Below are 56,003 nucleotides of genomic sequence, written 5' to 3' on the forward strand. Positions count from 1 at the left end.
TCCGTCGTCGGCAGCGTCAGATGTGTATAAGAGACAGCTGCACCATCTGGTCATTCAGCTCGTCGCCGTTTTCGAAGAAGTGATCAACAGAACCTTCTTCGCAGCCCGCAGGCACCAGCGACTCGACGCGTACGGAATCCGGCTCGATGTCATAACCGGCTTCACGCGCCAGGATCACCAGCTTGCGCATCACGTCTTTACCGGAGAGGTCAACGCGCGGATCGGGCTCGGTTAAGCCCTGCTGCCACGCCTGATCCACCAGGTCGGTGAACGGTACGGTGCCGTCAAACTGCAGGAACAGCCAGGAGAGCGTGCCGGAGAAGATCCCGCTCAGCGCCAGAATGCTGTCGCCGCTTTCAATCAGGTCACGCACGGTATGGTTAACCGGCAGTCCCGCGCCAACGGTGGCATTATAGAGCCAGTGGCGGCCCGTTTTTTCGAACGCGTCGTGGATCTGACGGTATTTATCTGTGCTGCTCGCCCCCGCCAGCTTGTTGGCGCTGATGACGTGGAAACCGTGGCTGGCAAAATCCAGATACTGATCGGCAAGCTGTTCGCTGGCTGTGACGTCCAGCACCACCAGATCGTCATACGGGTGCGCGCGCATCCACAGGAACAGCGACTCTTCATCCTGCTCAACCGCTTCATCGTTAAAGAAGGCAAGCGCCCGGCTGGCGTCCAGCCCTTCGTAGTTCAGCAGACTGCGGCGGCTATCCACCACGCCCGCAAGAATAAATTCAAACCCGGTACGCGCCGAAAGCGTGACCTGTTCGCGGGCGAACAGCTCCAGCCAGCGGGAACCGATGTTACCCTTACCAAACAGCACCAGGCCGATGCGTTTTTCCGCGCGGAACAGCGAGGTGTGCAGACCCTGAATCAGGCTTTCGGTTGGGCCTTTACGCAGCACGGCGACCAGGCTGATGCCCTCTTCTGACTGCCAGGTGAACTCCACCGGCTGGCCCTTCAGCTGCTGCCAGAAGCGGTGGCAGTGCAGCGGGTTACGGGTGACGCCCGCGCCGACCATCGCCACCAGCGCCAGCCCCTGACGCAGGCGAAGCTCGCCCGGCAGGCCCGCTTCGTCGAGAATTTTCAGCGCGCTGTCCGCCACTTCGGCGGTATAGCAGAACTGCAGCAGCTGACGATCGTTATGCACGCCAACGGCCAGCGGACGCACCTGGGCGCGCTTCAGGATCGTGTCGATATCTTTATGCGCCAGCCTGAAGTCCTGACCCGAAGGGACCTGGAACTCAATCAGGCAGATGTCGTCGTGGCTGGTGACAATGCGCGCGCCCGTGCCGGACGCCAGCACGCGCTCAATGCGGGTAGACCCCTGATCCGGCGTATAGCTACAGCGCAGCTGCAGGTCAATATCGCTGCCGGAAACCGGCTGCAGCGTACGGGCGTGCAGAACCGGTGCCGCCAGACGCGCCAGCTCGCTCGCTTCGTCGAGACGCAGCAGCGGAAGCAGGCAGGCATCTTTCACTTTACGCGGGTCCGCGCTGTAGACACCGGCCACGTCGCTCCAGATGGTAACGCGGGACACGCCCGCCAGGGCACCGATCTGCGTTGCCGAGTAGTCCGAGCCGTTACGGCCCAGCAGCACGGTTTCACCGGCGTTGCTGCGGCTGATAAAGCCGGTGACGACAATACGTTTGCCCGGATGCTGCACTAGCAGCTGTTGCAGCAGCGGATAGGACAACCCTTCGTCCACCTGCGGCTGAGCGGCGCGTTCCGCACGCAGGAAATCACGCGCGTCGAGCCAGGCCGCGTCTACGCCCAGGTGTTGCAGTACGGCGGCCATCAGGCGCGCGGACCACACTTCACCGTGGCCCACCACTTCGGCATACACCGCGTCGGTAATCCCGCTGTCCAGCAGAGCAGCCAGACGCTCAAGGTCATGCGTGAAGGCGCTGATCAGCCCGTCCGCCATGTCCGCAGGCAGCAGGCCGGCAATCAACTCGCTCTGGTAACGACGTAAGGACTGTTGCACCTGATGCGCAGAAAGGCGATCGGTCTGGCTCAGTTTCAGCCAGCTAATCAACTGGTTGGTGGTGCTGCCCGCCGCCGAGACAACCATTATGTCACCCGGCTGTGAATATTCGGTCATGATCCCTGCGACGCGCAGATAACATTTCACATCAGCAAGACTACTACCACCAAACTTGTGCAGCTGACGACCCTTCGCCCCTGCCTGCGCTATCACACTCATGATTACCCCTTGGCTGCGACCCGGAAGCCATTTTCCAGATCGGCAATTAAATCTTCAGAATCTTCAATACCGGTCGAGATACGCAGCAGCGTCTCGGAAATCCCGGCGGCGGCACGTGCTTCCGGTGCCATACCTGCGTGCGTCATGGTCGCGGCGTGGGAGATCAAGCTTTCAACCCCACCTAAGGATTCCGCCAGCGTAAACAATGACAGCCCGCTCAGGAAGCGACGCAGCGTTTGCTCGTCACCGTCCAGTTCAAAACTTAACATCGCGCCAAATCCCTTCTGCTGGCGCGCGGCAATCTCATGCCCCTGGTTTTCCGGCAGCGACGGGTGATAAAGCTTCTTCACCAGCGGCTGGGTTTTCAGGAAATCGACAATCGCCTGGGCATTACGCTGCGCCACGTCCATGCGCGGCGACAGCGTGCGGATGCCGCGCAACAGCAGGTAGCTGTCGAACGCGCCCGCGGTGACGCCGATATTATTAGCCCACCATGCCAGTTCCGTGACAACGTCGGGATCTTTTGCAATCACCACGCCCGCCACCACGTCAGAATGGCCGTTCAGATATTTAGTGCATGAATGCAATACCAGATCCGCACCCAGTGCTAACGGGTTCTGAAGGGCCGGACTGAGGAAGGTATTATCCACTACACTTATCGCTCCCGCATCCCTTGCGAGCTGACAAATTTTCGCAATGTCGACAACGCGCAACAATGGGTTGCTTGGACTTTCCACCAGAACCAGCTTCGGCTTCTCTGCCAGCGCCTGTTTCAGCGCCTGTTCGTCGTTTTGATCGACAAACAGCACGCGGTAGCAGCCGCGCTTTGCCAGGCTATCAAACAGACGATAGCTGCCGCCGTAACAGTCGTGCGGCGCAACCAGCAGATCGCCAGGCTTCAGGAACACCGTGGTCACCAGGTGAATGGCAGACATACCGGTATTGGTTAATACCGCACCCGCGCCGCCTTCCAGTTCCGCCAGCGCGCGCTGGGTTACATCACGCGTAGGGTTGCCGCGACGCGAGTAGTCATGCGCGCGCGGTTCATTAAATCCGGTGAAATTGTAGGTGCTGGAAAGATGAATGGGCGGGACAACGCAGCCGTACTGCTCGTCATCATTTAATCCGCTACGCACTGCGATCGTGGCCTGTTTACGCGTCATGGTGAGGGCTTCCTGGCGAATGAGGTGAAAAGTCAGCCACCAGAGTAAACATTGAAAGTATGGACGTCAATACATCTGGACATCTAAACTTCTTTGCGTATAGATTGAGCAATGCGCAAATAGCCGTTAAAATTATATGCTTTAGTGCACGCTGCAGCGGCAATATCCGTGCCACGGTATCGTCTCTACGGTAAACTACGCAAGATTACGGTTCAAAACGGGCAGTGACCGGTTTGCACCTTTAGATTAATGACTGAGAGGATTAAAGGTATCTCATGGCTGAATGGAGCGGCGAATATATCAGCCCATACGCTGAGCACGGTAAGAAGAGTGAGCAAGTAAAGAAAATTACGGTTTCCATTCCTCTGAAGGTGTTGAAGATCCTCACCGATGAACGTACGCGTCGTCAGGTGAACAACCTGCGTCACGCGACCAACAGCGAACTGCTGTGCGAAGCGTTCCTGCATGCGTTTACCGGCCAACCGTTGCCGAACGATGACGATCTGCGCAAAGAGCGTAGCGACGAAATCCCGGAAGAGGCGAAGGTGATCATGCGTGAACTGGGTATTGACCCGGAGACGTGGGAATACTGAGAAGCGGATACAAAAAAGGCACCTTGCGGTGCCTTTTTTTCGGGAAACTTATTTAGCGCCCGGGATGCTGAAACGCTTGTTGAAGCGGTCAACACGGCCACCGGTTGCAACATCACGCTGCTTACCAGTGTAGAACGGGTGGCATTTGCCGCACACGTCCAGGTTCAGATCGTGACCCACGGTAGAGCGGATCTGGATAGAGTTACCGCAAGAGCAGTTTGCAGTAATCATTTCGTATTTCGGGTGAATATCTTTTTTCATGGGAGAACCTCAGTTAAGGCCGCGTCGCTCTTCCAGCCCTAACGCCAGACACCACGCGATGTTGAATGTAAGTTCTTTGGCGTAAAGTACACCAAAGGCGGCGAATCATACAGAATTTAACCAACGTATGCAAACTGATCCGCACGCCGCTTTTACTAATGTGTATACTAACGCGCCACTTTTCAAGTCAGGAAGATTCGATGCCCGTCGCTCACGTTGCCCTGCCCGTTCCGCTTCCCCGCACCTTTGACTACCTGCTGCCCGACAGCATGAGCGCCAAAGCGGGCTGTCGCGTGACCGTGCCGTTTGGCAAACAGCAGCGCGTGGGGATCGTCGTCTCCGTCAGCGATAAAAGCGAATTGCCCCTCAATGAACTGAAATCGGTGGTTGAGGTGCTGGACAGCGAGCCGGTTTACTCCACCAGCACCTGGCGACTGCTGCTGTGGGCGGCAGATTATTATCATCACCCGATTGGCGACGTCCTGTTCCACGCCCTGCCGATCCTGCTGCGCCAGGGCAAGAGCGCCCGCCACGCCCCGATGTGGTACTGGTTTGCCACCGAACAGGGGCAGGCCGTAGACATCAACAGCCTGAAGCGTTCGCAGAAACAGCAGCAGGCGCTGGCGGCGCTGCGTCAGGGAAAAATCTGGCGGCACCAGGTCGACGAGCTTGAGGTCAGCGAAACGGCGCTACAGGCATTAAGAAAGAAAGGGTTGAGCGAGCTGGCCAGCGAAGCGCCCGCCCTTCACGACTGGCGCGACGGCTTCTCCGTCTCGGGCGATCGCCTGCGCCTGAATACCGAGCAGGCTACCGCGGTAGGCGCCATTCATAGCGCCTCGGACCACTTTTCCGCCTGGCTGCTGGCGGGCGTGACGGGCTCCGGCAAGACCGAAGTCTATCTGAGCGTGCTGGAAAACGTGCTCGCGCAGGGCAAACAGGCGCTGGTGATGGTGCCGGAAATCGGCCTGACACCGCAGACCATTGCCCGCTTCCGCGAGCGCTTTAACGCGCCCGTTGAGGTTCTGCACTCCGGGCTGAACGACAGCGAGCGCCTCAGCGCCTGGCTGAAAGCGAAAAACGGCGAAGCGGCGATTGTGATCGGCACCCGCTCGTCGCTGTTTACGCCGTTTAAAAACCTCGGCGTTATCGTGATCGACGAAGAGCACGACAGCTCCTATAAACAGCAGGAAGGCTGGCGCTATCACGCCCGCGATCTGGCGGTCTACCGTGCGCACAGCGAGCAAATTCCCATTATTCTCGGATCCGCCACGCCTGCGCTCGAAACGCTGCACAACGTGCGCCAGCGTAAATACCACATGCTGCGCCTGACGCGCCGCGCGGGGAATGCCCGCCCGGCCATTCAGCACGTGCTGGATCTCAAAGGCCAGCAGGTGCAAGCAGGCTTAGCGCCCGCCTTGATTTCCCGCATGCGCCAGCATTTGCAGGCGGGGAACCAGGTCATTCTGTTCCTCAACCGTCGCGGATTTGCCCCCGCCCTGCTGTGCCACGACTGCGGCTGGATTGCCGAGTGCCCGCGCTGCGACCACTACTACACCTTCCATCAGGCCCAGCGACATTTGCGCTGCCACCACTGCGACAGCCAGCGTCCCGTACCTCGCCAGTGCCCGTCATGTGGTTCCACGCATATCGTGCCGGTGGGGCTGGGAACGGAACAGCTGGAACAGGCGCTTGGCCCTTTCTTCCCGGACGTGCCTATTTCCCGAATCGACCGGGACACCACCAGCCGCAAGGGGGCGCTGGAGCAGCAGCTGGCGGAAGTGCATCGCGGCGGCGCGCGCATCCTGATTGGCACCCAGATGCTGGCCAAAGGGCACCACTTCCCGGACGTGACGCTGGTCGCCCTGCTGGACGTCGACGGCGCGCTGTTCTCGGCAGATTTCCGCTCCGCCGAGCGCTTCGCCCAGCTTTATACCCAGGTTGCCGGGCGTGCCGGACGCGCGGGGAAACAGGGCGAGGTGGTACTGCAAACGCATCACCCTGAGCACCCGCTGCTACAGACTCTGCTGCACAAAGGCTATGACGCCTTTGCCGAGCAGGCGCTGGCCGAACGCCAGACCATGCAGCTGCCGCCGTGGACCAGCCACGTCATCATCCGCGCGGAGGATCATAACAACCAGCAGGCGCCGCTTTTCCTGCAACAGCTGAGGAATCTCCTGCAGGCCAGCCCGCTGGTGGATAACCAGCTGTGGATCCTGGGCCCGGTGCCGGCGCTGGCGCCAAAACGCGGTGGACGTTTCCGCTGGCAGATTTTACTTCAGCACCCCTCGCGTATTCGCCTGCAGCACATCGTCAGCGGCACGCTGGCGCTCATCAATACCCTGCCGGAAGCGCGTAAAGTGAAGTGGGTACTGGACGTCGATCCCATCGAAGGCTGAAGACGGATCGAAAAATTTAACGCGCCTCACACTTTTTATGAAAATTCTGTAACCGATTCCATTAACTATCTGTAAAAATGGTGATGTCCGCAGTTCGGTGTTCAGGCGAGGAGAAGACGTTGAAGTCCAGGAAAGAGGTTGCCACGGCGACCATGAAAGACGTTGCCGAGAAAGCACAAGTCTCAACGGCAACCGTGTCCCGCGCATTAATGAACCCGGATAAAGTCTCCCAGGCGACCCGTAACAAGGTTGAACAGGCGGCGCTGGAAGTGGGGTATTTCCCGCAGGCGATGGGGCGGAACGTCAAGCGCAATGAATCCCGGACCATCCTGGTAATAGTGCCGGATATCTGCGATCCCTTCTTCAGCGAGATCATTCGCGGTATCGAAGTGACGGCGGCGGAGCAGGGCTATCTGGTGCTGATTGGCGACTGCGCTCACCAGAACCAGCAGGAAAAAACCTTTATCGACCTCATTATCACCAAGCAGATTGACGGCATGCTGCTGCTTGGCTCGCGCCTGCCGTTTGATGCCAGCATCGAAGAACAGCGCAATTTACCGCCGATGGTAATGGCCAACGAATTTGCGCCTGAGCTTGAGCTGCCGACGGTCCACATTGATAACCTCACCGCCGCGTTCAACGCCGTAAACTATCTCCAGGAGCTGGGGCATAAGCGGATTGGCTGCATTGCCGGGCCGGAAGAGATGCCGCTGTGCCACTACCGCCTGCAGGGCTATGTTCAGGCGCTGCGCCGTACCGGTGCGATTGTCGATCCGCACTATATTGCGCGCGGTGATTTTACCTTTGAAGCGGGCGGACAGGCGCTGGAGAAACTGCTGGCGCTGCCGGAACCGCCAACGGCGGTGTTCTGCCACAGCGACGTGATGGCGCTGGGTGCGCTTTCACACGCCAAGCGCCGTGGCTTACGCGTGCCGAAAGATTTGTCGATTATCGGATTCGATAACATTTCACTTTCAGAGTTTTGCGATCCACCGCTCTCCACCGTTTCACAACCGCGCTATCAGATTGGCCGCGAAGCGATGCTGCTTCTGCTGGATCAGCTGCAGGGTCAAACGGTTAGCAGCGGCTCGCGTTTGCTGGACTGCGAGCTGATTATTCGCGGCTCTACCCAGGCATTGACTTAAAGTAAACGCCTTTCGGACACCCTTATCTGGTCAAAGCCCCGCCGCTTAAGTAACATGGCGGGCTGACGAACGAATAAATACAGCGAAACGATAGTGGCACAACGAGATTATGTACGTCGCGGCCAGCCGGCACCTTCGCGACGCAAAAAGAGCAGTTCAAAAAGCAAGCAGCGTAATCTGCCTGCGGTCTCGCCAGCAATGGTCGCTATTGCTGCGGCCGTGCTGGTGGCCTTTATTGGCGGCCTGTACTTCATCACGCACCATAAAAAAGAAGAGTCCGAGGCCCTTCAGGGCAACAAAGTGGTGGGAAATGGTCTGCCGCCGAAACCTGAAGAGCGCTGGCGCTATATTAAAGAGCTGGAAAGTCGTCAGCCCGGCGTGCGTGCGCCTACTGAGCCCTCAGCCGGTGGCGAAGTGAAGAATGCCGATCAGCTGACGGACGAGCAGCGCCAGCTGCTGGCACAGATGCAGGCCGATATGCGCCAGCAGCCGACGCAGCTGAATGAAGTGCCGTGGAATGAACAAACGCCAGCGCAGCGTCAGCAAACGTTGCAGCTGCAGCGTCAGCGCCAGGCACAAATTCAACAGCAGCAACAGCAGCAGTGGACGCAAACTCAGCCGGTACAGCAGCCGAAGGCCCAGCCATACCAGCAACCGCAGCAGCAGACGCGTACGGTGCAGTCGCAGCCTGTTCAACAGCCAAAAGCGCAGCCGCCAAAGCAAGCGGCGCAGCCGTATCAGGATCTGCTCCAGACGCCAGCGCATACCACCGCGCAGCAGCCGAAAACGCAGCAGGCCGCGCCGGTAACCAAAGAGACCGAAGCGCCGAAGCAGACGGCAGAGAAAAAAGACGAGCGCCGCTGGATGGTGCAGTGCGGTTCGTTTAAAGGTGCCGAGCAGGCGGAAACGGTACGTGCTCAGCTGGCGTTCGAAGGATTTGATTCACGCATTACCACCAATAACGGCTGGAACCGCGTGGTGATCGGCCCGGTTAAAGGCAAAGAAAACGCAGACGGCACCATTTCCCGTTTGAAAGTGGCTGGGCACACAAACTGCATTCGACTCGCCTCCGGGGGTTGAAACCCCCAAAATCCCCCCCATCTATCATTTAATTCAGCCCTGAGCACAGGCTCAGGGCTTCTGTTTCCCGAATCTGTAACCAGGGGGTCTGCTCGTGACAACAATAGTAAGTGTACGCCGTAACGGCCAGGTGGTAATTGCCGGTGATGGCCAGGCCACGCTGGGTAATACCGTCATGAAAGGCAACGTGAAGAAAGTCCGTCGTCTCTACAACGACAAAGTGATCGCCGGTTTCGCAGGCGGCACGGCGGATGCCTTCACGCTGTTTGAACTGTTTGAACGCAAGCTGGAAATGCACCAGGGTCATCTGGTGAAAGCTGCCGTTGAGCTGGCAAAGGACTGGCGTACCGACCGTATGCTGCGCAAGCTCGAAGCGCTGCTGGCGGTCGCGGATGAAACCGCTTCGCTTATCATCACCGGTAACGGTGACGTGATTCAGCCGGAAAACGACCTGATTGCCATCGGCTCTGGCGGCCCTTATGCCCAGGCTGCAGCCCGCGCGCTGTTGGAAAATACCGACATGAACGCGCGTGATATCGCGGTGAAGGCGTTGGATATTGCAGGTGATATCTGCATCTATACCAACCACAACCACACCATCGAAGAATTGACCTCCAAAGCGTAAGGATCTCCCATGTCTGAAATGACCCCACGCGAAATTGTCAGCGAACTGAACAAACACATTATCGGCCAGGATAACGCTAAGCGCTCCGTGGCTATCGCGCTGCGTAACCGCTGGCGTCGTATGCAGCTTGACGAAGAGCTGCGTCACGAAGTCACCCCGAAAAACATTCTGATGATCGGCCCGACCGGCGTCGGTAAAACCGAAATCGCCCGTCGTCTGGCGAAGCTGGCGAACGCGCCGTTCATCAAAGTTGAAGCCACCAAGTTCACCGAAGTGGGCTATGTGGGTAAAGAAGTGGACTCTATCATCCGCGACCTGACCGATTCTGCGATTAAGATGGTGCGCGTCCAGGCGATTGAGAAAAACCGCTACCGCGCGGAAGAGATGGCCGAAGAGCGTATTCTCGACGTGCTGATCCCACCGGCGAAAAACAACTGGGGCCAGGCTGAACAGCAGGCTGAACCTTCAGCCGCGCGTCAGGCGTTCCGCAAAAAACTGCGTGAAGGCCAGCTGGACGACAAAGAGATTGAGATCGACCTCGCGGCCGCGCCGATGGGCGTGGAAATCATGGCGCCTCCGGGCATGGAAGAAATGACCAGCCAGCTGCAGTCCATGTTCCAGAACCTGGGCGGCCAAAAGCAGAAAGCGCGTAAGCTGAAAATCAAAGACGCGATGAAGCTGCTGATTGAAGAAGAAGCGGCGAAGCTGGTGAATCCGGAAGAGCTGAAGCAGGACGCTATCGACGCGGTTGAGCAGCACGGTATCGTGTTTATCGACGAAATCGACAAAATTTGTAAGCGCGGCGGCAACAGCTCCGGTCCGGACGTATCCCGCGAAGGCGTACAGCGCGATCTGCTGCCGCTGGTTGAAGGCTGCACCGTCTCTACCAAGCACGGCATGGTGAAAACGGACCACATTCTGTTTATCGCTTCCGGTGCATTCCAGGTAGCCAGCCCGTCGGATCTGATCCCCGAACTGCAGGGTCGTCTGCCGATCCGCGTTGAGCTGCAGGCGCTGACCACCGAAGATTTCGAGCGCATCCTGACGGAGCCAAACGCCTCTGCTACCGTGCAGTACAAGGCGCTGATGGCGACCGAAGGCGTGAACCTCGAATTCACCGAAGACGGTATCAAGCGTATCGCCCAGGCCGCATGGCAGGTCAACGAAACCACCGAGAACATCGGTGCGCGTCGTCTGCACACCGTGCTGGAACGCCTGGTAGAAGACATCTCATATGACGCGAGCGACCTCAACGGTCAAACCATTACCATCGACGCAGACTATGTGAGCAAACATCTGGATGCGTTAGTGGCAGATGAAGATCTGAGCCGTTTTATCCTATAATCGCGGTTACTGCATTCTCATCACTGTTAATGGGGGCTAAAGCCCCCATTTTTATTGGCAAAATTACTATGACTGATATCAGCCGTACTCAGGCGTGGCTCGAAAGTCTGCGTCCTAAAACGCTTCCTCTGGCCTTTGCCGCCATTATTGTCGGCACCGCGCTTGCCTGGTGGCAAGGGCATTTCGATCCGCTGGTGGCAGGTCTGGCGCTCATTACCGCCGGGCTGCTGCAAATCCTCTCTAACCTCGCGAACGATTATGGCGATGCGGTAAAAGGCAGCGACAAGCCTGACCGTATCGGGCCGCTGCGCGGGATGCAAAAAGGGGTGATCACCCAGGCACAGATGAAGCGCGCGCTGATTATCACCGTGGTGCTGATTTGCTTATCTGGCCTGGCGCTGGTGACGGTCGCCTCGAAAACCACCAGCGACTTCATTGGCTTCCTGGTGCTGGGCCTGCTCGCCATTATCGCGGCCATCACCTACACCGTCGGCACGCGCCCTTACGGCTATATTGGCCTTGGGGATATCTCTGTGCTGGTGTTCTTCGGCTGGCTGAGCGTAATGGGGAGCTGGTACTTACAGGCGCATACGGTGATCCCTGCCCTGTTCCTCCCGGCGACCGCCTGCGGCCTGCTGGCGACGGCGGTACTCAATATCAATAATCTGCGCGATATCGACAGCGATCGTGAGAACGGCAAGAACACGCTGGCGGTGCGTCTGGGGCCGGTGAATGCGCGCCGCTATCATGCCTGCCTGCTTATTGGCGCGCTGGTTTGCCTGGCGCTGTTTAACCTGATTTCTCTGCACAGTCTATGGGGCTGGCTGTTTGTGCTTGCTGCGCCGCTGCTGGTTAAGCAGGCCCGCTTTGTGATGCGTGAACTCAGCCCGGCAGCCATGCCGCCGATGCTGGAGCGAACGGTAAAAGGCGCGCTGCTGACTAACCTGTTGTTCGTCGTCGGGATTGTGTTAAGCCAGACGCTCAGTTAGCTGACAAATATCAATTAACAATTGATGATTTTGCCAACAACGCATTTCGCACGATATACTGAACACATTCGCAGCAACTGAGCGTTAAACCTATGAAATACGATACCTCCGAGCTTTGTGACATCTACCAGGAAGATGTCAACGTCGTTGAACCGCTGTTCTCCAACTTTGGTGGGCGGTCATCGTTTGGCGGGCAAATCGTCACGGTGAAATGTTTCGAGGACAACGGGTTGCTGTACGATCTGCTCGAACAGAACGGCCGTGGCCGCGTACTGGTGGTCGACGGCGGCGGGTCCGTGCGTCGCGCACTGATTGATGCTGAACTGGCCGGCATTGCCGTCCAGAACGAGTGGGAAGGCATCGTGGTGTACGGTTCCGTGCGTCAGGTGGACGATCTCGAAGACCTGGATATTGGAATTCAGGCCATCGCGGCCATTCCGGTAGGCGCTGCGGGTGACGGCATCGGCGAAAGCGACGTGCGCGTTAACTTCGGCGGCGTGACCTTCTTCTCAGGCGATCATCTCTACGCCGATAATACCGGCATTATCCTTTCTGAAGATCCGCTGGATATCGAGTAATAAAACCATAAGCGTGAACCATAAAAAAACCGCCAACAGCAATGTGGCGGTTTTTTTGTCCCTCGGGATTCGCGGTCCGTTGGGAAGTTTTGCAACCTTTAACCAGGATTTTTATCTTACCCTGGTTCAAACCTCAGGTAACCCCATCGACCCTTTATAAATTCCTAATTATCTATGAAAACCTTAACTACGCTGCTATTGCTCATTATGATGCAGCGTCCCTTTCCGCCATTTCGCACATGGGCATCGGTCCAGGGAAAGGTGTAACCACAACCGTAAAGCAGCCTTTAACCAGGCTTGTGTCCACCGACTTATCACCGGTGGTGAACGGTGGAGCGGTTAGCCGCAGGGACCGCATAATGAAACGCTATTTATGTATCGCGTTCATTGTCGCCAGCGTACTCGTTGTAAAAAGTGATGAACCGATCGGGTTTGTTGCGTTTACCACGATAGCGCAGGATAAGTAGCGTTAAGGCCGCCTTGGGCGGCCTTTTTTATGGTTGGATGTCAGTCAGCGAGAACCATAAAAAAAGCCGGGTGGCGGCGTCGCCTTACCCGGCCTGTTCAGTTCATCCCAGTGGGAATCAGACTTCTTCCATACGTCCCAGCAGCGCCTGCAGGCGATCCTGCCAGCCGTTCTGCTGTTCACGCAGCTGGTTGTTTTCGCGCTCCAGTTCTTCGCGGCCGTGCTGAGCGTTCTGAACTTCCTGCGCCAGGCTGTTGTTCTTCTCTTTCAGCTCTTCAATTTCCATCTGCAGCAGCGTGATGGTGTCAATCGCCTGCTGTACTTTCGCTTCCAGTTTCTCAAACACTTCTAAAGACATGATCCTACCTCTCCTGAATTGCAAGGCGACGCTTTAACGTAAACGCGCACAACATATGTTCCGATTGTATGGAGCGCAGTCGCCCCTGTCCAGCGGCATGCCACGTAGATCGCGGTTTGCAACACTTTTCGGCCTCGTCCTGGTGCGTTCGCGGCATATACCTCTAAGTTGTTAACCCATTCGTTAAAAAAATGATTCAGCACACCGTGCGCTACTGATGCAAAAACGCGCTTTATGGCGCGAAAACGCTCATTTTATTGACACAGACCACACATTTTAATTTCGATATTTCTCGTTTTTGCTCGTTAACGATAAATTAACACTATGTCTACAGGGCATCGTGGCTGTCACGGGCGGCCACGCTAACAATAAACATCAATTTCTTCAGGATTCCGATTATGAGTCAGACATCAACCTTAAAAGGCCAGTGCATTGCCGAGTTCCTTGGTACCGGGTTGTTGATATTCTTCGGAGTGGGCTGTGTCGCTGCACTGAAAGTGGCGGGTGCCAGTTTTGGTCAGTGGGAAATCAGTATCATCTGGGGTCTGGGCGTGGCGATGGCCATCTACCTGACTGCAGGGGTCTCTGGCGCACATCTTAACCCGGCGGTGACTATCGCACTGTGGCTGTTCGCGTGCTTCGACGGACGCAAAGTTGTTCCCTTCATTATTTCTCAATTTGCCGGCGCGTTTTGCGCAGCGGCGTTAGTTTACGGGCTTTATTACAATCTTTTCATCGACTTCGAACAGACGCATCATATGGTGCGCGGTAGCGTCGAAAGTCTGGATCTGGCAGGCATCTTCTCAACCTACCCTAACCCGCATATCAATTTTGTGCAGGCGTTCGCAGTTGAAATGGTGATTACCGCTATTCTGATGGGCGTCATTATGGCTTTGGGCGATGATGGTAACGGCATTCCGCGTGGCCCGCTGGCGCCATTGCTGATTGGCCTGCTGATCGCCGTCATCGGTGCATCCATGGGGCCGTTAACAGGGTTTGCGATGAACCCGGCGCGTGACCTGGGTCCAAAAACCTTCGCCTTCTTTGCAGGATGGGGCGACGTGGCTTTCACCGGCGGCAAAGATATTCCTTACTTCCTGGTACCGCTGTTCGGACCAGTCGTAGGGGCGGCACTGGGTGCATTTGGCTATCGCAAATTAATCGGTCGCCACTTACCGTGCGACACCTGTGTGGAAGAGGAGAAGGAAACGACTTCTACCGCACAACAAAAAGCTTCGCTGTAATCTGACTACGGGACACATACCATGACCGAAAAAAAATATATCGTTGCGCTCGACCAGGGCACTACCAGCTCCCGCGCTGTCGTAATGGATCATGACGCGAATATCGTCAGCGTGTCACAGCGCGAATTTGAGCAAATTTATCCTCGTCCAGGCTGGGTAGAACACGACCCGATGGAGATCTGGGCGTCACAAAGCTCCACGCTGGTAGAAGTGCTGGCGAAAGCCGACATCAGTTCCGACGAAATCGCCGCGATTGGTATCACCAACCAGCGTGAAACCACCGTGGTGTGGGAACGCGAAACCGGTAAGCCGATTTACAACGCCATCGTCTGGCAGTGCCGCCGTACGTCAGAGATCTGCGAACAGCTTAAGCGTGACGGGATGGAAGAGTACGTGCGTAGCGCCACCGGCCTGGTGGTTGACCCGTACTTCTCCGGCACCAAAGTGAAGTGGATCCTCGACCACGTGGAAGGTTCACGCGAGCGTGCAAAACGCGGCGAGCTGCTGTTCGGTACCGTCGATACCTGGCTTATCTGGAAGATGACTCAGGGACGTGTCCACGTTACTGACTACACTAACGCCTCGCGCACCATGCTGTTCAACATCAACACCCTGGAGTGGGATGACAAGATGCTGGACGCGCTGGATATTCCGCGCGCGATGCTGCCTGAAGTGCGTAAGTCGTCTGAAGTCTACGGCCAGACCAACATCGGCGGTAAAGGCGGCACCCGTATTCCTATCGCCGGTATCGCCGGTGACCAGCAGGCGGCGCTGTTCGGCCAGCTGTGCGTCAAGGAAGGGATGGCGAAGAACACCTACGGCACCGGCTGCTTTATGCTGATGAACACCGGCGAGAAAGCGGTGAAATCAGAAAACGGCCTGCTGACCACCATCGCCTGCGGCCCGCGCGGCGAGGTGAACTATGCCCTGGAAGGTGCGGTGTTTATGGCGGGCGCATCTATTCAGTGGCTGCGCGACGAGATGAAGCTGATCAGCGATGCGTTTGACTCCGAGTACTTCGCGACCAAAGTGAAAGACACCAATGGCGTGTATGTGGTGCCAGCGTTCACCGGTCTGGGCGCACCGTACTGGGACCCGTATGCCCGCGGCGCAATTTTCGGCCTGACGCGCGGAGTGAACTCAAACCACATCATTCGTGCGACCCTGGAATCCATCGCCTACCAGACGCGTGACGTGCTGGAAGCGATGCAGGCAGACTCCGGCATTCGTTTACACGCCCTGCGCGTGGACGGTGGCGCGGTGGCCAACAACTTCCTGATGCAGTTCCAGTCCGACATTCTGGGCACCCGCGTTGAGCGCCCTGAAGTACGTGAAGTGACGGCACTGGGCGCGGCGTATCTTGCGGGTCTCGCGGTAGGCTTCTGGCAGAACCTGGACGAGTTGCAGGAGAAAGCGGTCATCGAACGCGAATTCCGCCCTGGCATCGAAACCACCGAGCGCAACTACCGCTACAGCGGCTGGAAGAAAGCGGTGAAACGCGCCCTTGCGTGGGAAGAGCACGAAGAGTAAGCCTATATTCCCTCTCCCTGTGGGAGAGGGTTAGGGTGAGGGGCATCGACCGCACCGGTTCCCCTCACCCCTCCCCACTCTGTGATAAACTTCGTGCAATTCCTTTTGATTGTACGAGTCCCTCATGAAACGTGAACTTGCTATCGAGTTTTCCCGCGTCACCGAAGCAGCCGCCCTTGCAGGCTATAAATGGCTGGGTCGTGGCGACAAAAATACCGCAGATGGCGCGGCCGTCCACGCCATGCGCATTGTGCTTAACCAGGTCAACATCGACGGCACTATCGTCATCGGTGAAGGCGAGATCGACGAAGCGCCGATGCTCTACATCGGTGAAAAGGTCGGGACCGGCAAAGGCGATGCGGTGGATATCGCGGTGGACCCGATCGAAGGCACGCGCATGACGGCGATGGGCCAGGCCAACGCCCTGGCGGTGCTGGCCGTGGGCGATAAAGGCTGCTTCCTCAACGCGCCAGACATGTATATGGAAAAGCTGATTGTCGGCCCTGGTGCGAAAGGCGCAATCGATCTCAGCCTGCCGCTGGACGCCAACCTGCGCAATATCGCGGCGGCGCTGGCTAAACCGCTCAACGAACTCACCGTGACCATTCTGGCGAAACCGCGCCACGACGCCACCATCTCTTATCTGCAGGCACTCGGCGTGCGCGTGTTTGCCATTCCGGATGGCGACGTTGCCGCGTCTATTCTGACCTGCATGCCGGACAGCGAAGTCGACGTGCTTTACGGCATCGGCGGCGCGCCGGAAGGCGTGGTCTCTGCGGCGGTGATCCGCGCGCTGGACGGCGATATGCAGGCGCGCCTTCTGCCGCGCCATGAGGTGAAAGGCGACAGCGACGAAAACCGTCGTATCGGTGAGGACGAGCTGGCGCGCTGCGCAGCGATGGGCATCGAAGCCAATAAAGTACTGGCGCTGAACGACATGGCGCGCAGTGATAACGTCGTCTTCTCTGCAACCGGCATCACCAAAGGCGATCTGCTGGACGGCATCACCCGCAAGGGCAACATGGCGACCACTGAAACGCTGCTGATCCGCGGTAAATCGCGCACCATCCGACGCATTCAGTCCATTCACTATCTCGACCGTAAAGACCCGGACGTGCAGACGCACATTCTGTAAAACCGTTTGATCGATAGAGCTTTCCGGCCCGAAGGGGCTGGAAATGTTTCCCACAAGTACGGAAGATAGAACAGAGAAACAGCACAGGAGAAGATCATGGCGGACTGGGTAACAGGTAAAGTCACAAAGATAGAATTCTGGACCGATGCGCTATTTAGTCTCACCCTGCATGCTCCCGTTCACCCGTTTAAGGCCGGGCAATTTGCCAAGCTGGGGCTGGATGTCGACGGCGAGCGCGTGCAGCGCGCCTACTCTTACGTTAACGCGCCGGATAACCCGGATCTCGAGTTCTATCTGGTCACCGTTCCTGACGGTAAGCTCAGCCCGCGCCTTGCCGCCCTTCAGCCCGGCGACGATGTGCAGATTGTGAGCGAAGCGGCAGGCTTCTTTGTGCTCGAAGAGATCCCGGATTGTGACACGCTCTGGATGCTGGCAACCGGCACGGCCATCGGTCCGTATCTCTCTATCTTGCAGTACGGTAAGGATCTGGAGCGCTTCAAAAACATCGTGCTGGTGCACGCCGCGCGCTATGCCGCAGATTTAAGCTATCTCCCGCAGATGCAGGCGCTGGAACAGCAGTATGGCGGAAAGTTAAAGATTCAGACGGTAGTCAGCCGCGAAACCGTAGCAGGAGCGCTTACCGGTCGCGTACCGGCGTTAATTGAGAGCGGCGCACTGGAAGACGCGGTGGGTTTACCGATGACGGCCGAAACCAGCCACGTCATGCTGTGCGGTAACCCGCAGATGGTCCGGGACACGCAGCAGCTTCTGAAGGATACCCGGCAGATGACGAAACATCTTCGCCGCCGGCCGGGCCATATGACCGCCGAACACTACTGGTGATCAGCGGTATTTCACCTCGACGGTATCTTTACCGTATTTATTTTCGCTCTGGGTGCCGATAAACGCGCCCAGATCGACAATCATCATCACGAAGATGACCGACGGCAGCAGCCTGCCCACGACCCACGGCAGGATGGAAGGCAGCATCGCCCAGTTCCCTGCCACCAGCATCCACGCCAGTATGATCAAAAATGCCCACGCGCCGGAGCGGCCGCGATCGTGCAGGCGTTTCACCACGACGGCCGCCGTCGGCCATAGCAGGCAGACCAGTGCAAATGCCGCCGTTTGCGTGCTCAGCCAGGCGTTATAAGCAACGAAAAAAAGAAGCAGCATGGCGACGACCCACGTCACCATCCAGACCCAGAAATCACGGCGTCCAATACGCCCTTTGAATGAAAACAGCCACTGCTGTATGGTCATGTAAGGTTCCTTATTATCGTTTAGCCCGCATTTTACCCTGGAGTTGTGACCTTTTGACAAACCGACCAGATATCGTTTTAATCATGAGCACTTACGGCCAGGTGCAATGTTGATGAAAAATTCGGCACATTCTCTCTTCCTGTGTTTAGCGATGCTCGGCGCGGGTTTTCCGCTGCACGCCGCCAACACCGCGGCCCCCACCACTGCGCCGTATTTGCTGGCGGGCGCACCGTCTTTCGATCAGTCCATCAGCCAGTTTCGCGAAGCTTTCAATCAGGCCAACCCAGGGCTGCCGCTGGATGAGTTTCGCGCCATTGATAGCTCGCGCGATACCCCTACACTGACCCGTGCAGCGAGCAAGATTAACGAGAATTTGTATGCTTCCACGGCGCTGGAGCGCGGTACGTTAAAAATCAAAAGCATGCAAATCACCTGGCTACCGATTCAGGGGCCAGAGCAGAAAGCGGCTAAATCGAAGGCGCTTGATTACATGAGCGCGGTGCTGCAGGCGTTTACGCCTGCGCTGACGAAAAAGCAGAGCCAGCAAAAGCTGCAAAAGCTGCTGACCGCCGGTAAAAACAAGCGGTACTACGCCACAACCGAAGGCGCGATTCGCTATGTAGTGGCGGATAACGGCGAAAAAGGACTGACCTTCGCCGTTGAACCGATTAAGCTGGCGCTATCTGACACCCTTGGCGGGGCCAATTAATGACAAAAAGCAAAGCCTTTCGAGGGAAAATCTCTATACTGATTCACAGACCATGCTGCCCGACAGGGCGGCCATATTCCTTAATTCGCTTATTTAGCGTGGAGAATTGAAATGCGACATCCTTTAGTGATGGGTAACTGGAAACTGAACGGCAGCCGCCACATGGTAAACGAACTGGTTGCAAACCTGCGTAAAGAGCTGGCTGGCGTGACCGGCTGCGCGGTTGCTATCGCTCCGCCGGATATGTACCTGGATCTGGCTAAACGTGCCGCTGACGGCAGCCACATCGTGCTGGGCGCGCAGAACGTTGACGTTAACCTGTCTGGCGCGTTCACCGGTGAAACTTCCGCTGAAATGCTGAAAGATATCGGCGCGAAATACATCATCATCGGCCATTCCGAGCGTCGCACTTACCACAAAGAATCTGACGAGTTCATCGCGAAGAAATTTGCCGTGCTGAAAGAGCAGGGTCTGATCCCGGTTCTGTGCATCGGTGAAACCGAAGCGGAAAACGAAGCGGGCAAAACCGAAGAAGTGTGTGCACGTCAGATCGACGCCGTGCTGAAAACGCAGGGCGCGGCAGCGTTCGAAGGCGCGGTTATCGCTTACGAGCCAGTCTGGGCGATCGGTACCGGCAAATCTGCTACCCCTGCGCAGGCTCAGGCAGTTCACAAATTCATCCGTGACCACATTGCTAAAGCCGACGCGAAAGTGGCTGAGCAAGTGATCATCCAGTACGGCGGCTCCGTAAACGCCTCCAACGCTGCTGAGCTGTTCACCCAGCCAGATATCGATGGCGCGCTGGTTGGCGGTGCATCCCTGAAAGCGGACGCTTTCGCGGTGATCGTTAAAGCGGCAGAAGCGGCTAAACAGGCGTAATGGCCTTTGTGGCGGGTGGCGCTTGCGCTTACCCGCCGCTACAAACGCCCTAACACGCTAAACCACAGATAATCCAGCGGCAGCAGCACCAGATACGTCGCAATCGCCAGCGCCAGGCAGAGCACCATCCCCGCCCTTGCAGGCACCTTTCCTAGCCCCATCGCCACCACAATCGGCGACGCCTGATACGGCAGCAGCGGCGTGGAATAGCCCAGTACCTGAATCATGATCACCGACAGCAGCGGGAAACCGGTCGCATCCGAGAAGCTCTGCGCCAGCGTGGTGTACAGCGCCGGAACGCCGTTGGCAGTCATAATGAAGTTGAGTGCCGTAGTAATTCCGGTTAGCGCCAGGAAGCTGGTGAACGGTTTGTCCGCATCCAGCGGCATTATGCGCAGCAGCGCCTCGCCTACGGCCGCTCCGATACCCGTTTGCGTCACGACGATCGCCAGCCCGAGAATACCCGCAACGTAAATGCAGGTGCGCATATTTACCCCCGCCGAGAACTCCTCGCCGGTGATAAAACCAATGCGCGGCAGCATAACGATAATCGAGGCCGCCAGCCCCGTCCACGCCGGCCCCACGCCGTGCCAGCTCTCCGTCACCCACATCATCAGCACCACCACCAGCAGCCAGGCGAGTCGTTTTTCGTCACGCCCCATCGGTTCAGCCAGCGTGAAATCCTTCGCCGGTTTCGGGTTGCCGGGGAACAGCCAGCAGATGAGGCCAATCAGAATCAGGCCTTTGAGAATACCGAGCACCGGCGTGTGCAGCAGCAGATACGGGACATAGTTCAGGTGAATGCCATACGAGCCTTCCGCCGCGCCGCTCATGACCAGGTTAGGCACGTTGGCGGGCAGAATGGTGGCCGAGAGCTGGAAGGTACCGAAGCCGACTGCCAGCGCAAGGCCGAACCAGGCGCGGGAGCCGTCGGCAATACCGGCGCGTTTCGCCATCGCCGCGACAATGGGCATCAGCAGCGCAATACGCCCCATGTTTGACGGCATTACAAACGCCAGCGCGTAGCTGAGCAATACCACGCTCGCCACCATCAGCATCCAGGAGTCAGTGAGCTTTGCCGACAGCGCCCGGGCGGCCCTGTCCGCCAGGCCGGTTTTACGGATCGCCACGCCGAGCACAAAGCCGCTGAAGACCAGCCAGAAAGCCGACGAGGCAAAACCGCCAAAAATCACCTCCGGCGGGGCGATTCTGGCGGTCATCGCCGCCGTGAAAAACAGCAGTGCGGTGATAAATTCCGGCAACAGCGACGTCGCCCACAGCACGATGGTGACGCCGACGATCAGCGAGGGCAGCAGCAGAGGATGCGTTAACCAGAGCGACATACCTGTCTCCTGTAGATTTTTTCAGCAAGTCTACGGTGACAGGCAGCCTGAGTAAACGCGATTTATGGTGGGGTTATTTCAGGATAGCGCATTGATGATCCTGCAATTCCTCTGCCGACGCGCGGTTAAGCGTGAGCAGGTTCCGCTCGGTCGCCAGCAAAACAAACGAACCATCCGACTGCTGCGCCATCGCCAGCGCGAAGCGTCCCATATGGTCGCGCGCCTCCGGCAGCTCTTCCGCCAGCATCATAAACGGACTGCGCTGGACCAGTTCATTCTCCGTCACCCGGCGTGCGAGGTACTCATGCCCTTCCAGCCCACCCGGGAACGGTAGCCACTGGGTGCTGATATCTCCCTGCGCCGCGTTGAGCTTCTCGCGCACGTCCGGGCGCAGGCAGGAGATATGGATATGGAAATGGTTTTGCGTGCGTCCGGTCGGTGAGTTAATCGTCAGCGAAATAGCGCTGTCCGGCACTTCAGAGCCACGCTTCAGGGTCATAAAGCTGCGCGACTGCCACGCCAGCCAGAAGAAGTTTGGCGTATGAGGCTCGGTCAGGAGCGGGCTTTCGGTGCCGTTGATGCGGTACGTTGGCATCAGCAGATACTGCAGCGGCCCGTTGCGGTCCTTAAATACCACATAGCCCGCATCAGGCTTCACCTGCGCGCAGGGTGCCGGGTTACGGTGCTGCAGCTGATTAGGCAGACACTGGTCGAGGACGATATGGCGCAACGCATTCGGATTACCCGCTTTTATCCAGTACACGCCGCCTGCGGCAAGGGCGATGACAATCAGGATCAGTAAGATAATTTTTTTCACAACGCGTTCCCTGTTTTCAATAGAGGCAAAAGAGTAACGCAAAATGATGACCAAATAAAAAACCCGGTGGATTTCTCACACCGGGTCGCCGTGTCGTTTGCTAACCGTTAGCGCTGGCTAATCTGGTCGAAGGTGCCGCCATTAGAGAAGTGCTCTTTCTGCGCTTTCGTCCAGCCGCCGAACACATCATCAATGGTGAAGAGCTTCAGTTTCGGGAATTCGCTGTCGTATTTCTTCGCGACAGCCGCATCACGTGGACGATAGAAGTTCTTCGCCGCGATTTCCTGGCCTTCCGGCGAGTAGAGATACTTCAGGTAGGCTTCCGCCACCGCTTTGGTGCCTTTCTTATCAACGACCTTATCGACCACGGAAACGGTCGGCTCGGCGAGGATGGATTCGCTCGGAGTCACGATCTCAAACTTGTCTTTACCCAGTTCGTGGGTCGCCAGTAGAGCTTCGTTTTCCCAGGCAATAAGCACGTCGCCAATTCCGCGCTCGACGAAGGTGTTAGTGGCACCGCGCGCGCCGGAGTCCAGCACTTCAACGTTTTTGTACAGGGATTTGACGAACTCCTGTGCTTTAGCCTGGTCACCGTTATTGTGGTGCAGCGCGTAGCCCCAGGCCGCCAGGTAGTTCCAGCGTGCCCCGCCGGAGCTTTTCGGGTTCGGGGTAATCACAGAAACGCCCGGTTTGATCAGATCGTTCCAGTCCTTAATCTGTTTCGGGTTGCCTTTACGCACCAGGAAGACGATGGTCGAGGTGTATGGCGCGGAGTTGTCCGGCAGGCGTTTGATCCAGTTTTTGTCGATACGGCCACGCTCGGCGATAGCGTCGACATCATAGGCCAGCGCCAGGGTAACCACGTCGGCTTCAATACCGTTAATTACCGATGTCGCCTGCTTACCGGAGCCACCGTGCGACTGACGAACCACCACGTTATCGCCGGTTTCCTGCTTCCAGTGCGCCGCGAAGGCTTTGTTGTATTGATCGTACAGCTCACGCGTCGGGTCGTACGACACGTTGAGAAGTTGAATGTCCTTTGCCAGCACGCTGGTCGATGCCAGCAATAATGTTAACCCCACGCCCCATTTATTCATCGCCCAGCTCTCTTGTGTAGTGTTTTGATGAATGCAGCGTGCCAGAAAGCGAATCGATGATTAAAGAATAAAAAAAGATTGGCTATAACGTGGAGGAATAAAAGCCCTCTTCAGAAAGAAGAGGGCTCGAAGGATCAGTACAGTTTTTTCGCGCAGTCCAGCCAGTCACCTTTGAACGGACGCTTCATGTTTTCAATCGCGTCGATGATGTCATGGTGAACCAGCTGTTCGTTCTGAATACCGACGCAGCGGCCGCCGTGGCCCTGCAGCAGCAGCTCGATAGCGTACGCGCCCATGCGGGACGCCAGAATACGGTCGTACGGGCCAGGGGAACCACCGCGCTGGATGTGGCCCAGAACGGTCGCGCGGGTTTCGCGTTTGGTTTCGGTTTCGATGTACTTCGCCAGCTCGTCAACGTCACAGATGTGCTCGGTGATAGCCACAATCGCGTGTTTCTTACCTTTCGCGATACCGGCTTTGATTTCAGCAACCAGATCTTCGCGGCTGAATTCCACTTCCGGAACCACCACAAACTCACAACCACCGGCGATAGCCGCTGCCAGGGTCAGGTCACCGCAGTAACGGCCCATCACTTCAACGATAGAGATACGCTGGTGAGAAGAAGAGGTGTCACGCAGGCGGTCAATGGCTTCCACAACGGTGCCCAGCGCGGTGAAGTAACCGATGGTGTAGTCAGTGCCTTTGATGTCGTTGTCGATGGTGCCCGGCAGGCCGATGCACGGGAAGCCCATTTCGGTCAGACGTTTTGCACCCATGTACGAGCCGTCACCGCCGATAACGACCAGCGCGTCCAGACCACGCTTTTTCATGTTCTCGATAGCCACTTCACGGATGTGTTCGTCACGGAATTCCGGGAAGCGCGCAGACCCAAGGAAGGTACCGCCACGGTTGATCATGTCAGACACGCTGTAGCGGTCGAGCTGAACCATACGGTCTTCATACAGACCCAGGTAACCATCATAGATACCAAAAACTTCCAGACCTTCCGTCAGCGCTGCACGGACAACCCCACGAATTGCCGCGTTCATGCCCGGCGCATCACCGCCGCTTGTCAACACACCGATTTTCTTAATCATGACTACCTCTGAACTTAGGAATGCAAAATTGAAATCTGTTGCCGGAAGAAACTTATCGACCAACGAATACTGCAAATAGTATATCAATCCCTTCTGGCTGAATTGATTCAGGTCAGACCAAATGGCGGTAATTTATACACAAAATGCTGGCCTGGCTCACTTTTTTACAACGAATTACGAAAGCCCAACATGTCCGGGTACAACCGAGCAGGGATCCTGGTGAATGATGACGTCTGAACCAGGAAAACGCTGCAAAATCGCCTGCTCGACCTGCTCAGCAATAACGTGAGCCTGTACCAGTGGCAGGTTGTCTTCCATTTCAATATGAATCTGAATAAAGCGGGTCGGCCCTGACTGCCGCGTTCGAAGATCGTGTGCACCGCTGACGCCGGGCCAGGAGGTCACGATAGAAAAAATTTCGTTACGTTCTGAGTCCGGAAGAGCGCGATCGAGCAGTGATTGCACCGCGTCATACCCCATCCGCAGGGCGCTATATAAAATATAGATACCAATCCCTAACGCAAACAACGCATCGGCCCGATGCCAGCCATACCAGGCCAGACCGAGTGCAATAAGAATAGCCCCATTCATCATAACATCAGATTGATAATGAAGCATATCCGCCCGTACGGCCTGACTTTGCGTTTTGCGAACGACCCAGCGCTGGAACGTTACCAGAACAAGTGTGCTTATAAGTGCAATGACCGTGACGACCACGCCGACACCGGGATTGTTCATCGGTGAAGGTGAAACCAGATGCTGAATACCGGTCAAAAACAGGAACAGTGCAGAGCCAGAAATGAACATACTTTGCGCCAGCGCCGCGAGCGATTCCGCCTTGCCGTGCCCAAACGTGTGCTCTTCATCCGCCGGCTGCAGCGAGTAGCGCACCACCAGGAGGTTGGTCAGCGAGGCGGCGATATCGACCAGTGAATCCACCAGCGCCGCCAGAATACTGACCGAGCCGGTATACCACCAGGCAAAGATTTTGATCAGCAGCAGGCCAGAGGCCATGACGGTCGCCGCAATGGCGGCCCGGCTTACCAGCCTTCCATAGGATTGATTCATAAACGCTCCTGTCATGTCATGCCGCTAGTATAACGGAAGCATGGGGAGGCAAAGGATGAATAAACGGTTAACAAATCAGAATGCGGGGCAAAAAAAACCCCCACATCATGTGGGGGAAGACAGGGATGATGTCTATGGCAAGGAAAACAGGGTTTACTGGTTACTACGGGTACTGCTATTGCTACTGAAAAACGTCGCTTCTGAGCTTCGCTGCATCCGTGCAACCTCACGCAGCTGGTCCATACGCTGCTGATGTTTGGCATTCAAAACCGCTTGCTGCTCGGGCGTTAGCAGGTGGAACATCTGGTTGCGGACCTTCGCCATTTCTACCTGGCGGGCAACCTGTTCCTGTGCCATTTTTTCGGCCTGAGCGCGAACAGCGCTTTCGTCAAAATTTTCTGCGGTGACAAGGCGATGCATTGTCTCCATTTCGCTAACATTAACAGGGGGCTGGTCGTGTCGTGCCCTCTGCATCAGATCTCGCATCTGTTGACGCTGATGTTCGGTTAAACTTATGCCGTCAAACATATGGCTTTGGCTGCTGTGCTGCGTTGCGCCCTCTTGCGAGGAACCGTTATCGCCGATGATAGCTACAGCAGCCTGGCTAAACGCACTGAACGCCAGCGTTGAGGCCATGACGGCAGCGGTAACTTTGCGCATCACTTGCTCCCAAAATCTTTCGTGTCGCGATTCAACGAGAGACAGTCTACGATTCAGGCTGCAAACATGCGTCAGGGGGTGTAAAACAACGTAAAGTCATGGATTAGATAGCCTTGATGTCGTAATTTCTGCCTCGGAGGTATTTAAACAATGAATAAAATCCTGTTAGTTGACGATGACCGAGAGCTCACATCCCTTTTAAAGGAGTTGCTCGACATGGAAGGTTTCAACGTCCTGGTTGCCCATGATGGCGAGCAGGCGCTGAGTCTCCTTGACGACAGCATCGATCTACTTTTGCTCGACGTAATGATGCCAAAGAAAAACGGTATTGATACGCTGAAAGAGCTTCGCCAGACACACCAGACCCCCGTTATCATGCTGACCGCCCGCGGCAGCGAGCTTGACCGCGTTCTCGGCCTTGAGCTGGGTGCGGATGACTATTTACCGAAGCCGTTCAACGACCGTGAACTGGTGGCCCGTATTCGCGCGATCCTGCGTCGTTCCCACTGGAGCGAGCAGCAGCAGAATACCGACAACAGCTCGCCAACGCTGGAAGTGGACTCCCTGAGCCTGAACCCGGGCCGTCAGGAAGCAAGCTTCGACGGCCAGACGCTCGAGCTTACCGGCACCGAGTTCACCCTGCTGTATCTACTGGCGCAACATCTTGGCCAGGTGGTATCGCGTGAACATTTAAGCCAAGAAGTGCTGGGCAAACGCCTCACGCCGTTTGACCGCGCCATCGACATGCACATCTCTAACCTGCGCCGCAAGCTGCCGGAGCGTAAAGACGGTCACCCATGGTTTAAAACCCTGCGTGGTCGCGGTTATCTGATGGTTTCTGCTTCATGATAGGCAGCTTAACCGCCCGCATCTTCGCCATCTTCTGGCTGACGCTGGCACTGGTTTTAATGCTCGTTTTGATGTTGCCAAAACTCGACTCACGCCAGATGACGGAGCTGCTCGACAGCGAGCAACGTCAGGGCGTGATGATCGAGCAGCACGTGGAAGCGGAGCTGGCAAACGATCCGCCGAACGATTTAATGTGGTGGCGCAGGCTGTTTCGCGCTATCGACAAGTGGGCGCCGCCAGGACAACGTCTTTTGCTGGTTACCAGCGAAGGCCGCGTGATTGGCGCCGATCGCAATGAAATGCAGATCATCCGCAACTTTATTGGCCAGGCGGATAACGCCGATCACCCACAGAAAAAGAAATATGGTCGGGTAGAGATGGTCGGCCCTTTCTCGGTACGGGATGGGGAAGATAACTACCAGCTCTACCTGATTCGCCCTGCGAGCAGTTCCCAGTCCGACTTCATCAACCTGCTGTTTGACCGTCCGCTTCTGCTGCTGATCGTCACGATGCTGGTCAGTTCCCCGCTGCTGTTATGGCTGGCGTGGAGCCTGGCGAAACCGGCGCGTAAGCTGAAAAACGCGGCGGACGAAGTGGCACAAGGCAATCTCAGACAGCATCCGGAGCTGGAATCCGGGCCGCAGGAGTTCCTGGCCGCCGGCACCAGTTTTAACCAGATGGTCAGCGCGCTTGATCGGATGATGACGGCCCAGCAACGCCTGCTGTCGGACATCTCGCACGAACTGCGCACCCCGCTCACGCGCTTACAGCTGGGCACCGCCCTGCTGCGTCGCCGCAGCGGGGAGAGCAAAGAGCTGGAGCGTATTGAAACGGAAGCGCACCGTCTGGACAGCATGATTAACGATCTGCTGGTGATGTCGCGCAACCAGCAGAAAAACGCGCTGGTGAGCGAAACGGTGAAAGCCAATCACCTGTGGCACGAGGTGCTGGACAACGCGGCGTTCGAAGCGGAGCAGATGGGTAAATCGTTCACCGTCAACTTCCCGCCGGGCCCGTGGCCGCTGTACGGTAACCCCAACGCGCTGGAAAGCGCGCTGGAGAATATCGTGCGTAACGCCCTGCGCTACTCGCACACGAAGATTGAAGTGGCGTTCTCGGTGGATAAAGACGGGATCACCGTCATTGTCGATGACGATGGTCCAGGCGTCAGCCCGGAAGATCGCGAGCAGATTTTCCGTCCGTTCTACCGCACCGACGAAGCGCGAGACCGTGAGTCCGGCGGCACGGGGCTGGGGCTGGCGATTGTAGAAACCGCCATGCAGCAGCACCGCGGCTGGGTGAAAGCCGACGACAGCCCGCTGGGCGGGCTGCGGTTAACGCTGTGGCTACCGCTGTATAAGCGTTCGTAACGGTATGTGCCGGGTGGCGGCTTCGCCTTACCCGGCCTACTTTCTACGGAACCTATTTCCCCCACAATCTCCGCGAACTACTCTCGATCTTCCCGCTTATACGCCGCTTTTGCATCGTTCTCGTCCAACTGGTAGACAACCCCGCCGCCGACAGCAGGCGATGATACTGTTCATCGTCAAACGGCATATGCCAGGCAATCGCGCAGGCGTCGTAAACGGACACGTCGCTCAAACGCGACGCGAGCTCAAGCGGCGCATCCGCAGATACTTGTCCTGCAAGCACCACGCGGTACAGCCAGCCGGTTTTACCCGCGTTTTGCAGCTGGGCCGACATATCCTGAATACCGAAATGGTAGTTGAGCTTAAAGCACGGCGAGCGCGGCTGGGTGATCTGAATCAGGGCATCGCCCCAGCGGTAAATATCGCCAATAAAGACGTTCTTTTCCGTCAGCCCTTCCGTTGAAAGATTTTCGCCAAACGCGGGCGCGACGAAGAGGTCCGCCTGCTCAGGAAATTCGGTTTTCCAGTGCTGATAGTGCTCGCGCGGATAGTGGCACAGCGCGCGATCGGGCCCGCCGTGGATTTTCTTTTCGGCCTGCTGGTCGCCCACAAGCCCGAGCTCGGTCAGCGACAGCTCACCGTCAACCTGCACTTTGGCGATGGCGCTCGGGCGGCTGCCGTCGTACTCCCTTACCTTGCCTGTAAACACGTTCACCGGGTAATGCATCGCTGCCTCCATTACGCAGATACAAAAAAAGCGAGTCATCAGACTCGCTTCTCACAGGCGTCAATGCAACCTTATTTTTTAGCGGCGAAACGCGCTGCTGCTTCGTCCCAGTTCACGACATCCCAGAACGCTTTGATGTAGTCAGGGCGACGGTTCTGGAACTTCAGGTAGTAAGCGTGTTCCCACACGTCCAGACCCAGGATTGGGAAACCGGATGCGCCAGAGATCGCTTCACCCATCAGCGGGGAGTCCTGGTTAGCAGTAGAAACCACTGCCAGCTTGTCGCCTTTCAGAACCAGCCACGCCCAGCCAGAGCCGAAGCGGGTTGCAGCGGCTTTTTCGAATTCCGCTTTGAAGTTGTCTACGGAACCGAAGTCGCGCTCGATAGCCGCTTTCAGGTCGCCCTGCAGGGTGGTGCCGGTTTTCAGGCCTTTCCAGAACAGGCTGTGGTTAGCGTGACCGCCCGCGTTGTTACGCAGTACGGTTTTCTTGTCTGCTGGCAGCTGGTCCAGCTTGGTGATCAGCTCTTCAACAGGCAGATTAGCGAACTCTGGCAGGCTTTCCAGCGCAGCATTCGCGTTGTTCACGTAGGTCTGGTGGTGTTTAGTGTGATGGATTTCCATCGTCTGCTTGTCGAAATGCGGTTCCAGTGCGTCGTAGGCATACGGCAGGGATGGCAGTGTATAACTCATAATCCTCTCCATTATTGTCGGGCGGCACAGCTGTTAATGCCGCGTAAGCAGTTGGTTCATTATAGTTAATTAAATGATATTGAAAATGATTATCAATGCCGTAGTTTTTATAAGGTTATTCGGTTTTTGAGAAATAAAAGAATTGTGAGTCTGCTCACGCGCTTAACGTGCTGATTGCCATTCAAAACAAAAGTGCGGCAACCTTCTGAAGGTTCCTGAACAGCCTAATTTTTACACTCATCAAGTCGGGGGGAAGCCTCCGGCTATAAAAACGATGAGGACGTAAAAATGAATCATGCGATTACGATGGGTATCTTCTGGCATTTAATAGGCGCAGCCAGTGCAGCCTGTTTCTATGCCCCATTCAAAAAGGTGAAAGGCTGGTCGTGGGAAACCATGTGGTCCGTTGGCGGTACCGTGTCCTGGCTGATTTTGCCGTGGACAATCAGCGCCATGCTGCTGCCCGATTTCTGGGGCTACTTCTCCTCCTTCAACGCCTCCACCCTGCTGCCGGTATTCCTGTTCGGCGCGATGTGGGGCATCGGCAACATCAACTACGGCCTGACCATGCGCTACCTCGGGATGTCGATGGGTATCGGCATCGCGATTGGCATTACGCTGATAGTGGGCACGCTGATGACGCCAATCCTTAACGGCCATTTCGACGTATTGATCAACACCCAGGGCGGGCGAATGACGCTGCTGGGCGTGCTGGTGGCGGTGATCGGCGTGGGGATCGTCACCCGCGCAGGCCAGCTAAAAGAACGCAAGATGGGCATCAGGGCCAAAGAGTTCAACCTGAAGAAAGGTCTCCTGCTGGCGGTGATGTGCGGGGTCTTCTCGGCGGGCATGTCGTTCGCCCTGAACGCCGCCAAACCGATGCACGACGCCGCTGCGGCGCTGGGCGTTGACCCGCTGTATGTTGCCCTGCCAAGCTATGTGGTGATCATGGGCGGCGGCGCGCTGGTAAACCTCGGTTTCTGCTTCATTCGTCTGGCAAAAGTGAAGAACCTGTCGGTAAAAGCCGACTTCTCGCTGGCAAAACCGCTGATCCTTACCAACGTTCTGCTCTCCGCGCTCGGCGGCCTGATGTGGTATCTGCAGTTCTTCTTCTACGCCTGGGGCCACGCCAGCATTCCGCCGCAGTACGACTACATAAGCTGGATGCTGCACATGAGCTTCTACGTGCTGTGCGGCGGTCTGGTTGGGCTGGTGCTGAAGGAGTGGAACAACGCCGGACGTCGTCCGGTTGGCGTACTGAGCCTGGGCTGCGTGGTGATTATCATTGCGGCCAATATCGTCGGCCTCGGCATGGCGAACTGATTACGCTGCTTTTCGACTGCGATGACGCCACTGAACCGGCGTCATCCCCACCTCACGGTTAAACACCACCGAAAAGTAGTTACTGTCCTCAAAGCCGCAGCGCATCGCCACTTCACTGACCATCAGCTCCGTATGCTGTAACAGATACTGGGCGTGGCAGATGCGCAGCTGGCGCAGGTAATGGTTTATCGTCATCCCCGTCTGGGTGCGGAACTGCTGGCGCAGCGCGCGCTCGCTGCACTGCTCCTGCTCGCAGAATTTTTCCAGTACGAAACTCTTGTTCAGACTGCCCGCAAGCCGGGCGATCAGCTTATCCAGCAGCGCTTCCTGCGTGGTGGCGGAGGGATTATCCGTGGCGTAACGATGACGCTTCAGGGTCATCACCAGCTGAGCGAATAGCAGCTCCGACATCTGGTTTGCCACCGGGTCGCTCTTCTGGCTCTCCTGCTCCAGCTGGGAAATCGTCTGTCGCACCTGAGCCATGCCGCTGCTGCTTAAGCGCCAGTGTGGTTCGCCTCCGGCATTCAGAATGCCCGGAATGTTGCTCGCCCAGTCGACATTCAGTTTAAGCCTGTCAGGGCAGTAGATGACGTTCTGCAACACCAGATCGTTAACCGAGGCGTAGGCGTGTTTGTCTTCGGCGCGAATGTAAAACAGATCCCCGCGCGTGATGCGGTAGGGCCGGTCGTTGAGAACGTGAAGGCCGTTGCCGCGCCACACCAGCACCAGCTCGCAGAACTCATGGGTGTGCTCGGCAAAGACATTTTGCGGGTAACGGTCGGCCACCGCGACGGCCTGACTCGCGGAGGCAAAAAAATCATCTTTGCGAAGAATTAACTGAGCGGCCACACCACAACCTCTACGGCGAATAACCGGGCATTATTAGCTTTTTTGCGGCCTGAAAACGGTGACTGCCCTCGCGTTACTGAAGCAACGCGTCTTTCCCCTGACGAATATCGCGCGGCGACCAGCTAAATTCCCGGCGAAAAAGCGTCGAAAAGTGGTTACTGTCGCCGAAACCGCAGCGATAAGCAATTTCCGTAACGCTTTCGTCGGTATGCCGTAAAAGATGACGCGCTTTAATCAGGCGCAGACGATTAAGGTAACGCTGCGGCGTGAGCCCGGTATGCTGCTTGAGCTGACGATGCAGCGTGCGCAGCGAGAGCGAAAAGTCGTCCGCCAGCGTTTCCCAGCAGACGTCTTCAGCGAAATGATCTTCCAGCCAGGCCATAAGCTGGTTCAGCCGTGCGTCGTTATTTTCCATCCCTTCCACCAGGCTGCTGCGGCGCAGCAGCACCAGCAGCTGCATAAACAGCAGCTCGCGGGTGGCAATCGCGTGCGTCTCCTCTCCGTCCTCGCTCTGCTCCATCTGGCTCACCAGCTGACGCACCTGCTGTAACGTGGATTGATTCACCCGCCAGTGCGACGGGTAGTGGCCGTCCTTCTCCTGCGGCAACAGCTGATTCAGTCCGGAGAGAAACTGGAACGCGTCCGGGGAACGATAGAGCACGTTGGTCAGACACAGGTTGTCGGTATGTTCATACAGGTGTCTGTCGTGGTCGCGCACGAAGCACACCGTACCGCCGCTGATGGTATACGGCTGACCGTTGAATACGTGGATGCCCGTTCCGTGCTCAACAATCACAATCTCATGAAAATCATGATGATGCTCCGGGAACGCAGCCTGAGGAAGCCGTGGCTCAATCGCGACGGGAGAAGCCCCCGAAGGAAAAAAATCGACGCTGTGCAGTACGGTCATAACGGCCCCCACCAATGAGAAAAGTTCTCAAAATAGTAATTAAGGCCCTCCACGCTCACCTTAAATTTTTGACAGTAAACCACGCAAAAGCTGCCGGTTTTTCAAGAAACAGGCGGAAAGATCGGGAAATGCGGTCAGCGTCACACTGCCAGCAAACCCCGCCATTACTGGAAACTGTGAACTCCCTCACGTTCACCTTTGCTTTCTTGCCAGCGCGAGATTTGGGCTGTCAGTAGCGAGAAGGTGGCTATTTCTTCCCTTTCTTACACTCATCGCTAATGACTTAAGAAAGGACCCGACCATGACTTTTCGCCATTGTGTGGCTGTCGATTTAGGCGCATCCAGCGGCCGTGTAATGCTCGCCACCTGGGACTGTGACCAGCACACCCTTACGCTTCGCGAAATGCACCGTTTCGCCAATTGTCTGCAAAAACAGGTCGGTTTTGTGACCTGGGATATTGATGCGCTGGAGGCGGAGATCCGCACCGGACTTCACAACGTCTGCGAAAACGGTATCCGCATCGACAGTATCGGCATTGATACCTGGGGCGTGGATTACGTGCTGCTGGACAGCCACGGCGAATGCGTCGGCCTGCCTGTTTCCTACCGCGACAGCCGCACCGATGGGCTGATGGCGCACGCCATCGCGCAGCTTGGCAAAGAGAACATCTATGGTCGCAGCGGCATTCAGTTTCTGCCGTTTAACACGCTGTACCAGCTGCGCGCGCTGGTGGAGCAACAGCCAGAACTGGTTGAAAAGGTGGCGCATGCGCTGCTGATCCCGGACTACTTAAGCTATCGTCTGACCGGCAACATGAACTGGGAATACACCAACGCCACCACCACGCAGCTGGTCAATATCAACACCGATAACTGGGATGAACACCTGCTGGCATGGACGGGCGCCTCGCCGTCCTGGTTCGGCGCGCCAACCCATCCAGGCAATGTCATCGGCCAGTGGATTTGCCCGCAGGGGAATGAAATTCCCGTTGTCGCCGTCGCCAGTCACGACACCGCAAGCGCGGTCATTGCCTCGCCGCTCGCCAGCAAAGACGCGGCCTATCTCTCCTCCGGCACCTGGTCGCTGATGGGTTTTGAGAGCAAAACGCCTTACACCAGCGACGCCGCGCTGGCCGCCAATATCACCAACGAAGGCGGTGCCGAAGGACGCTACCGCGTGCTGAAGAACATCATGGGCCTGTGGCTGCTCCAGCGGGTGCTGAAAGAGCAGAACGTCACCGACCTGCCCGCGCTTATCGCGGAAACCGAAAAGCTGAAGGCCTGCACCTTTCTGATTAACCCGAACGACGACCGCTTTATTAACCCGGTGCACATGAGCGCTGAGATCCAGGCCGCCTGTTTTGACGCGGGGCAGCCGGTACCTTCCCGCCCCGCCGAGCTGGCGCGCTGTATTTTTGACAGCCTCGCCCTGCTCTATGCCGACATCCTGAGCGAACTGGCTGACCTTCGCGGTAAACCGTTCAGCCAGCTGCACATCGTGGGCGGCGGCTGCCAGAACCAGCTGCTGAACCAGCTCTGCGCCGATGCCTGCGGCATTACCGTGGTGGCAGGTCCCGTAGAGGCTTCCACGCTCGGCAACATCGGCATTCAGTTGATGACGCTGGACGAACTATCAAACGTCGACGATTTCCGTTCGGTGGTGACGGCGAATAACAGCCTGACCACCTTCACCCCCAATCCCTGCCATGACATTGCCCGCTACCGGGCGCAGTTTCAGCAAAAACGACTGACTAAGGAGCTTTGCGCATGACCACTCAACTTGAACAAGCCTGGGACCTGGCTAAACAGCGTTTCGCCGCCGTCGGCGTGGATGTCGAAGAGGCGCTGCGCCAGCTCGACCGTCTGCCCGTCTCCATGCACTGCTGGCAGGGTGATGACGTCGCCGGTTTCGAGAATCCGGGCGGTTCCCTGACGGGTGGCATTCAGGCAACGGGTAACTACCCGGGCAAAGCGCGCAACGCCACCGAACTGCGTGCGGATCTGGAACTGGCGCTGAGCCTGATCCCCGGGCCAAAACGCCTGAACCTGCACGCGATTTATCTCGAATCCGACGCGCCGGTCGCGCGTAACGAAATCAAACCGGAACACTTTAAGAACTGGGTGGAGTGGGCAAAGGCCAACCGGCTGGGACTGGATTTTAACCCGTCCTGCTTCTCGCACCCGCTGAGCGCGGACGGGTTTACTCTTGCACACGCCAACGACGAAATCCGGCAGTTCTGGATCGACCACGTGAAGGCCAGCCGACGCGTCTCGGCGTATTTCGGCGAGCAGCTCGGCACGCCGTCGGTGATGAATATCTGGATCCCGGACGGCATGAAGGACATCACCGTTGACCGTCTGGCGCCACGCCAGCGCCTGCTGGCCGCGCTGGATGAAGCCATCAGCGAGAAGCTGGATCCGGCGCACCATATCGACGCGGTGGAGAGCAAGCTATTCGGCATTGGCGCAGAGAGCTACACCGTGGGCTCAAACGAGTTCTACATGGGTTACGCCACCAGCCGCCAGACCGCGCTGTGCCTGGATGCTGGCCACTTCCATCCAACGGAAGTCATCTCCGACAAAATTTCCGCCGCCATGCTCTACGTGCCGCGCCTGCTGCTGCACGTCAGCCGTCCGGTGCGCTGGGACAGCGACCACGTGGTCCTGCTGGACGACGAAACCCAGGCGATTGCCAGCGAGATCGTCCGTCACGATCTGTTTGACCGCGTGCACATCGGCCTCGACTTCTTTGACGCCTCCATCAACCGCATCGCGGCGTGGGTAATCGGCACCCGCAACATGAAGAAAGCGCTGCTGCGCGCCCTGCTGGAGCCAACCTCCGCGCTGAAACAGCTGGAAGAGAGCGGCGATTACACCGCGCGCCTGGCGCTGCTGGAGGAGCAGAAATCCCTGCCGTGGCAGGCGGTATGGGAGATGTACTGCCAGCGTCACGATGCGCCTGCGGGCAGCCAGTGGCTGGACAACGTGCGGGCGTATGAGAAGGACGTTCTCGCCGCTCGTCAGTAAAAAAATCGCCCGGCGGCGCGTTGCTGGCCGGGTAAGCGTAGCGCCACCCGGCATTTTCAAAGGAAACACAGTATGCAGACCATCACCACCTCCTGGTTCGTCCAGGGCATGATCAAAGCCACCTCCGACGCCTGGCTGAAGGGCTGGGACGAGCGCAACGGCGGCAACCTCACGCTGCGCCTGGACGATGCGGACATCGAGCCGTACGCCGCCGATTTTCACCAGAAGCCACGCTATATTGCCCTGAGTCAGCCGATGCCGCTGCTCGCCAACACGCCGTTTATCGTTACCGGTTCCGGGAAGTTCTTCCGTAACGTTCAGCTGGACCCGGAAGCCAATCTCGGCGTCGTGAGGGTAGACAGCGACGGCGCGGGCTACCACATTCTGTGGGGGCTAACGGACGACGCGGTGCCGACCTCTGAACTGCCGGCGCACTTCCTCTCCCACTGCGAGCGCATCAAGGCGACTGACGGCAAAGACCGCGTGATCATGCACTGCCACGCCACTAACCTGATCGCCCTGACCTACGTGCTGGAAAATAATTCTGATTTCTTTACCCGCAAGCTGTGGGAAGGCAGTACCGAATGCCTGGTGGTCTTCCCGGACGGCGTCGGCATTCTGCCGTGGATGGTGCCGGGTACCGACGAAATCGGTCAGGCGACCGCGACGGATATGCAAAAGCACGCCCTGGTGCTGTGGCCGTTCCACGGCGTCTTCGGCAGCGGTCCGACGCTGGATGAAACCTTCGGCCTGATCGACACCGCCGAGAAATCCGCAGAAGTGCTGGTGAAAGTCTATTCCATGAGCGGCATGAAGCAGACCATCACCCGGGAAGAGCTGATCGCCCTGGGCAAACGTTTTGGCGTTACCCCGATGCAATCGGCCCTGGATTTATACGCGTAACGCCACAGGCGATAGTTAAGGAGAATTATCATGAGCTTTATGTTGGCACTTCCCAAAATTAGCCTGCATGGCGCGGGTGCAATCGGCGATATGGTCACCCTGGTGGCGACCAAGCAGTGGGGCAAAGCGCTGGTTGTCACCGACGGCCAACTGGTGAAACTGGGCCTGCTCGACAGCCTGTTTACCGCGCTGGACGCCCATCAAATGTCATATCACCTGTTCGATGAGGTGTTTCCGAACCCGACGGAAGCGCTGGTGCAAAAAGGATTTGCGGCTTACCGGGACGCGGAGTGTGATTACATCATCGCCTTTGGCGGCGGCAGCCCGATTGATACCGCCAAGGCGATTAAAATCCTCACCGCTAATCCAGGCCCGTCTACCGATTACTCCGGCGTCGGCAAGGTGAAAAACGCAGGCGTGCCGCTGGTGGCGATCAACACTACCGCAGGCACCGCGGCAGAGATGACCAGCAACGCGGTGATCATCGACTCCGCGCGTCAGGTGAAAGAGGTGATTATCGACCCGAACATCATCCCGGATATTGCCGTGGACGATGCCAGCGTGATGCTTGATATTCCGGCCTCCGTGACCGCCGCAACCGGCATGGACGCATTAACCCACGCCATTGAAGCCTACGTGTCCGTTGGCGCGCACCCGCTGACCGATGCCAACGCGCTGGAAGCGATTCGCCTGATTAACCTCTGGCTGCCGAAAGCGGTCGACGACGGTCATAACCTGGAAGCGCGCGAGCAGATGGCGTTTGGTCAGTACCTGGCGGGTATGGCGTTTAACAGCGCCGGGCTGGGGCTGGTACATGCTCTGGCGCACCAGCCGGGCGCAACGCACAACCTGCCGCATGGCGTGTGCAACGCCATCCTGCTGCCGATCATCGAAAACTTTAACCGCCCGAACGCGGTCGCGCGTTTTGCCCGCGTGGCGCAGGCAATGGGCGTCGATACCCGCGGGATGAGCGATGAAGCCGCAAGCATGTCCGCCATTCAGGCGATTCGCGACCTGAGCGCCCGCGTCGGCATTCCGTCCGGCTTCAGCCAGCTCGGCGTCACCAAAGCCGATATCGAAGGCTGGCTGGATAAAGCCCTCGCCGATCCGTGTGCGCCGTGTAACCCACGCACCGCCAGCCGCGACGAGGTCCGCGAGCTGTACCTGGAGGCATTATGATCCGCAAAGCGTTTGTGATGCAGATAAACCCGGACGCGCACGAGGAGTATGCGCGTCGCCACAATCCGATTTGGCCCGAGCTTGCAGCGGTGTTGAAAGACCACGGCGCACACCACTACGCCATTTATCTCGACAGAGAACGCAACCTGCTGTTTGCGACGGTGGAGATTGAGTCGGAGGAGCGCTGGAACGCGGTGGCGAATACCGACTTGTGCCAGCGCTGGTGGAAATATATGGCTGACGTCATGCCGTCGAACCCGGATAACAGCCCGGTGAGCGCCGGGCTGAAAGAGGTGTTTTACCTGGAGTGATGCGTTAACGCTGCCGCCCCTGTGGTGGCAGCAATCTCCCGCCTGCTGCTCAGCGTAAACGCCGACACCACCGTAATCGCCAGCACGAAACAGCCCAGCATCAGATACGTCTCCTGAAAGCCGATCCGGTCATACATATTTCCGGCAAAGGCGGAGAGGAAAATCGCTGCCGACTGTTTGGCAAACTGGAAGCCAATCAGGTAGATGGTGGCCGACAGGCGCGTATCAAACACTCCGGTAATGTATTTGAATGCCCCCACCAGCAGGAACGGGACTTCCAGGGCATGCAGCATCTTGAGGGCGATGACCTCCACGGCAGTGGTGGCAAACGACGAGCCGATAATGCGCGTCGCCATAATCACCCCGGCGATCAGCAGCGTGTTCTTCGCGCCGATGCGGTTAATGATCCACGGCGAGCAGAACATGATGATGGCGTTACAAATCTCCCCCGCCGTGGTGGCAAAACCAAAGGCGCGGGTCCCTTCCTGCGGCGTGGCGAAGAAGGTTTTAAAGAAGGTGGCAAACTGCTGGTCGAAAACGTCATACACGCAGGCCACGCCAATCACGTACAGGATGAACATCCACATTCTGCGCTGGCGGAACAGGTTGAACACGGTTTTAGCGGTGATCTGCGGCTGGTTCGCACCCAGGGCGTTCATCACCTGCGCCGTCTGGTTGGGCTTCGGTTTCGCGACCACCAACAGCAGCATCAGCAAAAGCGCCGCCGCCGATCCCATCCAGAAAACATACGACGGATCGATGCCGAACAGGATGCCGCCCGTTGAGGCGCACAGCCCCCAGCCAAGGCAGCCAAACATGCGCGCCTTGCCGTACTCAAAGAAGCTGTTGCGACTCACGCGTTCAATGTAGGCCTCAATCGCCCCGGATCCGGCTGAAAAAACAAAGCCGATATACAGCCCGCCGCTCAGCGCGCCCAGCCAGATATTGGCTTTCAGCAGCGGCGCGAAGACGTACAGGAAGAACGGTGCGAACAGAAACAGCAGCACCGAGATTATCCACAGCAGGTGTTTTTTCAGCCCCAGCTTGTCCGAAATGACGCCCAGCACCGGCTGGAAGGCAATGGCCGACAGCGAGATGCAGGAGAAGACAATCCCGGTATGGGTTTTGTTCAGACCGATGATGTCCGACAGCCAGATTGGCAGGAACGGAAAGCAGGTGGCCATGATGAAGAAGTAGAGAAAGAAGAACAGCCCGAAGATCCAGAAATTGGGGTTGTCTTTGTGGGTACAGGTTGTTGTGTTCATTATTTTTATCCTCAACGGAGGGCCGGTTGCCCGGCCCGTCACCTTTACACGCGTTCCACGCCAATCAGAATGGCGGTTTCCGGATCCAGAATCGGCAGCGCAATACCCGCCCGCATCAGCCATTCGCCGCTTGCCGTTTGCGGGGCTTCCATCCACGCTGGCAGCTTGCGCATGGTGTGCCCGCCCTCGCCCGTGATCTGAATGTTCGGGTGATCCAGCAGCGTGATGCGGTACTGCGCGCTGGCGTCTAACCCCGGCATGCGCAGCGGCATCATCAGGGTGTAATCCGGCATCGCGAGCTGGCTGACCAAAAACAGCCCCTGCGTTTTGTCTTCGCTCACTATACCCTGCGCCAGCGTGGTGGCATCCGGCATGTCCACGCGCCAATGGGTACCGTGATGAATCACCTCACGCCACCGCTTATACAGCGCGGCATAATGGCGATAGCCCTCACGCTCCTGCGCATCGACGGTGAGCGGATCCAGCTCCAGCCCCATATGCCCAAACAGCGCAGTAAGCCCACGGAAAGCGATGCTGTGCTGGCGGAAGGTGGCGTGACATTTATGATGACCGATATGCGCCCCCATCACCTCCGGCGGGAAGAAATAGCTCATGCCGCGCTGGATCGTGTTGCGCTCCAGCGCGTCGTTGTTGTCGGACGCCCAGAAGCGATGGCTGCGGGTCAGCACTTCATAATCGATTCGCCCCCCGCCGGAGGAGCAGGATTCAAATTCAATGTGCGGAAAACGCTCGCCCAGCACGTCCAGCAGGCGGTAAAACTGGCGGGTCTGCGCGTCGGCGGCGGCTTTACCGTTGTGCCCGGGCTGCACCAGCTCGCGGTTCATGTCCCATTTCACGTAGTCAACCGCATGCTCACCCAGCAGCCAGCTCATGCGCTCCACGAGATAATCAAAGGCCTCTGGGATGTTGAGATTAAGCACCAGCTGGTGCCGTCCGGTCGCCTGCGCGTAGCCCGGCAGCGCCAGCACCCAGTCAGGATGCGCGCGATACAGATCGGAATCCGGGTTAATCATCTCCGGCTCGATCCAGATGCCAAACTCCATGCCGAGCCGTTTAACGTGACTGATTACCGGCGTCAGGCCGTTCGGGTATTTTTTCTCATCCAGGTACCAGTCGCCCAGCGCGGCATGGTCGTCGTTGCGGCCTTTGAACCAGCCGTCGTCAATGATAAAGCGCTCCACGCCCAGCGCGGCGGCCTCATCGGCCATACGCATGATGTACTCCGGATCGTGGCTGAAGTAGATCCCCTCCCAGGTATTGAGGTGTACCGGGCGCGGTTTGTTTTCCGGGAAGCGGATGATGCTGTCGCGCAGGTAGCGGTGGAACTGCTGGCTCATGCCGTTCAGCCCGTGCGGGGAGTAGCTGGCATACAGGCGCGGCGTCCAGAGCGTTTCGCCCTCTTCAATCGCCATTTCACCCGGCAGGTAAAGCGCTTCGGCCTGTATATAACGGCGACCATCGGTTTTCGCTTCGGCGCGCAGGCGGTGGTTGCCGCTCCAGCCCAGATGCACGCCCCAGACATCGCCCTGCATTTCGCTGAACGATGGCGTACCGGCGATCAGCGCCGGGAAATGTTCGTGGGACGTTTTACCCCGACGGTTTTCAATGACAAAGCTGTCGTGTTCAAGCGTGACGCGGTGCGGCTGAAATTCCCTGATCCAGCGTCCGTGAAAGGCCATAACCTCCTGCGCGCGCTCGGCCACCGGCAGCGTGACGGCGAATCGGTCCACCTGCCACGCCAGCGCTTTCAGGTTGGTTAACCCATGGCGCACCACCAGCACGCCGCTGGCCTCCAGCGTCAGCTCGCTGGTCAGACGCAGTCCCGCGCATTCATCTTCGGCGGTTATCGTCAGGGTGTTTACGTCCTGCTGCACCTGCGTGGTTTTAAACACCGGGGAACCGTCCAGCCCCTGGCGATGCCCCTCAATACCGGGCGAGCCAAACAGCCCGTGCCCCAGCTCGGCCATCAGCGTTACCGGGGAGTCCACATCCAGCCTGCCGTTTGCCACTGGCCGCGCCAGCGTAGCGACATTCTGCGGCGAAAAGTGCTGAAGGTGCGGCCCCCAGTAGAGAATTTCGGCGAACGGTTGGGTTTTTATCACCACGTCAACCGTGGTGCTTTCGAGTCGTAAAATGGCATCTTGCATCAGACATCTCCTGTCGTCGGGATGTCTTGAGTGTTGATCCGAAACGTTTCGGATACAAACCAAAACGTTTCGGATCTGTGATCGGGTTTGGAAATTTACGCGGTTTAGGCCGTCTGGCCCGGGAAGAATTCCGGCTGCCAGAGCACCTGGAGCCGTTCGACGTCGTCGCCGTTAATCAGCTGGCGCACCATATCGGCAATCTGTTTCCCGACGCCCTGACGAGTGGACTGGATCACTGCCGCCACGTCAGCATCAACGATGCTGTCCTGCGGAAGTCCGTCATAAACCACCAGCGCAACGGCGTTCTCGCCTGTCAGGCGGCCCAGTTCCGCCAGCGCCATCGCCGCGCCGTCGCCGTGGGTGTTGCAGTCGGTAATGATGGCCGTGGGGGGCTGCGGCAGGGAGAGAAGTTCTTTCGTGGTGGCATACCCCACGCGGCGCGAAGGGGGCATAGCGCGCAGCCATTCGCTGGAGAGCCCGGCTTCCCGCAGCGCGTCCAGGTAGCCCTGTCGCCGCTGGGTGATGAATGCCTGATTATTGCTTTCGCCCAGCAGGGCGATGCGCTGATGGCCTTTCTCAATAAGCCAGCGGGTGGCCTGGTACGTGCCAGCATAGTTGTCGAAGTCGAACCATGCGTACGGCTGCGGCAGCTGACTGCGGCCAAGCGCCAGAAAAGGGAATCCGACGGCCTGCAGCTGTTCAAGTCGCGGATCGTGATCGAGCGTGTGGGCCACAATCAGCGCATCCACGCGGCGGCTTTGCACCATGCGCATATAGCTGTGCTTATCCGCCAGATCATCGTCGGCGATGAGCAGCAGGTCGATCTCATGTCGCGCCAGTTCGTGGCTAATTTCGCCGACCATGTCCATAAAAACGCTGTTATTGAGCGGAACAGGATGCACGGGAAAAACGAGGCCGACGGCATCAATTTTGCCCATCTTCAGGCGGCGCGCAAACGTATTAGGTCGGTAACCACGGCGCTGGGCCTCCGCCTCCACGCGGGCGCGCGTCTCAGCAGAAACATCGTCATACCCGTTGAGGGCGCGGCTGACGGTAGTGACGGACAGCCCCAGTTCTTTAGCAATGGCTTTGAGCGACATGATTTTCCGTATCTTCGTTAATTTTGTTCCGCCACCAGAAGGGCGTGGGTGTCTGGCTCCAGCGCCTTAAAGATATGCGGCTGATCGGCAGGGTAGCAAATGTAATCGCCCGGGCCGAGTTCTTCCGCCGCATCGATCAGGCCGACCATCGCCCGCCCCTGGGTCACGATAATATGCTCAACCGACCCCGGAGGATGCGGCTGGGAAATACGGTCTGCGCCCGGCTGCGTCAGCAGCAGATAGATATCACGACGCGCCCCCGGCGGACACGCCGCCAGCAAAATCGCCTCGTAATTGGCCTGCCCGGCAACCACCTTGGTGCCCTCGCCGCGGCGGATCACCTGCGTGATGGGCTGCTGCGGCTCCAGTAACCGGGCAAACGGGATATCCAGCGCCACGCAAAGCGACCAGAGCGTTTCCAGGCTAGGATTGCCGTTGCCAGACTCCAGCTGAGAAAGCGTAGATTTGGCGATCCCGGCACGGCGGGCAATTTCCGCCAGTGACAGCCCGGTTCGCAGGCGTTCCCGCACCAGGCTTTTGGCGATCACGCTGATTGGCTGCGTCATAAAAACGGCCTCTTTCTCTCTATAACGAACGATTCGTTCATCTTGTAAAACGATTTTGATGCGTTCATTATAATGGAAATACGTTCGATATGGCTAAAATGATATGAAGAATCCCCTCTCTTGCCTGAAAGGCGACACGATAAAAGCGATAATTTTGGTTTGCCTCGCGGTAGGCGTGGTCGGCATGTCTTACGGCTCCCTGGCGATGGCCTACGGTTTTCCGCTGTGGGTGCCGTTTGTGCTTTCCCTCACGGTGCTGGCGGGCGCATCCGAGTTTATGTTTATCGGCATTGTGGCAAGCGGAGGTAACCCGCTGGCGGCAGCGGCCGCCGGTTTGCTGGTCAACGCGCGCCATGTGCCGTTTGGCGTGACGGTGCGTGAAATGGTGGGCAAACGGGGTTTGAGCTATCTCGGCTGTCACATCATGAACGATGAAAGCGTGGTGTTTGGCCTGTCGCAAAAAACGCCCGAGCAGCGTAAAGCGGCCTACTGGCTGTGCGGTTTAGGCGTGGCGATTATCTGGCCGGTGGGGGCGCTGTTGGGTGCCATGGTCGGTAAACTGCTGCCGGACCCGGAGACCATCGGGCTGGACGCGGTGTTTCCGGCGATCCTGCTGGCGTTAGTGGTACCCGCGTTTAAAAACCGTACCACGCTGATCCGCGCCTGCAGCGGTGCCGCGCTATCACTGGCTGCCGTGCCGTTTGCCCCGGTGGGTTTACCGGTTCTGCTCTCGTTACTCGGTCTCGCTGCGAGGAAAAAATAATGGGAAACATGACGTTTTTTATTCTCGGCATCGCCATTCTTTCTGCCGGAACCTACCTGATGCGTCTCGGCGGGGCAAAGCTGGGCAACCGGCTGGCTCTCTCTGAACGATCGCAGGCGCTGCTTTCCGATGCGGCTACCGTTTTGCTGTTCTCCGTCGCGCTGGCGACCACGTTTTATGAAGGGGAACATTTTGCGGGCATGGCGCGCGTGCTGGGTGTGGGGTTCGCGGTGTTCCTGGCATGGCGAAAAATGCCGTTAATTGTGGTGATCGTCGCGGCGGCGGTGGTGACGGCGCTGCTGCGTCTGGCGGGTATAAACTAAAAAAGCGCCCCAGGGGCGCTCTTTCGACGGTATAGAGAAATTATTTGTTCAGTTCAGCGGTCATGTGTACGCGGTTACCGGTGAACGCCTGGGTAATTTTGTAGGATGACGCGCCCGCTTCCTGAGCCTGAGCCGCGATTTTCGCTTCTGCGCTATCAATGGTGGAGGCAGAGGCGGTCACTGTCTGTGCAGCGAAAGAACCGAAAGAAGCAGCCAGAGCGATTACAGCGACAAAAGTTTTGATGCTTTTCATGATATAAACCCTTTCATTAAGTTGTTTAGGTAAGGCACCGTGCCTTGATGAGATAAATACTAGCCCTCATCCTGAACAACTAAAAGCGGAAGGATTTGCTATTATCATTCAAAATTATTGATCAACAATTAAACGTTGCGGATGGGTATAAATCGTCGCCCTGCCCGGCTTGCAGAACCCCACCAGCGTCAGATTGCAGCGCTCCGCCACCTCCACCGCCAGCGTGGTTGCCGCCGACACCGCAAACAGAATTTCCACGCCGCACATCGCGGACTTCTGCACCATCTCATAGCTGGCGCGGCTGGAAACAAGCGCCGCGCCCTGCTGCCAGAGATCGCTCTCCCCCGCACGACGGCCTAATAGCTTGTCGAGCGCGACGTGGCGGCCCACGTCCTCATGCCCTCCAGCAATATCTCCTGACGGCAATACCCACGCCGCCGCGTGCGTGCAGCCGCTCAGTTGGCCGATGGGCTGAACATCGTTGAGATTTTCCAGCGCACGGTCGAGATGCGCCAGATTGAAGGTCTGGGTAAACGGCAGTGGCGCAACGGGCTTGCCAATATCATTAAGCTGCTCAACACCACAGACACCGCACCCGGTACGCCCGGCCAGCGCGCGGCGGCGCTCTTTCAGCCCCATAAAGCGGCGGCTGGAGAGTTCGATTTGCACTTCAAGACCGTTACACGCCTGAACCACGTCCATGCCGTAGATCTCCTGCGGGTGCGCAATGATGCCTTCCGAAAGGGAAAAACCGATGGCGAACAGTTCGAGATCTTTAGGTGAGGCCATCATCACCACGTGCGAAATACCGTTGTAAACGAGGGCAACGGGCACTTCTTCAGCCAGAAAATCGGGTGTGGCATGGGTAATGTGGGGCGGTCTGCGTACCGACATTTCCACAATGCCCGCAGGCAGTGGCGATGAGCGGGTAGCACGGTTTTGTTTAGACACAGCGGTATTCCTGAACAACCACGGAAGTAGGCCTGCTATTGCAGCATAAACCGCAGGCCTTACGCATAGTATGGATCAACTTTTCGACACTCATTGTCCTACTCATTAAGAAGAGGTGCAACCCGGCCCCCGCTACACCCCTTTAACATGCAGAGCTTATAGTGTGATCAGTGTCACACTTTATAATCAACACAGTGATAATACGTTCACTTTGTATTAACGCCGTTGGAACAGGTATACCGACATTGTGGTATTCTGATGATATCCCTCGGAGAAATGAGGGATTAACGCAAATTTTCTCCTTTGCGGTCAATTCTCAACCGCGAAGTTAAAACTACATATATAAGCAATGTCGAACAAGGAGTGACCCATGCAGGTCAGCAGAAGGCAGTTCTTTAAGATCTGCGCTGGCGGTATGGCAGGCACCACGGCGGCGGCACTGGGCTTTGCGCCCGGCGTAGCGCTGGCGGAAACGCGGCAGTACAAACTGCTGCGCACCCGCGAAACCCGTAACACCTGTACGTACTGCTCCGTCGGCTGTGGGCTGTTGATGTATAGCCTCGGCGACGGTGCGAAAAACGCCAAAGCGTCTATTTTCCATATCGAAGGCGACCCGGACCATCCGGTCAACCGCGGCGCGCTGTGCCCGAAAGGGGCCGGTCTGGTGGACTTTATCCACTCCGAAAGCCGTCTGAAATTCCCGGAATATCGCGCACCTGGCTCCGATAAATGGCAGCAAATCAGCTGGGAAGAGGCGTTTGACCGCATCGCAAAACATATTAAAGAAGACCGCGATGCCAACTTTATTGAGAAGAACGCCGACGGCGTCACGGTCAACCGCTGGCTCTCCACCGGGATGCTGTGTGCTTCTGCCTCCAGCAACGAAACCGGCTATTTAACCCAGAAATTCACGCGCGCACTCGGTATGCTCGCGGTCGACAACCAGGCGCGTGTCTGACACGGACCAACGGTAGCAAGTCTTGCTCCAACATTTGGTCGCGGTGCGATGACCAACCACTGGGTCGACATCAAGAACGCCAACCTCATTGTGGTGATGGGCGGTAACGCCGCTGAAGCGCACCCTGTCGGGTTCCGCTGGGCGATGGAAGCCAAAATCCACAACGGTGCGAAACTGATTGTGATCGATCCCCGCTTTACGCGTACTGCGTCAGTGGCGGATTTCTACACCCCTATTCGTTCAGGTACTGACATCACTTTCCTGTCAGGCGTACTGCTGTACCTGATGACCAACGAAAAATATAACCGCGAGTACACCGAAGCCTATACCAACGCCAGCCTGATCGTGCGTGAGGATTACCACTTCGAAGATGGCCTGTTCAGCGGTTATGACGCGGAAAAACGCAAGTACGACAAAACCAGCTGGAACTACGAGCTGGATGAGAAAGGCTTTGCGAAGCGCGACACCACTCTTCAACACCCGCGCTGCGTATGGAACCTGCTGAAAGAGCATGTTTCCCGCTACACGCCGGACGTTGTCGAGAACATCTGCGGCACGCCGAAGGCGGACTTCCTGAAGGTCTGCGAGCTGATTGCGGAAACCAGCGCGAAGGACAAAACCGCGTCGTTCCTGTATGCACTCGGCTGGACGCAGCACTCCATCGGCGCGCAGAACATCCGTACCATGGCAATGGTGCAGCTGCTGCTCGGCAACATGGGGATGGCAGGCGGCGGCGTGAACGCCCTGCGCGGTCACTCTAACATCCAGGGTCTGACCGACCTCGGCCTGCTGTCTCAGAGCCTGACGGGTTACATGAACCTGCCGAGCGAGAAACAGACTGACCTGCAGACCTACCTGACGGCCAGCACGCCAAAACCGCTGCTCGAAGGCCAGGTGAACTACTGGGGCAACTATCCGAAGTTCTTCGTCTCGCTGATGAAAGCCTTCTACGGCGACAAAGCGACGGCGGAAAACAGCTGGGGCTTTGACTGGCTGCCGAAGTGGGACAAAGGTTACGACGTTCTCCAGTACTTCGAAATGATGCATCAGGGCCAGGTCAACGGCTATATCTGCCAGGGCTTTAACCCGGTGGCGTCGTTCCCGAACAAGAACAAGGTTGTTGAATCCCTCTCGAAGCTGAAGTTCCTGGTGACGATTGACCCGCTCAACACCGAGACCTCGACCTTCTGGCAGAACCACGGTGAGTCGAACGACGTCGATCCGTCGAAGATTCAGACCGAAGTGTTCCGCCTGCCGTCCACCTGCTTCGCGGAAGAGAACGGTTCTATCGTCAACTCCGGCCGCTGGCTGCAGTGGCACTGGAAAGGCGCGGACGCCCCGGGCATCGCCATGAACGACGGCGAGATCCTGGCCGGTATCTTCTTACGCCTGCGTAAGATGTATGCGGCAGAAGGCGGCGCGAACCCTGAGCCGGTGCTGAACATGACCTGGAACTACTCGACGCCGGAAAATCCTGCGCCGGAAGAAGTGGCTATGGAGAGCAACGGTAAGGCGCTGGCGGACGTTATCGACCCGGCCACCGGCGCGGTTCTGGCGAAGAAAGGCGACCAGCTCAGCACCTTCGCGCACCTGCGCGATGACGGTACCACCTCCAGCGGCTGCTGGATCTTTGCCGGTAGCTGGACGCCGAAAGGCAACCAGATGGCCAACCGTGACAACGCCGACCCGTCGGGCCTCGGCAATACGCTGGGCTGGGCATGGGCATGGCCGCTGAACCGCCGCATCCTCTATAACCGCGCCTCCGCTGACCCGCAGGGTAACCCGTGGGATCCGAAGCGTCAGTTGCTGAAGTGGGACGGCGCGAAATGGGGCGGCGTGGATATTCCGGACTACAGCACTGCCGCACCAGGCAGCGACGTTGGGCCGTTTATCATGCAGCCTGAAGGGATGGGCCGTCTGTTTGCTATCGATAAGATGGCAGAAGGGCCGTTCCCGGAACATTACGAGCCGTTTGAGACGCCGCTGGGCACCAACCCGCTGCACCCGAACGTGGTCTCTAACCCGGCAGCGCGTATCTTCAAGGGCGACTTTGAAGCGCTGGGTAAAAAAGACAAGTTCCCGTACGTGGGCACCACTTACCGTCTGACCGAACACTTCCACTACTGGACCAAGCACGCGCTGCTTAACGCCATCGCGCAGCCGGAACAGTTTGTGGAGATCGGCGAGAAGCTGGCGAACAAGCTTGGCATTGCCCATGGCGATACCGTGAAGGTCTCCTCTAACCGCGGCTACATCAAGGCCAAGGCGGTGGTGACCAAGCGTATTCGCACGCTGAACGTTCACGGTCAGCAGGTGGATACCATCGGCATCCCAATTCACTGGGGCTATGAGGGCGTGGCGAAGAAAGGGTTCATTGCGAACACCCTGACGCCGTTCGTCGGTGATGCGAACACGCAGACGCCGGAGTTTAAGGCCTTCCTCGTGAACGTGGAAAAGGTGTAACGGAGACGACTTATGGCTTATCAATCTCAAGACATTATCCGTCGTTCCGCGACTAACGGTTTCACGCCCGCGCCTCAGGCGCGGGACCACCAGCAGGAAGTGGCGAAGCTGATCGACGTGACCACCTGTATCGGCTGTAAAGCCTGTCAGGTGGCCTGCTCTGAGTGGAACGACATCCGTGACGAAGTGGGTCACAACGTCGGGGTGTACGACAACCCGGCAGACCTGACCGCCAAGTCCTGGACGGTAATGCGTTTCTCGGAAGTGGAGCAGAACGACAAACTGGAATGGCTTATCCGCAAAGACGGCTGTATGCACTGCGCGGATCCGGGCTGCCTGAAGGCGTGTCCGTCAGAAGGGGCTATCATTCAGTATGCCAACGGCATCGTCGACTTCCAGTCCGAGCAGTGCATTGGCTGCGGCTACTGCATCGCGGGCTGTCCGTTCGACGTGCCGCGCATGAACCCGGAAGACAACCGCGTCTACAAATGCACCCTGTGCGTTGACCGCGTTAACGTGGGCCAGGAGCCTGCATGCGTGAAGACCTGCCCAACCGGCGCTATCCACTTTGGCTCCAAAGAGGATATGAAAACGCTGGCGGCAGAGCGCGTGGGCGAGTTGAAAACCCGTGGTTACGACAACGCGGGCCTGTACGATCCGGCCGGGGTTGGCGGTACGCACGTGATGTACGTGCTGCACCACGCCGACAAGCCGAACCTGTATCACGGCCTGCCGGAGAACCCGGAAATCAGCGCCACCGTGAAGTTCTGGAAAGGCATCTGGAAACCGCTGGCCGCGGTGGGCTTTGCTGCCACCTTCGCAGCGAGCATCTTCCACTACGTCGGCGTCGGTCCGAACCGTGCGGAAGAGGAAGACGACAACCTGCATGAAGAGAAAGACGAGGTGCGCAAATGAGAAAACGTGACACCATCGTGCGCTACACCGCGCCGGAACGCATCAACCACTGGGTCACCGCCTTCTGCTTCATGCTGGCGGCGATAAGCGGGCTGGGGTTCTTCTTCCCCTCCTTCAACTGGCTGATGCAGATCCTGGGCACGCCGCAGCTGGCGCGCATCCTTCACCCGTTCGTGGGTGTGGTGATGTTTGCCTCGTTTATCATCATGTTTTTCCGCTACTGGCACCATAACCTAATCAATCGGGATGATATCTTTTGGGCGAAGAATATTCGTAAGATCGTCGTCAACGAGGAAGTAGGTGATACCGGGCGTTATAACTTCGGCCAGAAATGCGTATTCTGGGCGGCGATTATCTTCCTGGTCCTGTTGCTGGTGAGCGGCGTGATCATCTGGCGTCCGTACTTTGCGCCTGCTTTCTCAATCCCGGTGATCCGATTTGCGCTAATGCTGCATTCATTTGCCGCAGTGGCGTTAATTGTGGTTATCATGGTGCATATTTACGCCGCCCTCTGGGTGAAAGGCACCATTACCGCGATGGTGGAAGGATGGGTAACCAAAACGTGGGCGAAGAAACATCACCCGCGCTGGTACCGTGAAGTCCGCCAGAAACAGGAAAAGTCATCTGAATGAGTATTCGCATAATCCCGCAAGATGAGCTGGGGTCGAGCGAGAAACGTACGGCGGAGTATATTCCGCCGTTGTTATTCCCCAGACTCAAGAACCTCTACAACCGCCGCGCAGAGCGTCTGCGCGAGCTGGCAGAGAACAACCCGCTGGGCGATTTTCTGCGTTTTGCCGCGCTGGTCGCCCATGCGCAGGAGGTGGTGCTGTACGATCACCCGCTGCAAATGGACCTGACCGCGCGCATCAAAGAAGCTAACGAGCAGGGCAAGCCGCCGCTGGATATTCACGTCCTGCCGCGCGACAAGCACTGGCATAAGCTGCTTCATTCGCTGATTGCCGAGCTGAAGCCGGAGATGAGCGGCACGGCGCTGGCGGTCATTGAGAACCTGGAAAAAGCCTCCGATCTGGAGCTGGAAGAGATGGCGAGCGCGCTGTTTGCCTCCGACTTCTCGCTGGTCAGCAGCGATAAAGCGCCGTTTATCTGGGCCGCGCTGTCGCTCTACTGGGCGCAAATGGCGAGCCTGATCCCGGGCAAAGCCCGCGCCGAATACGGCGAAGCGCGCCAGTTCTGCCCGGTCTGCGGCTCAATGCCGGTCTCCAGCATGGTGCAGATTGGGACCACGCAGGGGCTGCGCTACCTGCACTGCAACCTGTGTGAAACCGAGTGGCACGTGGTGCGCGTGAAGTGCAGCAACTGCGAGCAGACTCGCGATCTCAACTACTGGTCGCTGGAAAATGAAGACGCGGCGGTGAAAGCCGAAAGCTGCGGCGACTGCGGAACCTACCTGAAGATCCTGTATCAGGAAAAAGACCCGAAAGTTGAAGCGGTGGCCGACGATCTCGCCTCGCTGATTCTGGATGCGAAGATGGAGCAGGAGGGCTTTGCCCGTAGCTCGATCAACCCGTTCCTGTTCCCGGGTGAAGGGGAGTAATCTCCTGTGAGAGTGCCGGGCGGCGCGAGCTTGCCCGGCCTACACCTGGTAAGGCGTAAGGACCTCGTCAATACCCGCAAAATCTTTCGTGTTGCGAGAAATCAACGGACATTTTCTGCTCTGCGCTGTAGCCAGGATGATAGCATCAGGCAGTTTCATTCCATGCTTCTCACGTAGTAAAACGCTTCTTTCCGCGATATCACGAGACACATCAATAATTTCAAAAGCGCCCATCACGGCTGCCGTTTTCGCTTCATGACCATGCCTGCGAGCGCCCACCATCACTTCCATCCAGGTAATTAAGCTGATGGCACGATGCGACGCGGTATGCTCAATCGCATCCGCAGCTTCAACACGGTTGTTGAAAAGATCAATGAGAATATTGGTATCAAACACTGCCATGTGCTCCATGATTACCACTCCTCACGCAGCTTGCGTTCATACTCAAGCCCGTCCTCTTTTCTGTCTCCCCACAGACCAAGCGCATTTCGGATAACAGAAGAACTCTGCTGGTCGAGATACAGCTCAATCGCTTCGCGAAGCAGTTCAGCACGTGGTTGATTTCGCAATTGCTTGAGGTTATCCAAACGTTGAATCACGTCATCAGACAAATCGATAAGTATTCTGCCCATATCAAGTTCCGCCAAAACGCTCATATATCACCTTAGTATATCATCATTGGTTAATTTTCAGGCAAAATACTCTTTTTCAATTTACGGTGAAAGGACGTTTTTTAGGGAATGATCGATTTTGCGAGCCGATTTCCACAATATGCATCTCTCATCATTTCTCTGTTTTCATCTGCTGTAAATCAGGCTATAAACTGTATAAACACACAGTAAAAGGACGTAACCATGGCTCTGGAGAAGGGTATTGATAAGCTGGTACAGGAGTTTATTGCCGCAGGACGACCTTCCTCGCGAAAGCAGAGTATTGATGACCGGAGAAGCGGATATGTCGCCAGCACAGCGCTGGCCGGGGAAAAAGAAACTCGTGTCCAGGTTGAAACGCTAGTTCTTGAGGATTTGACCTTTCGGGTATTTTCGCCTGTCAATGCCCCTGAAACGTTACCTTGTGCCCTCTACTATCATGGCGGTTGTTTTGTCAGCGGTGGGTTTGAAACCCATGATAATCAGCTTCGCCAACTGGCGTTTTACGGTAACTGTCGGGTCATTGCGGTTCAGTACAGACTCGCGCCCGAGCATACCTTCCCGGCTGCGCATGACGATGCAGAGAGAGCGGCAGATCTTGTCTGGCAAAATGCAGAACAATTAGGTGTGGATAAAAACCGGATTACACTTTGTGGAGACAGCGCGGGAGGCCATCTTGCGCTGGTAACGTCATTGCGGCTTAAGGCCAAAGGTCTCTGGGATCCCGCGCAGCTCATTCTTATCTACCCCATGCTCGACGCTACGGCCAGTTTTGAAAGCTATACCCTCAATGGCATGGATTACGTGATTACTCGCGATACCCTTTTGAGCGGCTATGAAATGTATCTGGCTGGAGCCGACCGTCAGCATCCTGAAGTCAGCCCACTGTGGCGCAACGACTTTAGCGGTCTGCCAAAGGTCCACATTGTTACCGCTGAGTATGATCCGTTACGCGACGAAGGCGAGGCGCTTTGTCAGCGCCTCACGGAGCAAGGCGTGAAGTGTACCGCTCAACGATGGCGGGGTGTAATACACGGCTTCTTTCAGTTGGGTGGAATTAGCCAGTCAGCGCGAGACGTTATGCGAGATATTGCCTGGCGCATTAACCATGCCGGACGAGAGTGAGAAGGAGACTACTCCTCCTCGTTCCCGCCCTCTTCATACGCCCCATACGGCTTCGCAGGAAGAACGATATAGGTGCCTTCAAACACCGCGCCCGGCGTTTCATCGCCGAACAGCTCAACCTGCATCTGCACGCGCGCTTTGCGGCCACGTGCCAGACGATCAAGATCGCCGCCCAAAGCGCCCAGGTCGGCCACCGCGCTCGGCTTGCCGCTGATCGGCGCGCTGTAACGAATATGGGCATCGGCAAGAATAATAGTGCCGCCGAGATGACGCTCGCGCAGCATCAGCCAGATCAGCCCCCAGCCGGTGAGCGTCGCCAGGGAAAACAGGCTGCCGGCAAACAGGGTGTGGTGAGGGTTCTGATTGCCGGTTTCCGGCATGGTGGTAATGAATTTTTGCCCGGTGTACTGCTGAATGCGCACGCCCATCTTTTCACTCAGAGGGATGTGTTCATACCAGGCCTGCTGCAGCTGCCCGCACCAGTCCGCGCGATGAAGAATATCGTCCAGCGTGGCGATGGGTTTGATCATCAAAAAGTGGCGAATCGGCGTGGTTTGCGGAGCGGTGATTTCACCCTGGTTAACAAAACCGAGTTTGGCAAAAAACTCCACGGCATCTTCCCGGGCGCTACAGGTGACGCGCTTAACCCCTTCCTGACGGGCGACGGACTCCAGCGTCATCGCCATTAGCGTCCCCAGCCCTTTATCCTGCACGGAAGGGTGAACCGCCATAAAACGAATCGACGCTTCGTTATCAGCGTTGATATACAGTCGCCCGACGGCGACGAGGTTGCCCTCTTCGTCCATCACCATCTGATGATGGGCCATCGCATCCCAGGCGTCGCGTTCAGATCCTTTTGGCTGATGCAGTGGCTTGCGCAGCATTTCCCAGCGGAACTGGTAATACGCTTCTAACTCTTCTTCCGTTTGCGGTACTCGAAGGTGATACATAGCTGTACTCTCTCTTGTTACCCGCGGCCACGCCGCCAGTTGGCTCATACCTGGAGCCAGAATGTGACGGGGCCATCGTTCACCAGCGAGACCTGCATATCTGCAGCGAATCGTCCGGTTTGCGTATTCATTTCCTGTTGGCGACAACGCTCAACAAAGTATTCGTAAAGTGCTTCTGCACGATCCGGCGCGGCGCCTTTAGAGAAACTCGGGCGCATGCCGCGCTCGGTATCCGCTGCCAGCGTAAACTGGGAAACCACCAGCACGCTGCCGCCCGCCTGCTGGACGTTCAGATTCATCTTGCCTTCCGCATCGCTGAATATGCGGTAGCCCAGCACGCGCTCGCATAAGCGGTTCGCTTTTTGTTCGTCATCATCCTTTTCGACACCTAACAACACCAAAAGTCCTGGGCCAATTTCACCCGTCACCTCTCCCTCCACGGTGACGCTGGCACGGGTTACGCGCTGTATCAATGCAATCATGGTTGGTCTGCTTCTAATTGTTTTTCAGCTTCTGCTGCTTTTTTAAGTTCGCGGTATACGCCGAGAGTGACAGTTATTTCGGCACCAAGCAAGACGATACACCAGGTCCAGTAAACCCAGACAAATAAAATGGGGATCACCGCCAGCACTCCGTAAATCAGCTGATAAGACGGGAACATGGTGATGTAAAGGGCAAACCCTTTTTTACCCAGTTCAAAAAGCACTGCCGCCACCAGCGCCCCAACTACCGCATCGCGGTTAGGCACTCGCGTGGTCGGTACAACGCTATAGAGCAGCCAGAACGAGAGCCAGGACAGGATCAGCGGAAAAATACGCAGCACGTTATCAATCACGCTGTTTAAATCACTCGCCCAGCGCAAGGAGAGAAGATACGAACTGATTGCCAGACTCGCCCCAGCCAGCAACGGCCCCAGCGTTAAAATCATCCAGTAGACGGCAAAGGAATAGACCTTAGGACGGATTTTTTTGCTTCGCCAGATGGTGTTAAGCGCGCTGTCGATAGAGTACATCAGCAGCAGCGCGGTGACGATAAGGCCGCACGCCCCCACTGCCGTCATCTTGCTGGAGTTGGCAACAAACTGCTCGATGTAGTTCTGGATAACATCCCCGGTGGCCGGGATGAAGTTCGCGAAGACGAAATGGCGAAGCTGCAGGCTAACGTCCGCGAACATGGGGAAAGCGGAAAAGAGCGCAAAGATAACCGCCACCAGCGGCACTAATGAGAGCAACGACACGTAGGCGAGGTTACCCGCCAGCGTGGTCATGTTGTCCTCATCAATGCGGTGCCAGAGCAACTTCAGCCAGGCCCTCAGCGGGCGAGTATGATGCGTGGCTTTTTGATGAACGGTTTTTAGCATAACTGCTTCGCAAAGTAGTTCGGTATCGTCTCTTTTCCGGTCACCAGAATTGACGTGATACCCAACTGGTTAGCTCCCTCTATATTATCGGCGTTGTCATCGAAAAAGACCGCATCGGCCGCGGTGAATCCCTCTGCCTGCAAAACAGCCTGATAAATTCGCGCTTCAGGCTTACGCATACCCATCTCTTGCGAAAGATAGATCTTATCTGCCGCCGCCTTAACTTCTGGGTATTCCTCTGGCCAGAAGGTCGTGTGCAGACGGTTGGTGTTAGACAGCACGACCACCCGGTGCCCCTGCTCGCGCAGTTTGTGCATAATGTCGATCACTTCCGGACGGATCGCGACGAATACCGCCTGCCAGCCGTGAGAAAATTGTTCATAGCTTAACGAAAGCCCCATCTCCTGGCAGAAGCGTTCAGCAAACTCTTCATCGCTAATCTCGCC

The 56,003-nt window shown here is 57.2% G+C and carries 56 protein-coding genes and 1 pseudogene (1 of these 57 running past the window's edge); 29 read left to right on the forward strand and 28 right to left on the reverse strand.

The genetic code is table 11. The features are described from left to right. Positions 1–37: 37 nt before the first annotated feature. Both HBA26_RS14095 and metB read right to left on the reverse strand, forming a co-directional pair. Positions 38–2,209: pseudogene (locus tag HBA26_RS14095) on the reverse strand (bifunctional aspartate kinase/homoserine dehydrogenase II); the annotation flags it as partial. A 2-nt stretch (positions 2,210–2,211) separates the two neighbouring features. Next, positions 2,212–3,372 carry a cystathionine gamma-synthase gene (gene metB / locus HBA26_RS14100; protein ID WP_021242813.1) on the reverse strand — a complete coding sequence of 387 codons (1,161 nt, stop codon included), beginning with the start codon at positions 3,370–3,372 and terminating at the stop codon, positions 2,212–2,214. Positions 3,373–3,647: 275 nt separating this feature from the next. Between metB and metJ the strand changes: the two genes are divergently transcribed. Beyond that, entirely contained in the window at positions 3,648–3,965 is a 318-nt protein-coding gene (gene metJ, locus HBA26_RS14105; protein WP_003862042.1) for a met regulon transcriptional regulator MetJ, read from the forward strand. Positions 3,966–4,013: 48 nt separating this feature from the next. Here metJ and rpmE read toward each other — a convergent pair whose 3' ends face one another. After that, positions 4,014–4,226, reverse strand: a complete 213-nt coding sequence (rpmE, locus tag HBA26_RS14110) for a 50S ribosomal protein L31 (protein ID WP_003862040.1) — start codon at positions 4,224–4,226, stop codon at positions 4,014–4,016. Between the two features lie 200 nt (positions 4,227–4,426). Here rpmE and priA point away from each other — a divergent pair, with 200 nt between their 5' ends. The 7 genes from priA to rraA all read left to right on the forward strand — a co-directional run bounded on the left by priA (position 4,427) and on the right by rraA (position 12,383). Beyond that, entirely contained in the window at positions 4,427–6,622 is a 2,196-nt protein-coding gene (priA, locus tag HBA26_RS14115) for a primosomal protein N' (protein WP_126346094.1), read from the forward strand. A 119-nt stretch (positions 6,623–6,741) separates the two neighbouring features. Next, complete coding sequence (gene cytR, locus HBA26_RS14120) at positions 6,742–7,767, forward strand: DNA-binding transcriptional regulator CytR (protein ID WP_041911797.1); 1,026 nt, start codon at positions 6,742–6,744, stop codon at positions 7,765–7,767. Between the two features lie 93 nt (positions 7,768–7,860). Further along, positions 7,861–8,847, forward strand: a complete 987-nt coding sequence (gene ftsN, locus HBA26_RS14125; RefSeq protein ID WP_028014839.1) for a cell division protein FtsN — start codon at positions 7,861–7,863, stop codon at positions 8,845–8,847. A gap of 94 nt (positions 8,848–8,941) precedes the next feature. Next, positions 8,942–9,472: an ATP-dependent protease subunit HslV gene (gene hslV / locus HBA26_RS14130; RefSeq protein ID WP_014072345.1), complete on the forward strand. Its 531-nt coding sequence runs from the start codon at positions 8,942–8,944 to the stop codon at positions 9,470–9,472. A gap of 9 nt (positions 9,473–9,481) precedes the next feature. Beyond that, positions 9,482–10,816 (forward strand): HslU--HslV peptidase ATPase subunit, encoded by a 1,335-nt coding sequence (hslU, locus tag HBA26_RS14135; protein WP_028014840.1) that lies wholly within the window; start codon positions 9,482–9,484, stop codon positions 10,814–10,816. 62 nt (positions 10,817–10,878) lie between these two features. Continuing rightward, entirely contained in the window at positions 10,879–11,805 is a 927-nt protein-coding gene (menA, locus tag HBA26_RS14140; RefSeq protein ID WP_126346114.1) for a 1,4-dihydroxy-2-naphthoate polyprenyltransferase, read from the forward strand. 92 nt (positions 11,806–11,897) lie between these two features. Continuing rightward, positions 11,898–12,383 carry a ribonuclease E activity regulator RraA gene (rraA, locus tag HBA26_RS14145; RefSeq protein ID WP_014885702.1) on the forward strand — a complete coding sequence of 162 codons (486 nt, stop codon included), beginning with the start codon at positions 11,898–11,900 and terminating at the stop codon, positions 12,381–12,383. A gap of 584 nt (positions 12,384–12,967) precedes the next feature. Here the strand turns inward: rraA and zapB are convergent. Then, positions 12,968–13,207, reverse strand: coding sequence for a septal ring assembly protein ZapB (zapB, locus tag HBA26_RS14150; RefSeq protein WP_028014842.1), 240 nt, complete (start codon positions 13,205–13,207; stop codon positions 12,968–12,970). A gap of 398 nt (positions 13,208–13,605) precedes the next feature. Between zapB and HBA26_RS14155 the strand changes: the two genes are divergently transcribed. From HBA26_RS14155 to fpr, 4 genes are all read left to right on the forward strand, one after another. Then, positions 13,606–14,451: an MIP/aquaporin family protein gene (locus HBA26_RS14155; RefSeq protein ID WP_028014843.1), complete on the forward strand. Its 846-nt coding sequence runs from the start codon at positions 13,606–13,608 to the stop codon at positions 14,449–14,451. A 21-nt stretch (positions 14,452–14,472) separates the two neighbouring features. After that, complete coding sequence (gene glpK, locus HBA26_RS14160; protein WP_028014844.1) at positions 14,473–15,981, forward strand: glycerol kinase GlpK; 1,509 nt, start codon at positions 14,473–14,475, stop codon at positions 15,979–15,981. Between the two features lie 124 nt (positions 15,982–16,105). Further along, positions 16,106–17,116, forward strand: coding sequence for a class II fructose-bisphosphatase (glpX, locus tag HBA26_RS14165; protein ID WP_028014845.1), 1,011 nt, complete (start codon positions 16,106–16,108; stop codon positions 17,114–17,116). A 96-nt stretch (positions 17,117–17,212) separates the two neighbouring features. Then, positions 17,213–17,959, forward strand: a complete 747-nt coding sequence (gene fpr, locus HBA26_RS14170; RefSeq protein ID WP_045260252.1) for a ferredoxin--NADP(+) reductase — start codon at positions 17,213–17,215, stop codon at positions 17,957–17,959. On the opposite strand, the gene HBA26_RS14175 is transcribed toward fpr, so the two are convergent. Further along, the gene (locus HBA26_RS14175) at positions 17,960–18,379 is read right to left on the reverse strand and encodes a DUF805 domain-containing protein (protein WP_028014847.1); all 420 of its coding nucleotides are present in this window, start codon (positions 18,377–18,379) and stop codon (positions 17,960–17,962) included. A gap of 112 nt (positions 18,380–18,491) precedes the next feature. Here HBA26_RS14175 and HBA26_RS14180 point away from each other — a divergent pair, with 112 nt between their 5' ends. Together HBA26_RS14180 and tpiA are read left to right on the forward strand one after the other, a co-directional pair. Beyond that, positions 18,492–19,088 carry a DUF1454 family protein gene (locus tag HBA26_RS14180; protein ID WP_028014848.1) on the forward strand — a complete coding sequence of 199 codons (597 nt, stop codon included), beginning with the start codon at positions 18,492–18,494 and terminating at the stop codon, positions 19,086–19,088. A gap of 111 nt (positions 19,089–19,199) precedes the next feature. Continuing rightward, on the forward strand, positions 19,200–19,967 hold the full coding sequence (tpiA, locus tag HBA26_RS14185; RefSeq protein WP_006808674.1) for a triose-phosphate isomerase: 768 nt from the start codon (positions 19,200–19,202) through the stop codon (positions 19,965–19,967). 38 nt (positions 19,968–20,005) lie between these two features. Here tpiA and HBA26_RS14190 read toward each other — a convergent pair whose 3' ends face one another. The 6 genes from HBA26_RS14190 to cpxP all read right to left on the reverse strand — a co-directional run bounded on the left by HBA26_RS14190 (position 20,006) and on the right by cpxP (position 26,049). After that, complete coding sequence (locus HBA26_RS14190) at positions 20,006–21,310, reverse strand: SLC13 family permease (protein ID WP_126346095.1); 1,305 nt, start codon at positions 21,308–21,310, stop codon at positions 20,006–20,008. Between the two features lie 73 nt (positions 21,311–21,383). Continuing rightward, entirely contained in the window at positions 21,384–22,127 is a 744-nt protein-coding gene (locus tag HBA26_RS14195) for a CDP-diacylglycerol diphosphatase (protein WP_045630631.1), read from the reverse strand. A gap of 107 nt (positions 22,128–22,234) precedes the next feature. Further along, positions 22,235–23,224, reverse strand: a complete 990-nt coding sequence (locus HBA26_RS14200) for a sulfate ABC transporter substrate-binding protein (RefSeq protein WP_028014851.1) — start codon at positions 23,222–23,224, stop codon at positions 22,235–22,237. A 134-nt stretch (positions 23,225–23,358) separates the two neighbouring features. Beyond that, positions 23,359–24,321, reverse strand: a complete 963-nt coding sequence (gene pfkA / locus HBA26_RS14205) for a 6-phosphofructokinase (RefSeq protein ID WP_028014852.1) — start codon at positions 24,319–24,321, stop codon at positions 23,359–23,361. Between the two features lie 174 nt (positions 24,322–24,495). Next, positions 24,496–25,389 carry a CDF family cation-efflux transporter FieF gene (gene fieF, locus HBA26_RS14210; protein WP_028014853.1) on the reverse strand — a complete coding sequence of 298 codons (894 nt, stop codon included), beginning with the start codon at positions 25,387–25,389 and terminating at the stop codon, positions 24,496–24,498. Between the two features lie 153 nt (positions 25,390–25,542). Next, entirely contained in the window at positions 25,543–26,049 is a 507-nt protein-coding gene (gene cpxP / locus HBA26_RS14215; protein WP_028014854.1) for a cell-envelope stress modulator CpxP, read from the reverse strand. A gap of 150 nt (positions 26,050–26,199) precedes the next feature. On the opposite strand from cpxP, the gene cpxR reads away from it, so the two are divergent. Both cpxR and cpxA read left to right on the forward strand, forming a co-directional pair. Then, positions 26,200–26,898: an envelope stress response regulator transcription factor CpxR gene (cpxR, locus tag HBA26_RS14220; protein ID WP_006179159.1), complete on the forward strand. Its 699-nt coding sequence runs from the start codon at positions 26,200–26,202 to the stop codon at positions 26,896–26,898. After that, complete coding sequence (gene cpxA, locus HBA26_RS14225) at positions 26,895–28,268, forward strand: envelope stress sensor histidine kinase CpxA (RefSeq protein WP_003862003.1); 1,374 nt, start codon at positions 26,895–26,897, stop codon at positions 28,266–28,268. The genes cpxR and cpxA overlap by 4 nt, the downstream gene beginning before the upstream one ends. Positions 28,269–28,320: 52 nt before the next feature. Here cpxA and yiiM read toward each other — a convergent pair whose 3' ends face one another. Beyond that, the gene (gene yiiM, locus HBA26_RS14230) at positions 28,321–28,995 is read right to left on the reverse strand and encodes a 6-hydroxyaminopurine reductase (protein ID WP_049000058.1); all 675 of its coding nucleotides are present in this window, start codon (positions 28,993–28,995) and stop codon (positions 28,321–28,323) included. A 71-nt stretch (positions 28,996–29,066) separates the two neighbouring features. Further along, on the reverse strand, positions 29,067–29,687 hold the full coding sequence (gene sodA, locus HBA26_RS14235; RefSeq protein ID WP_003861999.1) for a superoxide dismutase [Mn]: 621 nt from the start codon (positions 29,685–29,687) through the stop codon (positions 29,067–29,069). 288 nt (positions 29,688–29,975) lie between these two features. Between sodA and rhaT the strand changes: the two genes are divergently transcribed. Next, entirely contained in the window at positions 29,976–31,010 is a 1,035-nt protein-coding gene (gene rhaT / locus HBA26_RS14240) for an L-rhamnose/proton symporter RhaT (protein ID WP_126346096.1), read from the forward strand. Here rhaT and rhaR read toward each other — a convergent pair whose 3' ends face one another. From rhaR to HBA26_RS23120, 3 genes are all read right to left on the reverse strand, one after another. After that, on the reverse strand, positions 31,011–31,859 hold the full coding sequence (rhaR, locus tag HBA26_RS14245; RefSeq protein ID WP_028014857.1) for an HTH-type transcriptional activator RhaR: 849 nt from the start codon (positions 31,857–31,859) through the stop codon (positions 31,011–31,013). 73 nt (positions 31,860–31,932) lie between these two features. Continuing rightward, on the reverse strand, positions 31,933–32,769 hold the full coding sequence (gene rhaS / locus HBA26_RS14250) for an HTH-type transcriptional activator RhaS (RefSeq protein ID WP_126346097.1): 837 nt from the start codon (positions 32,767–32,769) through the stop codon (positions 31,933–31,935). 60 nt (positions 32,770–32,829) lie between these two features. Then, positions 32,830–32,934 (reverse strand): hypothetical protein, encoded by a 105-nt coding sequence (locus tag HBA26_RS23120; protein ID WP_015569933.1) that lies wholly within the window; start codon positions 32,932–32,934, stop codon positions 32,830–32,832. 136 nt (positions 32,935–33,070) lie between these two features. Here HBA26_RS23120 and rhaB point away from each other — a divergent pair, with 136 nt between their 5' ends. The 5 genes from rhaB to rhaM all read left to right on the forward strand — a co-directional run bounded on the left by rhaB (position 33,071) and on the right by rhaM (position 38,189). Then, complete coding sequence (gene rhaB / locus HBA26_RS14255; protein WP_126346098.1) at positions 33,071–34,540, forward strand: rhamnulokinase; 1,470 nt, start codon at positions 33,071–33,073, stop codon at positions 34,538–34,540. Further along, positions 34,537–35,796 carry an L-rhamnose isomerase gene (rhaA, locus tag HBA26_RS14260; protein WP_126346099.1) on the forward strand — a complete coding sequence of 420 codons (1,260 nt, stop codon included), beginning with the start codon at positions 34,537–34,539 and terminating at the stop codon, positions 35,794–35,796. Before rhaB ends, rhaA begins: the two co-directional genes overlap by 4 nt. A 72-nt stretch (positions 35,797–35,868) precedes the next feature. Continuing rightward, positions 35,869–36,699, forward strand: a complete 831-nt coding sequence (gene rhaD, locus HBA26_RS14265) for a rhamnulose-1-phosphate aldolase (protein ID WP_126346100.1) — start codon at positions 35,869–35,871, stop codon at positions 36,697–36,699. A 30-nt stretch (positions 36,700–36,729) separates the two neighbouring features. After that, positions 36,730–37,878, forward strand: coding sequence for a lactaldehyde reductase (gene fucO, locus HBA26_RS14270; RefSeq protein WP_126346101.1), 1,149 nt, complete (start codon positions 36,730–36,732; stop codon positions 37,876–37,878). Continuing rightward, positions 37,875–38,189: an L-rhamnose mutarotase gene (gene rhaM, locus HBA26_RS14275; protein WP_126346102.1), complete on the forward strand. Its 315-nt coding sequence runs from the start codon at positions 37,875–37,877 to the stop codon at positions 38,187–38,189. The genes fucO and rhaM overlap by 4 nt, the downstream gene beginning before the upstream one ends. Here the strand turns inward: rhaM and HBA26_RS14280 are convergent. The 4 genes from HBA26_RS14280 to HBA26_RS14295 all read right to left on the reverse strand — a co-directional run bounded on the left by HBA26_RS14280 (position 38,177) and on the right by HBA26_RS14295 (position 43,288). Further along, positions 38,177–39,454, reverse strand: coding sequence for an MFS transporter (locus tag HBA26_RS14280; RefSeq protein ID WP_069733783.1), 1,278 nt, complete (start codon positions 39,452–39,454; stop codon positions 38,177–38,179). The genes rhaM and HBA26_RS14280 overlap by 13 nt on opposite strands. Before the next feature lie 44 nt (positions 39,455–39,498). Continuing rightward, the gene (locus tag HBA26_RS14285; protein WP_126346103.1) at positions 39,499–41,622 is read right to left on the reverse strand and encodes an alpha-galactosidase; all 2,124 of its coding nucleotides are present in this window, start codon (positions 41,620–41,622) and stop codon (positions 39,499–39,501) included. 104 nt (positions 41,623–41,726) lie between these two features. After that, positions 41,727–42,722 carry a LacI family DNA-binding transcriptional regulator gene (locus tag HBA26_RS14290; protein WP_028014866.1) on the reverse strand — a complete coding sequence of 332 codons (996 nt, stop codon included), beginning with the start codon at positions 42,720–42,722 and terminating at the stop codon, positions 41,727–41,729. A 17-nt stretch (positions 42,723–42,739) separates the two neighbouring features. Then, on the reverse strand, positions 42,740–43,288 hold the full coding sequence (locus tag HBA26_RS14295; RefSeq protein WP_063437458.1) for an XRE family transcriptional regulator: 549 nt from the start codon (positions 43,286–43,288) through the stop codon (positions 42,740–42,742). Positions 43,289–43,391: 103 nt separating this feature from the next. Here HBA26_RS14295 and HBA26_RS14300 point away from each other — a divergent pair, with 103 nt between their 5' ends. Further along, positions 43,392–44,051 carry an AzlC family ABC transporter permease gene (locus HBA26_RS14300; RefSeq protein ID WP_126346104.1) on the forward strand — a complete coding sequence of 220 codons (660 nt, stop codon included), beginning with the start codon at positions 43,392–43,394 and terminating at the stop codon, positions 44,049–44,051. Further along, a complete protein-coding gene (locus HBA26_RS14305) occupies positions 44,051–44,374 on the forward strand; it encodes an AzlD domain-containing protein (RefSeq protein ID WP_028014868.1) in 324 nt (107 codons plus the stop codon). Before HBA26_RS14300 ends, HBA26_RS14305 begins: the two co-directional genes overlap by 1 nt. A gap of 40 nt (positions 44,375–44,414) precedes the next feature. On the opposite strand, the gene HBA26_RS14310 is transcribed toward HBA26_RS14305, so the two are convergent. After that, complete coding sequence (locus HBA26_RS14310) at positions 44,415–44,627, reverse strand: DUF1471 domain-containing protein (RefSeq protein WP_041911778.1); 213 nt, start codon at positions 44,625–44,627, stop codon at positions 44,415–44,417. Positions 44,628–44,741: 114 nt separating this feature from the next. Then, positions 44,742–45,578: a formate dehydrogenase accessory sulfurtransferase FdhD gene (fdhD, locus tag HBA26_RS14315; RefSeq protein ID WP_126346105.1), complete on the reverse strand. Its 837-nt coding sequence runs from the start codon at positions 45,576–45,578 to the stop codon at positions 44,742–44,744. A 370-nt stretch (positions 45,579–45,948) separates the two neighbouring features. Here fdhD and fdnG point away from each other — a divergent pair, with 370 nt between their 5' ends. Genes fdnG through fdhE form a run of 4 tightly spaced genes read left to right on the forward strand, consistent with a single transcriptional unit; the run spans position 45,949 to position 51,472 of the window. Continuing rightward, entirely contained in the window at positions 45,949–48,999 is a 3,051-nt protein-coding gene (gene fdnG / locus HBA26_RS14320; protein ID WP_100171272.1) for a formate dehydrogenase-N subunit alpha, read from the forward strand. A 12-nt stretch (positions 49,000–49,011) separates the two neighbouring features. Then, positions 49,012–49,914, forward strand: coding sequence for a formate dehydrogenase subunit beta (gene fdxH / locus HBA26_RS14325; RefSeq protein ID WP_003861960.1), 903 nt, complete (start codon positions 49,012–49,014; stop codon positions 49,912–49,914). Continuing rightward, on the forward strand, positions 49,911–50,546 hold the full coding sequence (fdoI, locus tag HBA26_RS14330; protein ID WP_015569914.1) for a formate dehydrogenase cytochrome b556 subunit: 636 nt from the start codon (positions 49,911–49,913) through the stop codon (positions 50,544–50,546). Before fdxH ends, fdoI begins: the two co-directional genes overlap by 4 nt. After that, on the forward strand, positions 50,543–51,472 hold the full coding sequence (fdhE, locus tag HBA26_RS14335; protein WP_028014872.1) for a formate dehydrogenase accessory protein FdhE: 930 nt from the start codon (positions 50,543–50,545) through the stop codon (positions 51,470–51,472). The genes fdoI and fdhE overlap by 4 nt, the downstream gene beginning before the upstream one ends. 39 nt (positions 51,473–51,511) lie before the next feature. Here fdhE and HBA26_RS14340 read toward each other — a convergent pair whose 3' ends face one another. Further along, positions 51,512–51,883, reverse strand: a complete 372-nt coding sequence (locus tag HBA26_RS14340) for a type II toxin-antitoxin system VapC family toxin (protein ID WP_077266491.1) — start codon at positions 51,881–51,883, stop codon at positions 51,512–51,514. 2 nt (positions 51,884–51,885) lie between these two features. Then, positions 51,886–52,128: a ribbon-helix-helix domain-containing protein gene (locus HBA26_RS14345; protein ID WP_015569912.1), complete on the reverse strand. Its 243-nt coding sequence runs from the start codon at positions 52,126–52,128 to the stop codon at positions 51,886–51,888. 198 nt (positions 52,129–52,326) lie between these two features. Here HBA26_RS14345 and HBA26_RS14350 point away from each other — a divergent pair, with 198 nt between their 5' ends. Then, on the forward strand, positions 52,327–53,247 hold the full coding sequence (locus HBA26_RS14350; protein WP_126346106.1) for an alpha/beta hydrolase: 921 nt from the start codon (positions 52,327–52,329) through the stop codon (positions 53,245–53,247). Positions 53,248–53,255: 8 nt separating this feature from the next. Here the strand turns inward: HBA26_RS14350 and fabY are convergent, their stop codons facing one another. The 4 genes in view from fabY to yihX are tightly spaced (at most 44 nt apart) and all read right to left on the reverse strand, a layout consistent with a single transcriptional unit that may run on beyond the window. Continuing rightward, positions 53,256–54,197, reverse strand: coding sequence for a fatty acid biosynthesis protein FabY (gene fabY / locus HBA26_RS14355; protein ID WP_028014875.1), 942 nt, complete (start codon positions 54,195–54,197; stop codon positions 53,256–53,258). A 44-nt stretch (positions 54,198–54,241) separates the two neighbouring features. Continuing rightward, entirely contained in the window at positions 54,242–54,679 is a 438-nt protein-coding gene (gene dtd / locus HBA26_RS14360; protein ID WP_008501836.1) for a D-aminoacyl-tRNA deacylase, read from the reverse strand. After that, on the reverse strand, positions 54,676–55,557 hold the full coding sequence (locus HBA26_RS14365) for a virulence factor BrkB family protein (RefSeq protein ID WP_045260235.1): 882 nt from the start codon (positions 55,555–55,557) through the stop codon (positions 54,676–54,678). Before HBA26_RS14365 ends, dtd begins: the two co-directional genes overlap by 4 nt. After that, positions 55,551–56,003, reverse strand: partial view of a glucose-1-phosphatase gene (yihX, locus tag HBA26_RS14370; protein ID WP_045260234.1) — the 3' portion only. The gene runs 147 nt beyond the window's last position; the window shows 453 of its 600 coding nt (coding positions 148–600); its start codon lies beyond the right edge, outside the window; the stop codon is at positions 55,551–55,553. Before yihX ends, HBA26_RS14365 begins: the two co-directional genes overlap by 7 nt.

Source organism: Enterobacter sp. 725m/11 (assembly GCF_011683705.1).
GTDB lineage: Bacteria > Pseudomonadota > Gammaproteobacteria > Enterobacterales > Enterobacteriaceae > Enterobacter > Enterobacter bugandensis.

What these genes read in the sequence shown, in the direction of transcription:
- HBA26_RS14175 (WP_028014847.1), bottom strand. Translation starts at nt 18,379, where the DNA reads ATGACCATACAGCAGTGGCTGTTTTCATTCAAAGGGCGTATTGGACGC.
- fieF (WP_028014853.1), bottom strand. Translation starts at nt 25,389, where the DNA reads ATGAATCAATCCTATGGAAGGCTGGTAAGCCGGGCCGCCATTGCGGCG.
- HBA26_RS23120 (WP_015569933.1), bottom strand. Translation starts at nt 32,934, where the DNA reads ATGGCGGGGTTTGCTGGCAGTGTGACGCTGACCGCATTTCCCGATCTT.
- priA (WP_126346094.1), top strand. Translation starts at nt 4,427, where the DNA reads ATGCCCGTCGCTCACGTTGCCCTGCCCGTTCCGCTTCCCCGCACCTTT.
- sodA (WP_003861999.1), bottom strand. Translation starts at nt 29,687, where the DNA reads ATGAGTTATACACTGCCATCCCTGCCGTATGCCTACGACGCACTGGAA.
- HBA26_RS14300 (WP_126346104.1), top strand. Translation starts at nt 43,392, where the DNA reads ATGAAGAATCCCCTCTCTTGCCTGAAAGGCGACACGATAAAAGCGATA.
- HBA26_RS14155 (WP_028014843.1), top strand. Translation starts at nt 13,606, where the DNA reads ATGAGTCAGACATCAACCTTAAAAGGCCAGTGCATTGCCGAGTTCCTT.
- rhaT (WP_126346096.1), top strand. Translation starts at nt 29,976, where the DNA reads ATGAATCATGCGATTACGATGGGTATCTTCTGGCATTTAATAGGCGCA.
- fabY (WP_028014875.1), bottom strand. Translation starts at nt 54,197, where the DNA reads ATGTATCACCTTCGAGTACCGCAAACGGAAGAAGAGTTAGAAGCGTAT.
- rhaB (WP_126346098.1), top strand. Translation starts at nt 33,071, where the DNA reads ATGACTTTTCGCCATTGTGTGGCTGTCGATTTAGGCGCATCCAGCGGC.
- fpr (WP_045260252.1), top strand. Translation starts at nt 17,213, where the DNA reads ATGGCGGACTGGGTAACAGGTAAAGTCACAAAGATAGAATTCTGGACC.
- hslU (WP_028014840.1), top strand. Translation starts at nt 9,482, where the DNA reads ATGTCTGAAATGACCCCACGCGAAATTGTCAGCGAACTGAACAAACAC.
- rhaM (WP_126346102.1), top strand. Translation starts at nt 37,875, where the DNA reads ATGATCCGCAAAGCGTTTGTGATGCAGATAAACCCGGACGCGCACGAG.
- yiiM (WP_049000058.1), bottom strand. Translation starts at nt 28,995, where the DNA reads ATGCATTACCCGGTGAACGTGTTTACAGGCAAGGTAAGGGAGTACGAC.
- tpiA (WP_006808674.1), top strand. Translation starts at nt 19,200, where the DNA reads ATGCGACATCCTTTAGTGATGGGTAACTGGAAACTGAACGGCAGCCGC.
- rhaS (WP_126346097.1), bottom strand. Translation starts at nt 32,769, where the DNA reads ATGACCGTACTGCACAGCGTCGATTTTTTTCCTTCGGGGGCTTCTCCC.
- cpxR (WP_006179159.1), top strand. Translation starts at nt 26,200, where the DNA reads ATGAATAAAATCCTGTTAGTTGACGATGACCGAGAGCTCACATCCCTT.
- rhaA (WP_126346099.1), top strand. Translation starts at nt 34,537, where the DNA reads ATGACCACTCAACTTGAACAAGCCTGGGACCTGGCTAAACAGCGTTTC.
- glpX (WP_028014845.1), top strand. Translation starts at nt 16,106, where the DNA reads ATGAAACGTGAACTTGCTATCGAGTTTTCCCGCGTCACCGAAGCAGCC.
- HBA26_RS14280 (WP_069733783.1), bottom strand. Translation starts at nt 39,454, where the DNA reads ATGAACACAACAACCTGTACCCACAAAGACAACCCCAATTTCTGGATC.
- zapB (WP_028014842.1), bottom strand. Translation starts at nt 13,207, where the DNA reads ATGTCTTTAGAAGTGTTTGAGAAACTGGAAGCGAAAGTACAGCAGGCG.
- dtd (WP_008501836.1), bottom strand. Translation starts at nt 54,679, where the DNA reads ATGATTGCATTGATACAGCGCGTAACCCGTGCCAGCGTCACCGTGGAG.
- HBA26_RS14345 (WP_015569912.1), bottom strand. Translation starts at nt 52,128, where the DNA reads ATGAGCGTTTTGGCGGAACTTGATATGGGCAGAATACTTATCGATTTG.
- HBA26_RS14190 (WP_126346095.1), bottom strand. Translation starts at nt 21,310, where the DNA reads ATGTCGCTCTGGTTAACGCATCCTCTGCTGCTGCCCTCGCTGATCGTC.
- rhaD (WP_126346100.1), top strand. Translation starts at nt 35,869, where the DNA reads ATGCAGACCATCACCACCTCCTGGTTCGTCCAGGGCATGATCAAAGCC.
- HBA26_RS14350 (WP_126346106.1), top strand. Translation starts at nt 52,327, where the DNA reads ATGGCTCTGGAGAAGGGTATTGATAAGCTGGTACAGGAGTTTATTGCC.
- fucO (WP_126346101.1), top strand. Translation starts at nt 36,730, where the DNA reads ATGAGCTTTATGTTGGCACTTCCCAAAATTAGCCTGCATGGCGCGGGT.
- HBA26_RS14285 (WP_126346103.1), bottom strand. Translation starts at nt 41,622, where the DNA reads ATGCAAGATGCCATTTTACGACTCGAAAGCACCACGGTTGACGTGGTG.
- fdxH (WP_003861960.1), top strand. Translation starts at nt 49,012, where the DNA reads ATGGCTTATCAATCTCAAGACATTATCCGTCGTTCCGCGACTAACGGT.
- HBA26_RS14310 (WP_041911778.1), bottom strand. Translation starts at nt 44,627, where the DNA reads ATGAAAAGCATCAAAACTTTTGTCGCTGTAATCGCTCTGGCTGCTTCT.
- rraA (WP_014885702.1), top strand. Translation starts at nt 11,898, where the DNA reads ATGAAATACGATACCTCCGAGCTTTGTGACATCTACCAGGAAGATGTC.
- HBA26_RS14290 (WP_028014866.1), bottom strand. Translation starts at nt 42,722, where the DNA reads ATGTCGCTCAAAGCCATTGCTAAAGAACTGGGGCTGTCCGTCACTACC.
- metB (WP_021242813.1), bottom strand. Translation starts at nt 3,372, where the DNA reads ATGACGCGTAAACAGGCCACGATCGCAGTGCGTAGCGGATTAAATGAT.
- cpxA (WP_003862003.1), top strand. Translation starts at nt 26,895, where the DNA reads ATGATAGGCAGCTTAACCGCCCGCATCTTCGCCATCTTCTGGCTGACG.
- fdoI (WP_015569914.1), top strand. Translation starts at nt 49,911, where the DNA reads ATGAGAAAACGTGACACCATCGTGCGCTACACCGCGCCGGAACGCATC.
- HBA26_RS14365 (WP_045260235.1), bottom strand. Translation starts at nt 55,557, where the DNA reads ATGCTAAAAACCGTTCATCAAAAAGCCACGCATCATACTCGCCCGCTG.
- HBA26_RS14340 (WP_077266491.1), bottom strand. Translation starts at nt 51,883, where the DNA reads ATGGAGCACATGGCAGTGTTTGATACCAATATTCTCATTGATCTTTTC.
- metJ (WP_003862042.1), top strand. Translation starts at nt 3,648, where the DNA reads ATGGCTGAATGGAGCGGCGAATATATCAGCCCATACGCTGAGCACGGT.
- HBA26_RS14295 (WP_063437458.1), bottom strand. Translation starts at nt 43,288, where the DNA reads ATGACGCAGCCAATCAGCGTGATCGCCAAAAGCCTGGTGCGGGAACGC.
- cpxP (WP_028014854.1), bottom strand. Translation starts at nt 26,049, where the DNA reads ATGCGCAAAGTTACCGCTGCCGTCATGGCCTCAACGCTGGCGTTCAGT.
- fdhE (WP_028014872.1), top strand. Translation starts at nt 50,543, where the DNA reads ATGAGTATTCGCATAATCCCGCAAGATGAGCTGGGGTCGAGCGAGAAA.
- pfkA (WP_028014852.1), bottom strand. Translation starts at nt 24,321, where the DNA reads ATGATTAAGAAAATCGGTGTGTTGACAAGCGGCGGTGATGCGCCGGGC.
- HBA26_RS14180 (WP_028014848.1), top strand. Translation starts at nt 18,492, where the DNA reads ATGAAAAATTCGGCACATTCTCTCTTCCTGTGTTTAGCGATGCTCGGC.
- HBA26_RS14305 (WP_028014868.1), top strand. Translation starts at nt 44,051, where the DNA reads ATGGGAAACATGACGTTTTTTATTCTCGGCATCGCCATTCTTTCTGCC.
- glpK (WP_028014844.1), top strand. Translation starts at nt 14,473, where the DNA reads ATGACCGAAAAAAAATATATCGTTGCGCTCGACCAGGGCACTACCAGC.
- HBA26_RS14200 (WP_028014851.1), bottom strand. Translation starts at nt 23,224, where the DNA reads ATGAATAAATGGGGCGTGGGGTTAACATTATTGCTGGCATCGACCAGC.
- rpmE (WP_003862040.1), bottom strand. Translation starts at nt 4,226, where the DNA reads ATGAAAAAAGATATTCACCCGAAATACGAAATGATTACTGCAAACTGC.